The 56,495-nt window shown below is 71.1% G+C and carries 56 protein-coding genes, 1 tRNA gene and 1 pseudogene (2 of these 58 cut by a window edge); 29 read left to right on the forward strand and 29 right to left on the reverse strand.

Translation table 11 applies throughout. The features are described 5' to 3' along the window. Positions 1-798, reverse strand: partial view of an SDR family NAD(P)-dependent oxidoreductase gene (locus tag DFQ13_RS19010; protein ID WP_110080757.1) — the 5' portion only. 165 nt of this gene lie to the left of the window's left edge; 798 of the gene's 963 nt are visible here — the first part of the coding sequence; its start codon is at positions 796-798; the stop codon falls past the left edge of the window. 85 nt (positions 799-883) lie between these two features. Between DFQ13_RS19010 and DFQ13_RS19015 the strand changes: the two genes are divergently transcribed. After that, positions 884-2,062 carry an RtcB family protein gene (locus tag DFQ13_RS19015; RefSeq protein WP_035282797.1) on the forward strand — a complete coding sequence of 393 codons (1,179 nt, stop codon included), beginning with the start codon at positions 884-886 and terminating at the stop codon, positions 2,060-2,062. 42 nt (positions 2,063-2,104) lie between these two features. Here DFQ13_RS19015 and DFQ13_RS19020 read toward each other — a convergent pair whose 3' ends face one another. Continuing rightward, positions 2,105-2,455, reverse strand: a complete 351-nt coding sequence (locus tag DFQ13_RS19020; RefSeq protein ID WP_035282799.1) for a metallopeptidase family protein — start codon at positions 2,453-2,455, stop codon at positions 2,105-2,107. Position 2,456: 1 nt separating this feature from the next. After that, positions 2,457-3,365 carry a septum formation family protein gene (locus DFQ13_RS19025; RefSeq protein WP_233438480.1) on the reverse strand — a complete coding sequence of 303 codons (909 nt, stop codon included), beginning with the start codon at positions 3,363-3,365 and terminating at the stop codon, positions 2,457-2,459. A gap of 192 nt (positions 3,366-3,557) precedes the next feature. Between DFQ13_RS19025 and DFQ13_RS19030 the strand changes: the two genes are divergently transcribed. The 5 genes from DFQ13_RS19030 (at position 3,558) to DFQ13_RS19050 (ending at position 7,500) form a co-directional block, all read left to right on the forward strand. Beyond that, positions 3,558-4,208, forward strand: a complete 651-nt coding sequence (locus tag DFQ13_RS19030; RefSeq protein WP_324608968.1) for a hypothetical protein — start codon at positions 3,558-3,560, stop codon at positions 4,206-4,208. Position 4,209: 1 nt separating this feature from the next. Continuing rightward, positions 4,210-5,376, forward strand: a complete 1,167-nt coding sequence (locus DFQ13_RS19035) for a glutathionylspermidine synthase family protein (protein WP_035282802.1) — start codon at positions 4,210-4,212, stop codon at positions 5,374-5,376. A 25-nt stretch (positions 5,377-5,401) separates the two neighbouring features. Beyond that, positions 5,402-5,902 carry a DUF350 domain-containing protein gene (locus DFQ13_RS19040; RefSeq protein ID WP_181400043.1) on the forward strand — a complete coding sequence of 167 codons (501 nt, stop codon included), beginning with the start codon at positions 5,402-5,404 and terminating at the stop codon, positions 5,900-5,902. A 93-nt stretch (positions 5,903-5,995) separates the two neighbouring features. Further along, a complete protein-coding gene (serS, locus tag DFQ13_RS19045; protein WP_110080758.1) occupies positions 5,996-7,255 on the forward strand; it encodes a serine--tRNA ligase in 1,260 nt (419 codons plus the stop codon). Beyond that, the gene (locus DFQ13_RS19050) at positions 7,252-7,500 is read left to right on the forward strand and encodes a hypothetical protein (protein ID WP_110080759.1); all 249 of its coding nucleotides are present in this window, start codon (positions 7,252-7,254) and stop codon (positions 7,498-7,500) included. Before serS ends, DFQ13_RS19050 begins: the two co-directional genes overlap by 4 nt. 289 nt (positions 7,501-7,789) lie before the next feature. Here DFQ13_RS19050 and lhgO read toward each other — a convergent pair whose 3' ends face one another. Next, the gene (gene lhgO, locus DFQ13_RS19055) at positions 7,790-8,974 is read right to left on the reverse strand and encodes an L-2-hydroxyglutarate oxidase (RefSeq protein ID WP_110080760.1); all 1,185 of its coding nucleotides are present in this window, start codon (positions 8,972-8,974) and stop codon (positions 7,790-7,792) included. Positions 8,975-9,016: 42 nt separating this feature from the next. Here lhgO and DFQ13_RS19060 point away from each other — a divergent pair, with 42 nt between their 5' ends. From DFQ13_RS19060 to DFQ13_RS19100, 9 genes are all read left to right on the forward strand, one after another. After that, positions 9,017-10,324, forward strand: a complete 1,308-nt coding sequence (locus DFQ13_RS19060; protein WP_110080761.1) for a hypothetical protein — start codon at positions 9,017-9,019, stop codon at positions 10,322-10,324. Between the two features lie 79 nt (positions 10,325-10,403). Continuing rightward, positions 10,404-11,183: a glycosyltransferase family 2 protein gene (locus DFQ13_RS19065; RefSeq protein ID WP_063935940.1), complete on the forward strand. Its 780-nt coding sequence runs from the start codon at positions 10,404-10,406 to the stop codon at positions 11,181-11,183. Beyond that, positions 11,183-11,542, forward strand: coding sequence for a DUF2304 domain-containing protein (locus DFQ13_RS19070; protein WP_035282816.1), 360 nt, complete (start codon positions 11,183-11,185; stop codon positions 11,540-11,542). Before DFQ13_RS19065 ends, DFQ13_RS19070 begins: the two co-directional genes overlap by 1 nt. Next, positions 11,539-12,477, forward strand: a complete 939-nt coding sequence (locus DFQ13_RS19075) for a glycosyltransferase family 2 protein (protein ID WP_233438481.1) — start codon at positions 11,539-11,541, stop codon at positions 12,475-12,477. Before DFQ13_RS19070 ends, DFQ13_RS19075 begins: the two co-directional genes overlap by 4 nt. Positions 12,478-12,530: 53 nt before the next feature. Next, entirely contained in the window at positions 12,531-13,136 is a 606-nt protein-coding gene (locus DFQ13_RS19080; RefSeq protein ID WP_233427573.1) for a class I SAM-dependent methyltransferase, read from the forward strand. A gap of 129 nt (positions 13,137-13,265) precedes the next feature. Next, on the forward strand, positions 13,266-14,573 hold the full coding sequence (locus DFQ13_RS19085; RefSeq protein ID WP_146241275.1) for a hypothetical protein: 1,308 nt from the start codon (positions 13,266-13,268) through the stop codon (positions 14,571-14,573). 236 nt (positions 14,574-14,809) lie between these two features. Beyond that, the gene (locus DFQ13_RS19090) at positions 14,810-16,762 is read left to right on the forward strand and encodes a DUF6541 family protein (RefSeq protein ID WP_110080763.1); all 1,953 of its coding nucleotides are present in this window, start codon (positions 14,810-14,812) and stop codon (positions 16,760-16,762) included. Positions 16,763-16,859: 97 nt separating this feature from the next. Beyond that, positions 16,860-18,503, forward strand: a complete 1,644-nt coding sequence (locus tag DFQ13_RS19095; RefSeq protein ID WP_233427574.1) for a glycosyltransferase — start codon at positions 16,860-16,862, stop codon at positions 18,501-18,503. Then, a complete protein-coding gene (locus DFQ13_RS19100; protein ID WP_233427575.1) occupies positions 18,500-19,405 on the forward strand; it encodes a glycosyltransferase in 906 nt (301 codons plus the stop codon). The genes DFQ13_RS19095 and DFQ13_RS19100 overlap by 4 nt, the downstream gene beginning before the upstream one ends. Positions 19,406-19,560: 155 nt before the next feature. On the opposite strand, the gene DFQ13_RS19105 is transcribed toward DFQ13_RS19100, so the two are convergent. Next, complete coding sequence (locus DFQ13_RS19105) at positions 19,561-19,764, reverse strand: cold-shock protein (RefSeq protein WP_035282823.1); 204 nt, start codon at positions 19,762-19,764, stop codon at positions 19,561-19,563. 257 nt (positions 19,765-20,021) lie between these two features. Here DFQ13_RS19105 and DFQ13_RS19110 point away from each other — a divergent pair, with 257 nt between their 5' ends. The 3 genes from DFQ13_RS19110 to DFQ13_RS33945 all read left to right on the forward strand — a co-directional run bounded on the left by DFQ13_RS19110 (position 20,022) and on the right by DFQ13_RS33945 (position 21,630). After that, the gene (locus DFQ13_RS19110) at positions 20,022-20,378 is read left to right on the forward strand and encodes a hypothetical protein (protein WP_035282825.1); all 357 of its coding nucleotides are present in this window, start codon (positions 20,022-20,024) and stop codon (positions 20,376-20,378) included. After that, on the forward strand, positions 20,378-21,106 hold the full coding sequence (locus tag DFQ13_RS19115; RefSeq protein WP_110080764.1) for a lysophospholipid acyltransferase family protein: 729 nt from the start codon (positions 20,378-20,380) through the stop codon (positions 21,104-21,106). Before DFQ13_RS19110 ends, DFQ13_RS19115 begins: the two co-directional genes overlap by 1 nt. A 125-nt stretch (positions 21,107-21,231) precedes the next feature. Next, positions 21,232-21,630: a hypothetical protein gene (locus DFQ13_RS33945; RefSeq protein WP_181400044.1), complete on the forward strand. Its 399-nt coding sequence runs from the start codon at positions 21,232-21,234 to the stop codon at positions 21,628-21,630. 551 nt (positions 21,631-22,181) lie between these two features. On the opposite strand, the gene DFQ13_RS19125 is transcribed toward DFQ13_RS33945, so the two are convergent. Further along, entirely contained in the window at positions 22,182-22,991 is an 810-nt protein-coding gene (locus DFQ13_RS19125) for an HAD family hydrolase (RefSeq protein WP_035282829.1), read from the reverse strand. Between the two features lie 90 nt (positions 22,992-23,081). Between DFQ13_RS19125 and DFQ13_RS19130 the strand changes: the two genes are divergently transcribed. From DFQ13_RS19130 to DFQ13_RS19145, 4 genes are all read left to right on the forward strand, one after another. Next, on the forward strand, positions 23,082-24,047 hold the full coding sequence (locus tag DFQ13_RS19130) for an LLM class flavin-dependent oxidoreductase (RefSeq protein ID WP_035282831.1): 966 nt from the start codon (positions 23,082-23,084) through the stop codon (positions 24,045-24,047). A gap of 80 nt (positions 24,048-24,127) precedes the next feature. After that, entirely contained in the window at positions 24,128-25,342 is a 1,215-nt protein-coding gene (gene glf, locus DFQ13_RS19135; RefSeq protein WP_035282833.1) for a UDP-galactopyranose mutase, read from the forward strand. Between the two features lie 56 nt (positions 25,343-25,398). After that, complete coding sequence (locus DFQ13_RS19140) at positions 25,399-25,911, forward strand: phosphatase PAP2 family protein (protein ID WP_035282835.1); 513 nt, start codon at positions 25,399-25,401, stop codon at positions 25,909-25,911. After that, positions 25,908-26,837, forward strand: coding sequence for a decaprenyl-phosphate phosphoribosyltransferase (locus DFQ13_RS19145; protein ID WP_035282837.1), 930 nt, complete (start codon positions 25,908-25,910; stop codon positions 26,835-26,837). The genes DFQ13_RS19140 and DFQ13_RS19145 overlap by 4 nt, the downstream gene beginning before the upstream one ends. Before the next feature lie 4 nt (positions 26,838-26,841). Here DFQ13_RS19145 and DFQ13_RS19150 read toward each other — a convergent pair whose 3' ends face one another. From DFQ13_RS19150 to DFQ13_RS19165, 4 genes are all read right to left on the reverse strand, one after another. Continuing rightward, complete coding sequence (locus tag DFQ13_RS19150; protein WP_035282840.1) at positions 26,842-27,315, reverse strand: NlpC/P60 family protein; 474 nt, start codon at positions 27,313-27,315, stop codon at positions 26,842-26,844. Between the two features lie 64 nt (positions 27,316-27,379). Continuing rightward, on the reverse strand, positions 27,380-30,397 hold the full coding sequence (locus DFQ13_RS19155; RefSeq protein ID WP_110080766.1) for an AfsR/SARP family transcriptional regulator: 3,018 nt from the start codon (positions 30,395-30,397) through the stop codon (positions 27,380-27,382). A gap of 95 nt (positions 30,398-30,492) precedes the next feature. Beyond that, positions 30,493-31,248 (reverse strand): decaprenylphospho-beta-D-erythro-pentofuranosid-2-ulose 2-reductase, encoded by a 756-nt coding sequence (locus DFQ13_RS19160; protein WP_035282842.1) that lies wholly within the window; start codon positions 31,246-31,248, stop codon positions 30,493-30,495. Beyond that, positions 31,245-32,612 carry an FAD-binding oxidoreductase gene (locus DFQ13_RS19165; protein WP_110080767.1) on the reverse strand — a complete coding sequence of 456 codons (1,368 nt, stop codon included), beginning with the start codon at positions 32,610-32,612 and terminating at the stop codon, positions 31,245-31,247. Before DFQ13_RS19165 ends, DFQ13_RS19160 begins: the two co-directional genes overlap by 4 nt. Positions 32,613-32,678: 66 nt before the next feature. Between DFQ13_RS19165 and DFQ13_RS19170 the strand changes: the two genes are divergently transcribed. After that, positions 32,679-33,095 (forward strand): GtrA family protein, encoded by a 417-nt coding sequence (locus DFQ13_RS19170; protein ID WP_110080768.1) that lies wholly within the window; start codon positions 32,679-32,681, stop codon positions 33,093-33,095. Positions 33,096-33,126: 31 nt separating this feature from the next. On the opposite strand, the gene DFQ13_RS19175 is transcribed toward DFQ13_RS19170, so the two are convergent. The 7 genes from DFQ13_RS19175 to DFQ13_RS19205 all read right to left on the reverse strand — a co-directional run bounded on the left by DFQ13_RS19175 (position 33,127) and on the right by DFQ13_RS19205 (position 38,223). Beyond that, positions 33,127-33,393, reverse strand: coding sequence for a hypothetical protein (locus DFQ13_RS19175; RefSeq protein WP_035282847.1), 267 nt, complete (start codon positions 33,391-33,393; stop codon positions 33,127-33,129). A gap of 82 nt (positions 33,394-33,475) precedes the next feature. Then, positions 33,476-34,048, reverse strand: a complete 573-nt coding sequence (locus DFQ13_RS19180; protein WP_181400045.1) for a DUF3558 family protein — start codon at positions 34,046-34,048, stop codon at positions 33,476-33,478. A gap of 16 nt (positions 34,049-34,064) precedes the next feature. Further along, positions 34,065-34,448: a hypothetical protein gene (locus tag DFQ13_RS19185; RefSeq protein WP_110080770.1), complete on the reverse strand. Its 384-nt coding sequence runs from the start codon at positions 34,446-34,448 to the stop codon at positions 34,065-34,067. 178 nt (positions 34,449-34,626) lie between these two features. Beyond that, on the reverse strand, positions 34,627-35,535 hold the full coding sequence (gene glfT1, locus DFQ13_RS19190) for a galactofuranosyltransferase GlfT1 (protein WP_035282851.1): 909 nt from the start codon (positions 35,533-35,535) through the stop codon (positions 34,627-34,629). Beyond that, on the reverse strand, positions 35,532-36,323 hold the full coding sequence (gene wzt / locus DFQ13_RS19195; protein ID WP_035282852.1) for a galactan export ABC transporter ATP-binding subunit Wzt/RfbE: 792 nt from the start codon (positions 36,321-36,323) through the stop codon (positions 35,532-35,534). The genes glfT1 and wzt overlap by 4 nt, the downstream gene beginning before the upstream one ends. A gap of 15 nt (positions 36,324-36,338) precedes the next feature. Then, positions 36,339-37,256: a galactan export ABC transporter permease subunit Wzm/RfbD gene (gene wzm, locus DFQ13_RS19200; RefSeq protein ID WP_084175575.1), complete on the reverse strand. Its 918-nt coding sequence runs from the start codon at positions 37,254-37,256 to the stop codon at positions 36,339-36,341. Positions 37,257-37,662: 406 nt separating this feature from the next. Further along, positions 37,663-38,223 (reverse strand): bacterial proteasome activator family protein, encoded by a 561-nt coding sequence (locus DFQ13_RS19205; protein WP_035282872.1) that lies wholly within the window; start codon positions 38,221-38,223, stop codon positions 37,663-37,665. Positions 38,224-38,291: 68 nt separating this feature from the next. Between DFQ13_RS19205 and DFQ13_RS19210 the strand changes: the two genes are divergently transcribed. Then, on the forward strand, positions 38,292-39,494 hold the full coding sequence (locus DFQ13_RS19210; protein WP_035282854.1) for a cysteine desulfurase-like protein: 1,203 nt from the start codon (positions 38,292-38,294) through the stop codon (positions 39,492-39,494). A 29-nt stretch (positions 39,495-39,523) separates the two neighbouring features. On the opposite strand, the gene DFQ13_RS19215 is transcribed toward DFQ13_RS19210, so the two are convergent. Beyond that, positions 39,524-40,486: an NAD(P)H-quinone oxidoreductase gene (locus DFQ13_RS19215; RefSeq protein ID WP_035282855.1), complete on the reverse strand. Its 963-nt coding sequence runs from the start codon at positions 40,484-40,486 to the stop codon at positions 39,524-39,526. A gap of 142 nt (positions 40,487-40,628) precedes the next feature. Here DFQ13_RS19215 and DFQ13_RS19220 point away from each other — a divergent pair, with 142 nt between their 5' ends. Further along, a complete protein-coding gene (locus DFQ13_RS19220; protein WP_110080771.1) occupies positions 40,629-42,170 on the forward strand; it encodes a M28 family metallopeptidase in 1,542 nt (513 codons plus the stop codon). 216 nt (positions 42,171-42,386) lie between these two features. Then, positions 42,387-43,934 carry a M28 family metallopeptidase gene (locus DFQ13_RS19225; protein WP_110080772.1) on the forward strand — a complete coding sequence of 516 codons (1,548 nt, stop codon included), beginning with the start codon at positions 42,387-42,389 and terminating at the stop codon, positions 43,932-43,934. A 74-nt stretch (positions 43,935-44,008) separates the two neighbouring features. On the opposite strand, the gene ypfJ is transcribed toward DFQ13_RS19225, so the two are convergent. Beyond that, positions 44,009-44,932: a KPN_02809 family neutral zinc metallopeptidase gene (gene ypfJ, locus DFQ13_RS19230; protein WP_035282009.1), complete on the reverse strand. Its 924-nt coding sequence runs from the start codon at positions 44,930-44,932 to the stop codon at positions 44,009-44,011. 646 nt (positions 44,933-45,578) lie between these two features. Next, positions 45,579-47,300 carry a bifunctional metallophosphatase/5'-nucleotidase gene (locus DFQ13_RS19235; RefSeq protein WP_110080773.1) on the reverse strand — a complete coding sequence of 574 codons (1,722 nt, stop codon included), beginning with the start codon at positions 47,298-47,300 and terminating at the stop codon, positions 45,579-45,581. A 111-nt stretch (positions 47,301-47,411) separates the two neighbouring features. Here DFQ13_RS19235 and DFQ13_RS19240 point away from each other — a divergent pair, with 111 nt between their 5' ends. Beyond that, positions 47,412-47,882, forward strand: coding sequence for a MarR family winged helix-turn-helix transcriptional regulator (locus DFQ13_RS19240; protein ID WP_035282014.1), 471 nt, complete (start codon positions 47,412-47,414; stop codon positions 47,880-47,882). 27 nt (positions 47,883-47,909) lie between these two features. Continuing rightward, positions 47,910-47,994, forward strand: a tRNA-Ser gene (locus tag DFQ13_RS19245). A 90-nt stretch (positions 47,995-48,084) separates the two neighbouring features. Here the strand turns inward: DFQ13_RS19245 and DFQ13_RS35100 are convergent. The 8 genes and pseudogenes from DFQ13_RS35100 to DFQ13_RS19285 all read right to left on the reverse strand — a co-directional run bounded on the left by DFQ13_RS35100 (position 48,085) and on the right by DFQ13_RS19285 (position 54,790). Beyond that, complete coding sequence (locus DFQ13_RS35100; protein ID WP_233438490.1) at positions 48,085-48,864, reverse strand: tyrosine-type recombinase/integrase; 780 nt, start codon at positions 48,862-48,864, stop codon at positions 48,085-48,087. A gap of 132 nt (positions 48,865-48,996) precedes the next feature. Further along, positions 48,997-49,362 (reverse strand): annotated as a pseudogene (locus tag DFQ13_RS35105) (tyrosine-type recombinase/integrase); the annotation flags it as partial. Continuing rightward, on the reverse strand, positions 49,362-49,541 hold the full coding sequence (locus DFQ13_RS19255) for a helix-turn-helix domain-containing protein (protein ID WP_035282017.1): 180 nt from the start codon (positions 49,539-49,541) through the stop codon (positions 49,362-49,364). The gene DFQ13_RS19255 and the pseudogene DFQ13_RS35105, both read right to left, overlap by 1 nt. 20 nt (positions 49,542-49,561) lie before the next feature. Next, the gene (locus DFQ13_RS19260; RefSeq protein ID WP_110080775.1) at positions 49,562-51,190 is read right to left on the reverse strand and encodes a replication initiator; all 1,629 of its coding nucleotides are present in this window, start codon (positions 51,188-51,190) and stop codon (positions 49,562-49,564) included. Beyond that, positions 51,187-52,656 carry an FtsK/SpoIIIE domain-containing protein gene (locus DFQ13_RS19265; RefSeq protein ID WP_110080776.1) on the reverse strand — a complete coding sequence of 490 codons (1,470 nt, stop codon included), beginning with the start codon at positions 52,654-52,656 and terminating at the stop codon, positions 51,187-51,189. Before DFQ13_RS19265 ends, DFQ13_RS19260 begins: the two co-directional genes overlap by 4 nt. A gap of 236 nt (positions 52,657-52,892) precedes the next feature. Then, positions 52,893-53,684 (reverse strand): Scr1 family TA system antitoxin-like transcriptional regulator, encoded by a 792-nt coding sequence (locus DFQ13_RS19270; protein WP_146241276.1) that lies wholly within the window; start codon positions 53,682-53,684, stop codon positions 52,893-52,895. Beyond that, a complete protein-coding gene (locus DFQ13_RS19275; protein WP_110080778.1) occupies positions 53,677-53,961 on the reverse strand; it encodes an AMED_5909 family protein in 285 nt (94 codons plus the stop codon). Before DFQ13_RS19275 ends, DFQ13_RS19270 begins: the two co-directional genes overlap by 8 nt. A 370-nt stretch (positions 53,962-54,331) precedes the next feature. Continuing rightward, the gene (locus DFQ13_RS19285; protein WP_110080780.1) at positions 54,332-54,790 is read right to left on the reverse strand and encodes a hypothetical protein; all 459 of its coding nucleotides are present in this window, start codon (positions 54,788-54,790) and stop codon (positions 54,332-54,334) included. A gap of 174 nt (positions 54,791-54,964) precedes the next feature. Here DFQ13_RS19285 and DFQ13_RS19290 point away from each other — a divergent pair, with 174 nt between their 5' ends. Next, positions 54,965-55,831, forward strand: a complete 867-nt coding sequence (locus tag DFQ13_RS19290) for a hypothetical protein (RefSeq protein WP_110080781.1) — start codon at positions 54,965-54,967, stop codon at positions 55,829-55,831. On the opposite strand, the gene DFQ13_RS19295 is transcribed toward DFQ13_RS19290, so the two are convergent. Then, positions 55,822-56,495, reverse strand: partial view of an HAD hydrolase-like protein gene (locus tag DFQ13_RS19295; RefSeq protein ID WP_233438491.1) — the 3' portion only. Its footprint extends 19 nt past the window's final position; 674 of the gene's 693 nt are visible here — the last part of the coding sequence; the start codon falls outside the window, past its right edge; the stop codon is at positions 55,822-55,824. The genes DFQ13_RS19290 and DFQ13_RS19295 overlap by 10 nt on opposite strands.

The following is a 56,495-nucleotide window of genomic DNA, read 5'->3' on the forward strand; positions in this document are numbered from 1 at the left end:
CGTGTCCGCCCCCTGCTCGGGGGTGCGCAGCAGCGGGCCCATCACCCTGGTGAACCCGGGCAGCGACGAGGTCACCCCCGGGGTGTCGGCCCAGCCGGGGTGGGTGCTGTGCACGACCACGCCGTCCGCCGCCAACTCCGCCGCCCACAGCTCGGCCAGCACGACCTGCGCCCGCTTGGTCCTGGCGTAGGCCTTCGTGCCGGAGTAGTCGCCCCGCCGGTACTGCGGGTCCTCCGGGTGCAGCGCCGCCGCGTACATCCCGCCGGAGGTCACGAACACCACCCGGCCCTTCGCCGCCGCCAGCGCCGGGCGCAGCAGGCCGGTGAGCAGGTGCGGGCCGAGCACGTGCGTGGCCAGGGCGACCTCGTTGCCCTCGGCGGTCTCCCGGCGCTCCGGCGGCAGCGTGCCCGCGTTGTGGACGAGCACGTCCAGGCTGCCGTGCGCGGCGCTGAACCGCTCGGCGAACGCGCGCACCGAACCCAGGTCCGACACGTCGCACTCGTGCAGCTCCAGGTGGGCGCCGGGCACCCGCTCGGCCACCTCCAGCCGCGCCCGCTCGCCCTTGACCGCGTCCCGCACCAGCATGTGCACCGTGGCGCCCAGCTCGGCCAGACCGGCCACCGCCGCCTTGCCGAGACCGGAGTTGGCCCCGGTGACCAGCGCCGAGCAGCCGTCCAGGGCGTCCGGTTCCGGGTCGGCGGGCCAGAAGCGGCTGCGCACGCGGTAGCCGATCTTCGTGTACCCGGGCACGACGGTCCGGTCCAGCACGGTGTCCAGGATGTCGGTCGCCTTGCGCATGGCGTCGACGCTAGTGCGCCACCGGGTGCCGCGCCTGTCGAGAAACCGTTCGCCCACCAGCGGAACCGCTGCCTATCCTCGCCGCATGGCAGCGACCACGATTCCCGGGCAGCACGTCGACATCCGCCTGTGGGCCCGACCGGAGGCGGTCGAGGACCTGGCGATGCGGCAGTTGCAGAACATCGCCGCACTGCCGTGGGCGTACAAGCACGTCGCCGTCATGCCCGACGTCCACTACGGAAAGGGCGCCACGGTCGGCTCCGTCATCGCCATGCGCGGTGCCGTCTCGCCCGCCGCGGTCGGTGTGGACATCGGCTGCGGCATGTCCGCGGTCCGCACCTCCCTCACCGCCGCCGACCTGCCCGCCGACCTGTCCCGGCTGCGCTCGCGCATCGAGGCGAAGGTCCCGGTGGGCTTCGGGATGCACAAGGACGAGGCCTTCGGCGACCGCGACGGCGGCGGCTGGGCGGACTTCTGGCACCGCTTCGACGCGCTGACCCCGTTGGTGCGCAAGGAAAGCGGGCGCGCGCTCAAGCAGATGGGCACCCTCGGCGGCGGCAACCACTTCATCGAGGTCTGCCTCGACGAGGACGGCCGGGTCTGGCTGATGCTGCACTCCGGGTCCCGGGGGATCGGGAACCTGTTGGCGCAGCACCACATCGAGGTCGCCCGCGGGCTCGCGCACAACGCGGCGCTGCCCGACCCGGACCTCGCCGTGTTCATCGCCGACACCCCGCAGATGGCCGCCTACCGGCACGACCTGTACTGGGCGCAGGAGTACGCCCGCCGCAACCGCGCGGTGATGATGCGCCTGGTCTGCGACGTGGTGCGCCGCGAGTTCCCGGCGGTCCGGTTCGAGGACCCGATCTCGGTGCACCACAACTACGTCGCCGAGGAGACCCACTTCGGCGAGGAGGTCCTGGTCACCCGCAAGGGCGCCATCCGCGCGGGCCGCGGCGACCTCGGGATCATCCCGGGGTCGATGGGCACCGGCTCCTACATCGTCCGCGGGCTGGGGAACCCGGACTCGTTCGAGTCGGCGTCGCACGGCGCTGGGCGGCGGATGTCGCGGAACAAGGCGCGCAAGCAGTTCACGCCGGATGACCTGGCCGAGCAGACGGCTGGGGTGGAGTGCCGGAAGGATTCCGGGGTGGTGGATGAGATCCCGGCCGCCTACAAGAACATCGACGACGTGATCGCCGAGCAGAGCGACCTGGTGGAAGTGGTCGCGAAGCTCAAGCAGGTGGTCTGCGTCAAGGGGTGACCCGCCTTGGGCGCCCGTCCCGCCCGGGGCGGGCGCCCCGGGTCAGCCCCAGCCGAGTTCGTGCAGGGTTTCCTCGTCCACGCCGAAGTGGTGGGCGATCTCGTGGACCACGGTGACCGCCACCTCGTCGACCACGTCGTCCTCTGAGTCGCAGATGTCGAGGATGGCTTCTCGGTAGATGAAGATGCGGTCGGGGAGGTGGCCGCCGTAGTCGGAGAGGCGTTCGGTCAGGGCGATGCCGTGGTAGAGGCCGAGGAGGGTGGGGTCTTCCCGGTCGCGGTCTTCGACCAGGACGACGACGTTGTCCATGGCCTTGGCGAAATCCGCCGGGATGAGGTCGAGGGCGTCGGCCACCAGTTCCTCGAACCGCAGGCGCGTCATCTCGATCGGCACGTCAGCCGCCGGGAGGGGGCTCGGTGGTCGAGGTGGGGGCGGTGGTGGTGGGGGCCGGGACGTCCGCGCCGCGCACGCTGTTGGTGATCGGGGCGAGCCCGCCGCCGCCGGGGAGCTTCGCACCGACCTTGCAGTCGACCTTGCGGGAGCCCGCCGCCCAGCTCTCGGGCTTGAGGGTGTCGGAGTAGAGGGTCAGCTTCTTCGCGGCCAGGTCGGCCCCGCCGGTGTAGGCCGCGCTGACCTGGTTGCACAGCTCGACGGCCTTCTCGGTCTGCTGGTCCTCGGTCGGGTAGTCGGCCGGGAACGCCGCGGCCAGGTCGACGTTGCCGACGATCTCGAACGCGTGCTCCTCGGCGCAGTCGATCGGGTCGCCGATCTTCTGGTCCACCAGGGCCAGGCAGGTGCCGGGGGTGTGCACGTCGGACTGGTCGCTGCGGGCGGCGGTGCCCTCGTTGGGGGTCAGCGCACCGGACGGGGCGACGGTCTGCACGCCGCAGCGCAACTTCCGGTCACCGTCCGCCCACTGGGTGTCACTGGGCTTGAGCGCGTTCACCGTGTACTTCCCGAACGGGTCCAGCTTGCCGCCCAGGTAGGTGGTGGCGCCGGGGGTGCACTTGGTCTCGGCGATCTCCTGCCAGGTCGCCGTGTCCGGCACCGGGGCGTTCTCCGGGTGGTCGGCGGTGATGTCGACCGTGCTGGTCACCTCGAACAGGTGCGGCCGGGCGCAGTCGACGATCTTGATGTCCTGCCCGTCCGGGGGCGTCCAGTCCAGGCAGCTACCGGTCGGCGCCTCGAACGCGGCCTCGCGCTCCTGCTCCGCCGCGGTCACCCCGCCGCCGGTCGCGACCGGCCAGGAGAACAGCATGCTCAGGACCAGGAGCAGCAGCGAACCGGCCAGGGCCCCGACCATCAGCAGCCGAGTCCTCGCCGTTTTGTCATCCGACCGAAACCAGTCGCCGCTCGCGAGCATCACACCCATGATGCCGTGTCCGGCCCCCGGACGCGGTCACCGACCCCGGGAGAAGGCGAATCAGGTTGCGATCGGGACAATCATCCGACGTCAGCGGGCTCGGGTCGGTACTCTTCGCGCCGGGAGTGGTTCATGACTGACAACGACAAGCCAGACAACTCGGGCACGCCGCAGGGCTCCACGCCGGAGCGGGCGAATCCCGAGGTCAACGACGGTTCCGCCCGGCCGGGGCAGCAGGCGGGGCCGCCGCCGGTGCCCGGGCGAAAGCGGGGCAGCGTCAACTTCCAGGACGCCTCGACCACGGCGCCGCGCGAGCCCACCCTGGGCGAGCAGCGCGCCCGCCGCGACGCGCTGCGCCGCGAGCGGGAGGCGGAGCTGGCCGAGTACGAGGAGGCCGAGCGCAAGCGCAAGCTGCGCAAGCGCGTCCTCATCGGCGCGGGCGTCACCGTCGGCGTGGTGGCCGTGGTCGCGGTCATCTACGCGGCGGCCACCCCGGACGAGGTGACCGCCACCTGCACGTCCAACGGTGTGGTCGTCGACGACGACTACTGCGACCCCGCCTACGCCTCCGCCCACAACGGGTACTCCAGCGGCGGCTTCATCTACATCGGCGGCAGCTCCTACCGGTACAACTACGGCGGCACCGGCAGGGTCGGCCAACCGGTCAGCGGCGGCAGCTACACCGCGCCCTCGGGCAACACGTCGGTGAAGACCGCCTCCGGCAAGTCGGTGCAGCGCGGCGGCCTCGGGGTCGGCGGCAGCGGGAAGAGCTCGGGTAGCTGAGGTGCGCAGAGAACGCTCCACCCCCCGCCCGGACTGGCGCGAGAAGATCGAGTCGCAGGGCCTGGTCTTCGGCAGCCCCGCCCGCTACGGCGGCGGCGGCCAGCGCCCGTACTGGGACGAGTCGGTCCACTACGTGTTCGACATGGACGAGGTCCTGTCCATCGAGGCCGACGTGGAACTGCTGCACTCGATGTGCCTGGAGGCCGTCGACAACATCGTGCTGACCGAGCGCTACCGCGACTTCGGCATCCCGGAGTGGACCTGGCCGAAGATCGCAGAGTCCTGGAAGCGCGCCGACCCGCACGTCTACGGCCGCTTCGACCTGCGCTACGACGGTTCCGGCCCGGCCAGGCTGCTGGAGTACAACGCCGACACCCCCACCTCCCTGCTGGAGGCGGCGATCGTGCAGTGGTACTGGAAGACCGACGTGTACCCCGACGACGACCAGTGGAACTCCATCCACGAGAAGCTCGTCGAGCGCTGGGCCGAGGTGGCCGACAAGCTGCCGTCGAACGAGCTGCACTTCACCTGGTCGCAGTCGGACCCCAGCGGTGAGGACCACATCACCACCGCCTACCTGCAGGAGACCGCCGCCGAGGCGGGCATGGACACCATCGGCCTGGCCATCGAGGAGATCGGCTGGGACCCGGTGCTGCTGCGGTTCGTCGACCTGCGCGAGGCGCCGATGAACACGGTGATGAAGCTGTACCCGTGGGAGTGGATCGTCGACGAGGAGTTCGGCAAGCGGGTCGCGGAGTCGCAGCCGAAGACGCTCTGGGTCGAGCCGCTGTGGAAGATGCTGCTGTCGAACAAGGCGATCCTCGCGGTGCTGTGGGAGATGTACCCCGGGCACCCGAACCTGCTCCCGGCGTTCCTCGACCAGCCCGGCCTGCTCACCGAGTACGTGCGCAAGCCCCGGCTGGGCCGCGAGGGCGCCAACATCCAGATCGTGGCCCCCGGCTACGAGACCCAGACCAGCGGTGTCTACGGCCAGGAGGGGTACGTCTACCAGGCCTTCGACCCGCTGCCGGACTTCGACGGGTACCGGCCCGCGCTCGGGGCCTGGATCGTCGGCGACCACGCGGCGGGCCTGGGCATCCGGGAGACCGCGGGCCTGGTGACCGACGACGGCGCGGCATTCGTCCCGCACCGGATTCCCCAGGCATGACCAGTAGGAAGCTCATGGAGGACGTGTGACCATTCACCTCGCCGCGGTGTCGAACATCGCCCTGCCCGACGGTTTCGGCTCCAGCCTGGGCAGAGGCATCGGCGCGATCGTCCTCTACGCGATCGTGGGCCTGGTGCTCATGCTGCTCGGGTTCTACGCCATCGACTGGACCACCCCGGGCAAGCTGTCCGCCCTGGTCCGCGACGGCAGGCCGAACGCCGTCATCGTCACCGCGTCCGGAATGCTGTCGATGGCGTTCATCATCGTGGTCGCCATCCTGTTCTCCTCCAGCGACCTGACCGCGGGCCTGATCACCTCGGTGGTCTACGGCCTGGTCGGCATCGTCGCCCAGGTCTTGGCGGTGCGGACCCTGGAGTGGGTGACCAAGCTCGACGTCGGCGCCACCATCGAGGAGACCAGGTTCGCGCCCGCCAGCGTCGTCGTCGCCGCGGTGCACCTGGCCCTGGGCATGATCGTCGCGGTGGCCATCTCCGACTTCGGTGCCCTGATCAGCGCCAACACCTGATCCGCTGTGCACGGGGGGCCGGGAGCGACGCGCTCCCGGCCCCCCGTGCTATCCGGTCGAAGGACCCGGGGGCGGCGGGCTAGGCTCGTCCGCGTGATTGACCTCAAGGTTCTGCGCGAAGACCCGGAGATCGCGCGCGCCTCGCAGCGGGCGCGCGGGGAGGACCCGGCGGCGATCGACGCGCTGCTGGCCGTCGACGAGCGGCGGCGGTCCGCGATCTCCCGCGCGGACAACCTGCGGGCGGAGCAGAAGCTCTTCGGCAAGCAGGTGGGCAGGGCCAGGGGCGAGGAGCGCGAGGCGCTGCTGGCCAAGGGCAAGGAGATCTCCGCCGAGGTCAAGGCCGCCGAGGCCGAGCAGGGCGAGGCGGCCAGGGCCTTCGACGCGGCGCACCGGGCGCTGCCGAACCTGGTGGACCCGGCCGCCCCCGTCGGCGGCGAGGACGACTACACCGTCCTGGAGCACGTCGGCACCCCCCGCGAGTTCGACTTCGAACCGCTCGACCACCTCGACCTCGGCCTCAAGCTGGGCGCGCTCGACATGGAGCGCGGCGCCAAGGTGTCCGGCTCGCGGTTCTACTTCCTCACCGGGGTGGGCGCCCAGTTGCAGCTCGCCCTGCTGAACATGGCCGCCGCGCAGGCGACCGCGGCCGGGTTCACCCTGATGGTGCCCCCGGTGCTGGTGCGCCCGGAGATCATGGCGGGCACCGGCTTCCTCGGCGCGCACGAGGACGAGATCTACCGCCTCAAGGAGGACGACCTCTTCCTGGTCGGCACCTCGGAGGTGGCCCTGGCCGGCTACCACGCCGACGAGATCATCGACCTGACCGGCGGCCCCAGGCGCTACGCGGGCTGGTCGACCTGCTTCCGCCGCGAGGCGGGCTCCTACGGCAAGGACACCCGCGGCATCATCCGGGTCCACCAGTTCGACAAGATCGAGATGTTCTCCTACTGCCGCCCCGAGGACGCCGACACCGAGCACCAGCGCCTGCTGACCTGGGAGAGGGAGATGCTGGCGAAGATCGAGGTCCCCTACCGGGTCATCGACACCGCCACCGGCGACCTGGGCACCAGCGCCGCCCGCAAGTTCGACTGCGAGGCGTGGGTGCCGACGCAGCAGGCCTACCGCGAACTGACCTCGACCTCCAACTGCACCACCTTCCAGGCCCGCCGCCTGTCGGTGCGCTACCGGGACGACAACGGCAAGCCGCAGACCGCCGCCACCCTCAACGGCACCCTGGCCACCACCCGCTGGATCGTGGCCATCCTGGAGAACCACCAGAACGCCGACGGCTCGGTCACCGTCCCCGCCGCGCTGCGCCCGTTCCTCGGCCTGGACGTCCTCCAACCCAGGTGACCCCACTCGCCCGCCGCCTCGCCGTCAAGTTCGGCCGACTGGTCCTCGACCGGAGTTCGCTGGACTCCATCCGGGAAAACCTGGAAGCGGAGCTGGCGGCCGGTGTCGACCGCCAACTGCTGATCGACGTCCACATGGAACTCCTGCGCGGATTCCAGCGCGACGGCGACGAAGAAGCGCACGACCTGACGGCGGAAGCACTCGACGTCCTCACCGACTGGGTCGGCGCCCACTACCGGATCTGACCCGGTCAGGATGTCGTCCTCGCCGACCACGGGCACCAGCTTCACCAGGGGGTGGCTTGAACGAAACGCCGAGGTTCGGGGCAGCGAGCCTGTTGTCGCTGGCCGCGGAGGAGGACGCGGGCGACTGGGTCCGCCGCGCGCAGATCGAGTCCGGACGCATGTCCTGGACCCTGGGGCCGGTCGCGGACCTGTTCTGGATGCTGGTCGAGGAAGCCAGGCCCCTTGCAGGAAAAAGCGGAAGCGCCGCACCCCCGGTTGTGGATCACCGTGGACGAGTGCGATCGGCGGCTCAACCCCTGAGCTGGTCGGCGATGTGCCTGCCGATCTCCAGGGCGCAGGTCGCCGCGGGGGAGGGGGCGTTGAGGACGTGGACCTGGTTCGGGGCCTCCTCGATGAGGAAGTCCTGGAGCAGGGTCCCGTCCGGCAGCAGCGCCTGAGCCCGCACCCCCGCCCCCGACGGCACGATGTCGTCCTCCCCGACCGCGGGCACCAGCTTCGCCAGGGAAGCGGCGAAGCGGCGGCGCGACAGCGAGCGCAGCACCTCGTCCACCCCGGTCGGGTACGCGTACTTGCGGGCCAGGGCCCAGGTGCCGGGGAAGCGGACCGTCTCCGCGACGTCCGCGGCCGACACGTCCCGCCACCGGTAGCCCTCGCGCTTCAACGCCAGCACCGCGTTGGGTCCGGCGTGCACGCTGCCGTCGAGCATCCGCGTCAGGTGCACGCCCAGGAACGGCAGCGTCGCGTCCGGCACCGGGTAGATGAGCCCCCGCACCAGCGACGCGCGGGACGGCTTCAGTTCGTAGTACTCCCCGCGGAACGGGACGATCCGCGCACGCGGCCGCAGTCCCGCCATCCGGGCGATCCGGTCGCTGTGCAGGCCCGCGCAGTTCACCAGCGTGGACGCGCGCAGCACCTCCGTCCCCGTGGCCACCTCGACCCCGCCCGTCGAGCCCGCGCGGATGCCCAGGACCGGGGTGGACAGGCGCAGGTCCGCCCCCGCCCGCTCCAGCTCGCCGACCATGGCGGCGCAGACGGCCGGGAAGTCGATGATGCCGGTGCTGTCCACCCGCAGCGCCGCCACGCAGGCGACCTCCGGTTCGTGCTCGCGGGCCTCCGCCGCCGAGATCACCCGAACCGGGACGCCGTTGGCCCCGGCCCGCTCCGCGAGCACCCGCAGCGCGGGCAGTTGGGACTCCTCGGTGGCCACGACGAGCTTGCCGCACCGCTGGAACGGCACGCCGTGCTCGCGGGCGTACTCGGCCATCGACCTGTTGCCCGCCACCGACATGCGGGCCTTCACCGAACCGGGCGCGTAGTACAGCCCGGCGTGCACGACGTTGGAGTTGTGCCCGGTCTGGTGGGCGGCCCAGCGCGGTTCCTTCTCCAGCACGGTCACCGAACGGCCACGCGCGGTCAGCTCCCTGGCCGTCGCCAACCCGAGGATTCCGCCGCCGACCACCAGCACATCTCGCACCCGGGCAGTTTAGGTGCTGCCCGCGTTCTCTACGGTTGCCCGGTGGCGCGACTCAAGAACCTCTTCGGCCCGGCCGTGCTGATGGCGGCGGGCCTGGGCGTCGTCGGCGTCGCCGGGTACGGGTTCATCGGGCTGACCGGGCACACCCTGCCCGCCGCCGACGCGGCGGCCCTGGCCAGCCTGTACCTGCTGGTCAACATCATCGGCCCCGGGCTGTTCGTGGCGCTGGAGCAGGAGACCAGCCGGGCCACCAGCGCCCGGCTGGCGGTCGGCGGCGAGCTGCGGCCGGTGGTCCGGCACGCGCTGCTGCACGGCCTGATCATGCTCGTGGCCGTCCTCGCGCTGCTGGGGGCGATCTCCCCGGTGCTCACGGCGCGGGCGCTCGGCGGGCAGTGGGGGCTCTTCGCGGCGGTGGTGCTCAGCGTGGTCACCTCCGCCGGGGTCTACCTGGTGCGCGGCCTGCTCGGCGGCAGGCAGCGGTTCCACGGCTACGCGGCCACCCTCGGCGTCGAGGGGGTCGCCCGGTTGCTGCCGTGCGCGGTGATCGCCGTCAGCGGCCCCGACGGGGTGCTCTACGCGCTCGCGTTCGCCGCCGGTTCGGGGTTCGGCGCGCTGGCCGGTCTGCCCGGGCTGCGGGCCCGGACCGTCGTCGACGTCCACCTGCCCGGTGAGGGCGGTGAACCGGAGGCGAGCACGTTCGGCAGCATGGGGCGGGGGCTGCTGCTGCTGGTCGTCGGCACGCTGCTGATGCAGCTCGTGGCGAACCTGGCACCCATCGTCGTCACCTCCCGCCTGGTGTCCGACCCGACCACCGCCCAGGCGTTCGCCTCGGCGTTCGTGCTGGTCCGGGTGCCGCTGTTCCTGTTCGCGCCGGTGCAGGCGATGCTGCTGCCCGGCATCACCCGGGCCGCCACCACCGGTGACACCGCCACGGTGTGGGCCCGGCTGCGGCTGGTCCTGCTGGCGGTCGCGGGCATCGGCGTGCCCGCCGCGGTCCTCTCCTTCACCGTGGGGCCACTGGCGGCGCGGGTGTTCTTCGGCGCCGAGGTGGACCTGGCGGGCGCGGTCGTCGGCCTGCTCGGCGTCGGCACGATCGCGCTGATGGTCGCCCAGGTCCTGCAACCCGGCCTGGTCGCCTTCGGCAGGCACCGGTACGTCACCGCCGCCTGGGTGCTGGGCGCGGTCGTGCTGGTCGGGCTGCTGTTCCTGCCCGGGGACCCGTTGCGCGCGGCCATCGCCGCTCAGCTCGCGGCCTCGGTCGCGGTGGTGGCTGTCATGGCCGTCGGGCTGTTCCGCGCGATCCGGGGCGGCACCCGCGCCACCCCGCCCGCGGTGCCCGTCGGCGGCTGAGCCGCCATACCCGAGGGGCTCCCGGACCGGACCGAGGGTCCGCGCCGCGCTGGGTGGGCGTCCCATTACCCTGCAACGCGTGTCCGAGACAGTCGTGCCGGCTTCCGTCCGCGCACTCATCGTCGTCCCCGCGTGGAACGAGGAGCAGTCCGTCGGCGAGACCGTGCGCGAGATCCGCTCGGCCGTGCCGAGCATCCCCGTGCTCGTCGTCAGCGACGGCTCCACCGACCGCACCGTCGAGCAGGCCAGGGCCGCGGGCGCGCTGGTCCTGGAGCTGCCCTACAACCTCGGTGTCGGCGGTGCCATGCGGGCGGGCTTCCGCTACGCCGTGCGCCACGGCTTCACCGCCGCCATCCAGGTCGACGCGGACGGCCAGCACAACCCGGCCGAGGTGCCGCAGCTCCTGACCGGGCTGGCCGAGGCCGACATCGTCATCGGTGCCCGGTTCGCCCAGGACGACGAGTACCGCGTGCGCGGCCCGCGCCGGTGGGCGATGGTCGTGCTGGCGAAGGTGCTGTCCTGGCTGGCCAAGACCAAGCTGACCGACGCCACCTCCGGCTTCAAGGTCACCGGCGGTCGGGCGCTGCCGCTGTTCGCCGAGCACTACCCGGTGGAGTACCTCGGCGACACGATCGAATCGATGGTGATCGCGCTGCGCTCCGGCTGCACCGTCACCCAGCTCCCCGTGCGCATGCGCCCGCGCCGCGGCGGCAACCCCAGCCACCGCCCGTTCAAGTCGGCGATCTACCTGTTCCGCGCCTTCTTCGCGCTGCTGCTGGCGCTGATCCGGCGCTGGGACGTCTCGGTCAACACCGTTCCGCTGCCGACGCCGGTGGCCAGCGAAGGCGGGGTCGCCTGATGAGCAGCACCTACGTGATCGGCCTGATCGGCAGCGTGCTGGTGCTCGCGGGCATCGTGGAGATGCTGCGCAGGCGCCAGCTCAGCGAGAAGTACGCCGTGCTGTGGCTGGTGGTCGGCCTGCTGCTGCTGGTCTTCACCATCTTCCCCGGCACGCTGTCGTCGATCGCCGCGCTGATCGGGGTCGCGATCCCGACCAACCTGCTGTTCTTCGTCGGGCTGATCTTCCTGACCGGCGTCGGCCTGCACCTGTCCTGGGAGCTGTCGCGGCTGGAGGACGAGACGCGCAAGCTCGCCGAGGACCTGGCCATCCTGCGGCTCGACGTCGAGCAGCAGCGCCAGGACCGGATCGAACCGTGACCGGGCCGGACAGCCCGACGACCGGCAGCCCGGTGATCGACGGTCCGACGATCGACATCGTGATGCCGTACTACGGCGACGTGGCCCTCATGCAGGCCGCCGTGCGCAGCGTGCTGGCCCAGGACGACCCGAACTGGCGGCTGACCGTCGTCGACGACGGCACCGCCGAGGGCGTGCCGGAGTGGTTCGCGGGCCTCGGCGACGACCGGGTGCGCTACCAGCGCAACGAGGTCAACCTGGGCGTCACCGGCAACTTCAACAAGTGCCTGGCCCTGGCCGAGCACGAGCGCATGGTCATCCTCGGCTGCGACGACCTGCTGCTGCCCAACTACGTCGGCCTGGTCCGCGCCGTGCACGCCGAGCACCCGGGCGCGGGCATCATCCAGCCCGGCGTGCGGGTCATCGACGGCTCGGGGGCGGAGATCCGCACCCTGGTCGACGAGGCCAAGCGCCGGGTCTACGCGCCCAAGGTGCGCGGGCGCCTCCTGCTGCGCGGCGAGGACCTGGCCGTGAGCCTGCTGCGCGGGGACTGGCTGTACTTCCCGTCGCTGTGCTGGAACACCAAGGCCATCCAGGCGGTCGGCTTCCCCGAGCACCTCAAGGTCATCCAGGACCTGGCGCTGCTGGTGGAGCTGGTGCGCCGCGGCGAGAGCCTGGTCGTGGACGAGACCACCGCCTTCTGCTACCGCAGGCACGCGAGCAGCGAGTCGTCGTGGTCGGCCGCCGACGGCTCCCGGTTCACCGAGGCGGGCCGGTTCTTCACCGACACCGCCGACCGGATGGCCGAGCACGGCTGGCCGAGGGCGGCCGGGGTGGCCCGCAGGCACGTGTCGTCGCGGATCTTCGCCCTGACGATGCTGCCGCAGGCCCTGCGCCAGCGGGCCGGTGTCGGCCCGCTCACCAGGCACGTCTTCGGGTCCGGCCGCCGCCCCTGAACGATCCGAGGGGCGGTGTGACCCCCTTCTCAGCATCGGCTACCGTTTTGCGGGTGGCATCCCCGGAATCGACTGACGGCCAGGAGTACACCGACCGCCTGGCGCGGCTCGAAGGTCCCCGCTGGAAGCAGGTCCTGGACGTCCAGGCCCCCTACCGCTGGAACGTGCGGCGCCTGTTCGGCGAACGGGAAGTGCTCGACGTCGGCTGCGGCATCGGCCGCAACCTCGGGCACCTCGCGCCGCACGGCGTCGGCGTCGACCACAACGAGCACTCGGTGCAGGTGTGCCGCGACCGCGGCCTGACCGCGTTCACCACCGCCGAGTTCTTCGACACCGAGTACGCGACCAAGGGCCGCTACGGCGGGATGCTGGCCGCGCACCTGGTCGAGCACATGCCCAGGGAGCAGGCGGTGGAGGTGCTGCGCGGCTACCTGCCCTACCTCGCCCCCGGCGCGAAGGTCGTGCTGATCTGCCCGCAGGAGAAGGGCTACACCACCGACAGCACGCACGTGGCGTTCACCGACTTCGACGGCCTCGCCGACGTCGCGACGCAGCTCGGCCTCGACGTCGACCGCCGCATCTCCTTCCCGCTGCCGCGCGCGGCGGGCAAGGTGTTCCCGTACAACGAGTTCGTGCTCGTGGCGACCACACCGCACTGACCCGCGACCCGGCGAAAAAAAACCGGTTCGAAAGAAGTAGCGCCGGACCCCCTCCACTCGATACGAAGACCGCGGCAGGAATGAGCCTGCCGCACTGGGGCTTCATCAAGTGAACAACTGGGGTACTTCTTGCGAATCACAACAGCAGCGGTCCGCCGCGCCCTGACGGCGGCCACCGCCTCGGTGGCACTGGCGGCCCTCGTCGTGCCCGGCACGGCAGCCGCGGGACCGCGCAGCTCCGCCGACCCGACTCCGCCGACGGCGCAGGGGCGCTCCGCCGACGCGGACCCCGCCGAGGCACCCGAGATGGCCGACGTGGCCGCGCGGGCCGCCGCCGGTGACGGCGCGACCTTCACCCCGATCAACCCGGTCCGGGTGCTCGACACCCGGGAGGCCATCGGCGTCCCCGGCCACGTGCCGGTCGGTCCCGGCGGCACGGTCACGCTCAACCTGAGCAACGCGGTCCCCGCCAACGCGATCTCCGTGGTGCTGAACGTGACCGGCGTGACGGGCAACTCCGGCACCTACATCACGGCCTACCCGGCGGGTTACGACAGGCCGGACTCGTCGAACGTGAACCTGGTCCCGAACTCCGCCCGGTCCAACGCCGTGACGGTGCTGCTGGGTTCGACGGGCGCGGTCAACCTCTTCAACTTCCTCGGCGACACCCACATCGTCGCCGACCTGGCCGGGTACTACCAGTACGGCTCCGGGTCGCTGTACAACGCGAAGACCCCGCTGCGCATCCTCGACACCCGCAACAACGGCGGTCCGATCGGCCAGCGCGGCACCCGCGCGCTGCGCGTGCGCGACTTCGTCCCCGCCACCGCCGACGCCGTGGTGCTCAACCTGACCGGTGTCACCCCGACGATCGGCACCTACGTCACCGCCTACCCGGGCGGCGCCGCGAAGCCGGAGGTGTCCAGCCTCAACCTGGTCCCCGGGCAGGTGGCGCCGAACCTGGTGACGGTGCCGATCGGCAAGGACGGCAACGTCAACCTCTACAACCACAACGGTTCCGTGCACCTGGTCGCCGACCTGGCCGGGTACTACGACACCCAGTCCGGTGCGGAGTTCTACCCGAGCGACCCGTTCCGGCTGGTCGACACCCGGACCGATCCCGACCTGGGGCTCGTCGGCCCCGACGAGTACGTGTACTTCCCGCTGGGCGACGTCTTCGGCGGCTTCACCGCGATGATGTTCAACCTGACCGGCACCGAGCCGTCCGCGGGGACCTACCTGACCGCGTACCCGCTGAACCGGGGCATCCCGTTCGCGTCGAACCTGAACCTCGCACCGGGTGAGACGGCGGCGAACCTGACCATCACGGCGTTCGACAGCGACACCACCATCGCCGTGTCCAACCGCTACGGCTACTCCCACATGCTCTGGGACTTCGCGGGCGCCTTCGGCCCGATCGTCTCCGCGAGCAGCTGATCACCCCGCCCGGGCGACCGGGCTGAGCGCACGGGCCAGGCCCGGGACCACCGAGTCCCGGGCCTGGCTTGTTCCGGTGATCCACTATGGTGCGGCCGGGCGCGGCCCCCGCGCGAGCCGAACCCGTGCCCCACGGGCACCGGCGGCCCACGCGCGAACTAGCCTGAGGCCCGCCCGCCACCAACCAGGAGCGACCCCGGACCGCGTGCGGAGCGGGGCTCTGGAGGATGACAACGATGACCGGAACGCACCTGCTCTCGATCGGCGTCCTGGGGGCACTGCTGCTCCTCCCGGGTCTGCTCGTGGGCCTGGCGGCGGGCTTGCGCGGGTGGGTGCTGTTCGGTGCCGCCCCGGTGGCCACCTACGGCGTCATCGGCGTCTTCTCGCCCTACTTCCCCGGACTGCTGCCGCGCTGGTCGGTGTGGGCGCTGCTGCTGGGCACGGTGATCGCGGCGGCCCTGCTCCTGGCCGTGCGCTGGGCGGCCCACCGCTGGTACGGCCGGTTCCAGGAGCCGATCGTGATGCCCTCGGTGTGGCGCTGGCAGCACCACGTGGCCGTGGCCGCGGCGGTGGCCGTGGCCGCGGGCGTCGGCCTGCTGGTCACCTACCGGGCCACCGGCGCGTTCACCGGAATCCACCAGTTCTGGGACGCGATGTTCCACGTCAACGCCACCCGCTTCATCGCCGACTCCGGGCAGTCGGCACCGGGCGCGCTGCGGGTCATCAACGCACCGGACAACCCGGACTTCTACTACCCGAACGCCTACCACGTGCTCCAGGCGACCGTGGTCCAGATCACCGGCCAGCCCATCCCGGACACGCTGAACATCGGCGGCGGCGCCTTCGCGGCCACCCTGTCGCTCGGGATGGCCGCCCTGGTGCGGGTGACCAGCGGGCGGCCCGCCCTGGCCACGACGACGGCGCTGGTCTCCTGCGCGGTGTCCTCCTTCCCCGCCGGGCTCCAGTTCTTCGGTCCGCTGTGGCCGTTCGCCGCGGGCATCACGGTCATCCCGTCGTTCCTGGCGCTGTTCACCGTCGCCGTCCGCAGCCGCGCGCTGAGCGCGCTGGTGCTGACCGCGCTCGGCACGATCGGGTTGGCCGCCCTGCACCCGAGCGCCGCCATCGCCGCCGCCGTCTACGGCGTCGGCTTCCTGCTGTTCCGCTGGGTCGCGGCGCGCAAGGTGCCGCTGCGCGAACTCGGCGCGCTGGCCATCACCGGTGCCGTCGCCGCGGTCTACGTGCTGCCGCAGTTGGTCGCCGCCGCCCGGTCGGCGGGCAACGCCACGGTGTCCTGGCCGACCGTCGCCGCCCCCGGACCGGCCTTCGGCGGCGTGTTCTTCCTGAACTTCGACGTGCCGTACCCGCAGTGGTGGCTGGTGCTGCCGATGCTGGTCGGCCTGTTCTCGGTCAAGAAGCTGGTCGGGTTGCGCTGGATGCTGTTCGGCGGCGCGTTCTTCACCCTGCTGTTCGTGGTCGCGGCCAGCTACAAGGGCTTCCTCGTCCGGCTGCTGACCGACCCGTGGTGGAACGACGTGTGGCGCTTCGCCGGGCTCGTCGCGCTCGCCCAGGTCGTCCTGATCGGCTCCGGGCTGGTCGTCATCCGCGACGCCGCCCTGCGCGGGCTGTCCGGGTTCCGCGCCGGGCTCGCCGACGCGCGCGGTGTGCGGGTCGGCGCGCTGGCCGTCGTCGTGCTGCTGCTGGTCGTGCTCACCCAGGGGTTCTACCGCGACCTCAACCGCAAGGTCATCAACGCCGCCTACGGCAACGGGCCCACGGTCAGCGAGCTGGAGCGCGCGGCCATGGACGAGCTGCGGACCGAGGTCCCACCGGGCGAGCTGGTGATGAACGACCCGCTCGACGGCTCGCCGTGGATGTGGGCCCTCGACGGCGTCCGACCGGTGTTCGGCCACGCGCTCGACCCGGCGGCCGACTTCAAGGTCATCGGGCCGGACCGGGTCGCGCTGTTCGACCACTTCGACGAACTCGACACCGACGAGGGCATCCAGGACATCGTCCGGCGCCAGCGCATCACCCACGTCTACATCGGCGAGGGCTTCGCCACCCCGACCAGCAAGCGCGCCCCCGGGATGGACGACCTGGCCTCGGTCCGGTCGCTGGAACTGGTCTTCTCGAACCCGGGCGCGCGGATCTACCGGGTGGTGCTGCCCGACGGGACCACCCCCGGGTGATCGACAGTCACGCCACCCCCGGGTGGGTGAAGGCTCGCGGGTAGCATCACCGTGCCCAGGCTCCCGAGTTGAGCGCCCGACCGACCCCTCGAGAGACGTGACCGAAAAGCCTGAGATCCACACGCATAGCCAGACGTTCGACGTCCTCGACGAGAGCGGCGTCGGGCTCACTGGCGGTGAGAGCCTGCTCGACGAGCGCGAGCGGGCCCTCGTGGTCGGCGCGGCGAACTTCCACGCGCTGACCAGGCCGGGCCAGACCATCCGGTTCACGGTGCTGCGCGGACCGCAGGGCAGCCTGCCGTCGCTGACCGACCGCGAGACCGGGGCGATCGAGTGGGAGGACGACCGCGAGGTCGTCGGCTCGGTCGTCTTCCGCAGCCTCGTGCACACCACGGTCGCCGCCGTCGACGCCGACGGCCTGGTCGACCTGGTCGTCGACGTGGGCGGCTCGGAGCAGACCGCCTCGGCCTACCACCAGCTCCCCGGCCTCGCGGGCGCGCTGCGCCGGGCCGTGCGGTTCACCGTCCCGGTCCAGTTCGACGCGCTGCGCCAGTACCGCACCGACCTGGTCGAGAAGCGGTACCGCGCGCGCGACGTGCCCCGCAAGGCCGGGGTGCGGATCGCCCGCGGCGCCTCCGCCACCGACCAGGGCCGGACCCCGGCGGTGCTGTTCGGCATCCACTGGCTCGAACTCGGCGGCGCCGAGCGCTGGGCGGTGGAGACGGTGCAGCTCGCCAAGGACGCGGGCCTGACCCCGGTCATCATCACCGACCGCCCCTCGGGCCACCCGTGGATCACCCGGCCGGAGTTCGACGGCGCCGTGGTGGTCCCGCTGACCCTCCCGCTGACGCCGGACCACGAGTCCATGCTGCTCAACGGCATCATGGCCAACTACGACGTGCGCGGCGTGCACGTGCACCACTGCACCTGGCTCTACGAGCGGCTGCCCTGGCTCAAGGCCATCCGCCCGGACATCCCGGTGGTGGACTCGCTGCACATCCTGGAGTGGCGCACCGGCGGCTTCGTCGACATCTCGGTCCGGGTGTCCAACGTCGTCGACCGCCACCACGTCATCTCCCCGCAGCTACGCGACTACCTCATCGGCAAGCAGGGCATCCCGGCCGAGAAGGTGGCCCTGGCCACGCTGGCGAACCTGACCGCCGCGGCCGACCAGCCCGCCAAGGCCGTGGCCGCGGACAAGCCGTTCACCGTGGCGTTCGTCGGCCGGTTCACCCAGCAGAAGCGCCCGTACCTGTTCCTCAAGCTCGCCGCCGAGCTGAAGGACTCCGCCCCCGGGCCCGTCCGCTTCGTCATGCACGGCGACGGCGAGCTGTCCGGCGAGGTCCACGGCCTGCGCGGGCGCCTGGGCCTGTCCGAGGCGCTGGAGCTGCGCGGTCCGGACCGCGACGTCTCCGACACCCTGGCCGAGGCCGACGTGCTGGTCATCTCCTCCGACAACGAGGGGTTGACGCTGACCTCGTTCGAGGCGTCCGCGGCGGGCATCCCGGTGGTCTCCACCGACGTCGGCTCGCAGGCCTCGCTCATCGCCGACGGCCTGCTCTGCCCGCGCCACCCCTACCCGTTCATTCGCACGGCCGCCGCCCGGATCGGCACCATGATGGACTCGCCCGAGCAGCGGGAGCGCTGGCTGGTCGAGCAGCGGAGGAAGTCCGCCGCGTTCGCCGCCCTGCCCGACGCCCGGTCCTGGGTCCGCGACCTGTACCGAGGATGGAATTCGTGAACACCGCCGTCGCCGCCGTGATCGTCACCTACAACCGCAAGGCGAAGCTGCCGAAGGTCCTCGACCACGTGCTCGGCCAGTCCGCGCGGCCGCAGTGGGTGGTCGTGGTGGACAACGCCTCCACCGACGGCACCGCCGAGGTCGTGGCCGACTACGCCGCGCGCGACGACCGCGTGGTGGTGGTCTCCCTGGACGAGAACACCGGCGGCGCGGGCGGCTTCGCCACCGGCATGGCCCGCGGCTACGAACTGGGCGCCGACTTCGTCTGGATCATGGACGACGACTGCTACCCGGACGAGCACGCGCTGGAGGAGCTGGTCAACGGCCACGCCAAGGCCGAGTCCACCCTGGGCACCCAGGTCCCGTACGCCTGCTCGCTGGTCAAGTTCATCGACGGCAGCATCTGCGAGATGAACAACCCCGGCACCACCTGGGACTGGGGCAGGCTCATCTCCAAGGGCCAGCAGACGGTCATGGTCACCCACTGCTCGTTCGTCTCGGTGCTGTTCCCGCGCTGGGTCCTCACCAAGCACGGCCTGCCGCTGCGCGAGTACTTCATCTGGTTCGACGACCAGGAGTACACGCTGCGCATCACCAAGGACGCCCCCGGCGTGCAGGTCCTCACCAGCGTCGCCGTGCACGACATGGGCGTCAACCGGGGCGTGAACTTCGGCGACGTCACCGCGGCCAACATCTGGAAGTTCGAGTACGGCGCCCGCAACGAGGCGTCCTACCGGCTGCACCGGGAGAACCCGGTGGCGTTCGGCAAGTTCGTGCTGCGGCTGTTCCAGGGCCTGCGCGGCGGCCGCGTGGCGTGGCCGCTGCGCGTGCGGCTGTTCAAGAAGGTCGTCGAGGGCGTCCGCTTCAACCCCCAGCCGGAGTTCCCCCGCTCCGTGCTGTGAGCCCCGCTGCGCGTCCCTGAGCCGTCCGGAGTCCCTCCGGGCGGCTCAGTGCGTTCCGGGGCCGTACGGGCGTGCTGGGCACGCGGAAAGGGCCCGCTCCCCGAGGGGAACGGGCCCTTTCACGAATGATCTACGAGGTCGTGAGACCCGTCAGATCAGAGGCCGCGGACGCCGGTGGCCTGCGGGCCCTTCTGGCCCTGGCCGATCTCGAACTCCACGCGCTGGTTCTCGTCCAGGCTCTTGAAGCCGTTGCCCTGGATCTCCGAGTAGTGCACGAAGACATCCGCGCCGCCGCCGTCGGGCTGGATGAAGCCGAAGCCCTTCTCGGAGTTGAACCACTTGACTGTGCCCTGTGCCACGTCTATCTCCTCAACAGGTACCGCTGGGACTTGGGCGGGTGCCCAAGTCCTTGGTCGGTTTCAGACGGCGACTTCTCCGGCTTGACCTGGAGGAAAACCGCGCGCCCGCAACGATCTCTTGCGAGCGTGATCTAACACGTACTCAAGAAAAGTTACGACCGCTGACAGTCAACCACACTCCACCGGGGGACCGCACGTGTGAGGTCCCACGAAGGTCGGGGGTTGCGGCGTTCCCGCCACTGGGAGACGCTTTCACAGTGAGCGAGCTCGCCAGTGAGAATGCCAAGTCCATCGAACTCGACCTCGACGACGCGGGAGTCTCCGTCGACCTGCCCCGTCCGGCCCACGCGGGAGACCAGGTCCAGGGCGTGCCCTACCGCCCCGTCGAGTTCCGGGACGACGACCTCCCCAGCGCCATGGAGCGCGCGGCGGACTGGTTGCGGCGCACGCAGCAGTGGCTCGGCGAACCGGTGGACGTCATCGCCATCCACCTGGACTACGACGACGGCGAAGGCAAGCCGTACTACGACGTGAAGCTGCTGTGCAACGAGGAAGACCTCGCGGGCGCCCCCATCGCCATGCGCGAACAGGCCTCCAGGTCCGTGAGCGGATAGTGGCCGAGTTCGTCTACCCCCCGGTCGTCCTGGCCGCGAAAACCCTCTTCCGGGTGATGGACTACCGCATCGACGTCCAGGGCACGGAGCACATCCCGGCCACGGGCGGCGCGGTGATCGCCTGCAACCACGTCAGCTACCTGGACTTCATCTTCTGCGGCTTCGGAGCCCAACCGGCCAAGCGCCTGGTCCGCTTCATGGCCAAGGAGGCCATCTTCCGCAACGCCGTCGCCGGACCGCTGATGCGTGGGATGCACCACATCTCGGTCGACCGCTCCGCGGGCCAGGCCTCGTACCAGGAGGCCCTGGCCAAGCTCAAGGCGGGCGAGGTCGTCGGGGTGTTCCCCGAGGCCACGATCAGCCGCTCGTTCACCGTCAAGGAGCTCAAGTCCGGCTCCGCCCGCCTGGCCGCCGAGGCGGGCGTCCCGCTGATCCCGATGGCGCTGTGGGGCACCCAGCGCCTCTGGACCAAGGGCCGCCCCCGCGACATGGGCCAGCGCCACGTGCCCATCTCCATCCTCACCGGCGCCCCCATCGAGGTCCTCCCGGACGCCGACCTGGACGCGGTCACCGCCGACCTCCGGGTCAAGATGACGGCACTGGTCGACCGGCTGCAGAAGGACTACCCGGATCAGGAACCGGGCGCCTGGTGGCTGCCCGCCCACCTCGGCGGCACCGCCCCCACCCTGGAGGAAGCAGCCGAACTGGAAGCCCGCAAGCCCGAGTGACACCCTGTGGACACCTCCCCGGAGTTGTCCACAGGAAGATCCACTTCGAGGTCCGACGGCCCCTGAACTGGTAAAATGGACTTGGGGGCTCCCCCTTGGGACGGGTGGGCCTTGTCGCTGTCGAGGTGGGCGCTGTCGAGGTGGGCGCTGTCGAGGTGGGCGCTGTCGAGGTGGGCGCTGTCGAGGTGGGCGCTGTCGAGGTGGGCGCTGTCGAGGTGGGCGCTGTCGAGGTGGGCGCTGTCGAGGTGGGCGCTGTCGAGGTGGGCGCTGTCGAGGTGGGCGCTGTGGGGCTCGGTGCTCGCTCGCTGCGGCGTGCGGGGGCGGTGTTGAACCGTGGGCTGTCGGTTGTCGGGGGTTTGGTGGTGGTGCCCGGCTGGGTGGATTCGCTTGGGTGGGGCCCCTATGGCGATCATGTGCTCCAGCGTGACCGGGTGGGGCTGAAAAGATGCCCCACCGCCCGGAGAGGCTGTCACATGATCGCCACCCCCACCCAAGCGAATCCACCCACCCGGGCGTTTGCGTAGCCGGGTCGGCGGTTGGCGGGGTGGCTGGTGGCTGCGCCGGGGCGTTCGAGGTGGCTGGCGGGCGGGCCATCGGGTTTCGGGGTGGTGGCTTCGGTTGGCGGGCGGGTGTGCGGCTCGTTGTGAAGTGTGGCCTGCGGCGCTTGTTGCTTCGAGTGGCGGCTGAGCTGTCAGTACTCTCCGCTTGCCCCGCGTCATCGCGCCTTGCGGCGCTGTCGCCGCGTCAGGCTCGTGCGGTCTCGTACGGGCACAGGGCCCCGTCCTGCGCCTGCCTGGCCCTGCCGTGCCGCCGTGCTGGCTACGCCGCCTGCCCTGCCGTGCGCCGAGCCGGCGGCGCCTGCTGCCGCCCGGCCATCGTGCCGCCGTGCGCCCTGCTGGTTACGCCGCCCGCCCTGCCGTGCGCCGAGCCGGGGGCGCCTGCCGTCGCCCGGCCGTCGTGCCACCGCCCCTGCCGTGCGGCGCCGCCCGCCCGCCGGGCGGCTGTGCCCACCGTGCGGCTGTGCCCGCCGGGTCGGCCGCGCCCGCCGTGCGGTCGCGCGGCTGGGGCCGGCGGGTCAGAACCAGCGTTCCAGGACCTCCGCCACGCCGTCGTCGGCGTTCGAGCCCGCCACCTCGTCCGCTGCCGCCTTGACGTCGTCGTGGGCGTTGGACATGGCTACGCCCAGGCCTGCCCAGCGCAGCATGTCGATGTCGTTCGGCATGTCGCCGAAGGCCACCACCCGGTCGGGTTCCACGCCTGCGAGGGCCGCGACCTCGGCCAGGCCGCTGGCCTTCGTCACCCCGGGGGCGGCGATTTCGATCAGGCCTCGATTTGTGGAGTAGGTCACATCCACTGCGTCGCCCAGGAGTTCCACGGCGGCCAGGGCCATTTCCGCGCTGGTCATGCCCTGGTGGCGGACCAGCAGCTTCGTGGCCGGGTGGCCCAGGACCTCGGCCCGGGGCTTGGTGTTGTTCTCCACGTCGCCCCACGGGTTGGAGTAGCCCGCTTCGGTGGCGAACGCCTCGCGGCCGGGGATCTGGCCGGAGACCGCTCGTTCGGTGGCCACCTGGATACCGGGCAGCACCTTCTCCAGCGCGTGCGTGACGTCGGTCAGCAGGAGCGGGTCCAGGCCGTGGCTGGTGACGATCTCGCCGGTGCCGATGTCGTAGACGATCGCGCCGTTGGCGCAGACCGCGTAACCGTCGAGGCCCGCCGCCTCGGCCACCGGGGGAATCCAGCGCGGGGGGCGGCCGCTGACCAGGACGAACGGCGCCCCGGCCGCTCGGACGCGGGTGATGGCCGACAGGGTGCGCACCGTGAGCTGCTCGTAGGGGTCGAGCAGGGTGCCGTCGATGTCGGAGGCGACGAGTCGGGGGGTGTCCACGGAAACCATCCTGCAACACCGGTGGGGCAGACCGGGGTGGGCTTGGTTACCTGCGCACCAAACCCCCGTACCTACCGGTACGTTCGTTCGGTGCGCGTAGGCATCGTGATCCTTCCCGAGCATCGTTGGTGGGCCGCGGAACCCCGGTGGCGGGGGGCGGACGAGTACGGCTTCGACCACGCCTGGACCTACGACCACCTGGGGTGGCGGACCCTGGTCGACGGACCGTGGTTCGACGCCGTGCCCACGCTGACCGCGGCGGCCATGGTGACCTCGACCATCCGGCTCGGCACGCTGGTCGCCGCCCCGCACTTCCGGCACCCGGTGCCCTTCGCCCGGCAGGTGCTGGCCCTCGACGACATCTCCGACGGGCGGTTCATGCTGGGCCTCGGGTCCGGGGCCAGCGGCGCGGGCGGGTACGACCGGGCGGTCCTGGGGGAGCCGGATACGATCACCCCCCGGCAGGTCAGCGACCGGTTCGCCGAGTTCGTGGAGCTGACCGACAAGCTGTTGACCCAGCCGCGCACCACCTACTCCGGCGAGTGGTTCTCCGCCGCCGAGGCCCGCAGCGCCCCCGGGTGCGTGCAGCGGCCCCGGGTGCCGTTCCTGGTGGCGGCGAACGGCCCGCGGGCGATGGCGACCGCCGCGCGGTTCGGGCAGGGCTGGGTGACCACCGGCAAGCCCGACGCGGACGACGTCGAGCAGTGGTGGAAGGGCGTCACCGAGTGCGCCGAGCGGTTCGACGAGGTGTTGGCCGCGCACGGCCGCGACCGCTCGACCGTCGACCGGTACGTCAGCGTCGATGCGTCCCCGCTGTTCTCGCTGAGCAGCGTCGAGGCGTTCCACGAGCACGTGGGGCGGGCCGCGGCGGCCGGGTTCACCGACGTGGTGACGCACTGGCCGCGGCCGGACGGGCCGTACGCCGGGCGGGAGACCACCCTGGAGCAGGTGGCCGCGGACGTGCTGCCGGTGCTGGGCGGCCGGGCGAGCGCGCTGCCCGACGCGGGTGGGTCGGACTCCCTCGGCGCCTGCGACGAGCGCCGGTCGCAGGGGTGAGCGGGGCGGTGACCGGGGTGGCCGGGGCGGGGACACCGCGCCGTCGGGCACAGCGCGTCACGCGGGTAGCCTGAGCCCCCGTGAGCCCGGTGGCAGACCCCAAAGACAACTTCGACGGATACGACCTGATCGTGGTCGGGGCCGGTTTCTTCGGCCTGACGATCGCCGAGCGGTCGGCCTCGCAGCTCGGCAAGCGCGTGCTGGTGCTCGACCGCCGGTCGCACATCGGCGGCAACGCCTACTCCGAGCCCGAGCCGGAGACCGGCATCGAGGTGCACCGCTACGGCGCGCACCTGTTCCACACCTCCAACAAGCGGGTGTGGGACTACGTGAACCAGTTCACCGAGTTCACCGGCTACCAGCACCGCGTGTTCGCGCGGGTGCGGGACCAGGTCTACTCGTTCCCGATGAACCTGGCCCTGATCAACAGCTTCTTCGGCAGGTCGCACAGCCCGGACGAGGCGCGCGAGCTGATCGCCAAGCAGGCGGCGGAGTTCGACACCGACAAGGCGCGCAACCTCGAGGAGAAGGCGATCTCGCTGATCGGGCGCCCGCTCTACGAGGCGTTCATCCGCGGCTACACCGCCAAGCAGTGGCAGACCGACCCCAAGGAACTGGGCACGTCGGTCATCAACCGCCTGCCGGTCCGCTACACCTTCGACAACCGGTACTTCAACGACACCTACGAGGGCCTGCCGGTCGACGGCTACACCGCGTGGCTGGAGAAGATGGCCGCGCACGAGCTGATCGAGGTCCGGCTCGACACCGACTACTTCGACGTGCGCGGGTCGATCCCGGCGGGCACCCCGACCGTCTACACCGGACCGGTCGACCGCTACTTCGACTACGCCGCGGGGGAACTGGGCTGGCGCACCCTGGACTTCGAGACCGAGGTCCTCCCGGTCGGCGACTTCCAGGGAACCCCCGTCATGAACTACAACGACGAGGACGTCCCCTACACCCGCATCCACGAGTTCCGGCACTTCCACCCGGAGCGCACGAACTACCCGGCGGACAAGACGGTCATCGTCCGGGAGTACTCCCGCTTCGCGGAGTCCGGCGACGAGCCGTACTACCCGATCAACACCCCCGACGACCGCGAGAAGCTGGCGAGGTACCGCGAGCTGGCCAAGGCGGAGGCGGCGTCGAAGAACATCGTCTTCGGCGGGCGGCTGGGCACCTACCAGTACCTCGACATGCACATGGCGATCGGTTCGGCGCTGTCGGTGTTCGACAACAAGATCGCCCCCCACCTGACCGACGGGGCGCCGCTCGACGGCTCCCTCGACGGCTGAGCACACCGAGGCGGCCCGCCCCCGGCCGGGGCGGGCCGTCACCCGGAAGGACACGCATGGACCGCAACGCCGGCTCGGCCGAGACCGCCGCGCTGAGCCAGGTGCAGGGCACCATCGGACACCCGGCCGTGGTCAAGGCCGCCCGGGGGTTGTCGCTGTTCGGCGAGCACAGCGCGGGCTGGTTCGGCCTCGGCCTGCTCGGTGCGGCGCTGGACCGGCGCAGGCGCCGGGACTGGCTGCTCGCCTCCGCCGGGGTCGTCGCCGCGCACGGGGCGTCGATCGCGGTCAAGCGCGTGGTGCGGCGCCCCCGCCCGGACGACCCGTCGGTGCGGGTCCTGGTCGGCACGCCGAGCAAGCTGAGCTTCCCGTCCTCGCACGCCACCTCCACCACGGCCGCCGCGGTGCTGTTCTCCGGGCTGACCGGGCGGAAGCTGGTGCCGCTGCTGGTGCCGCCGATGCTGCTCTCGCGCCTGGTCCTGGGCGTGCACTACCCGACCGACGTGCTCGCGGGCTCCGCCCTCGGCGGTCTCCTCGGCGCACTGCTCCGACGCAGGCTGGAGCGGAAATGACCAGTTCGGCGAAGGTGACCCCCGAGCAGGAGGACGCCCGGCCCGCCAAGGCGGGCGGCACGCTGCGCGGCCTGGTCCGCACCGCGCGACCGCGGCAGTGGGTCAAGAACGTGCTCGTGCTCGCCGCCCCGTTCGCGGGCGGGCGGGTGTTCGAGGGCCGGGTGCTGCTGGACGCGGGCATCGCGTTCGTGGCGTTCTGCCTGGTCTCCTCGGCGGTGTACCTGGTCAACGACGCCATCGACGTCGAGGCCGACCGGGCGCACCCCACCAAGCGCAACCGCCCCATCGCCGCCGGGATCGTGCCGGTGCGGCTGGCGTACGCGGCGTCGGTGGTGCTGTTCCTGGTGTCGCTGGGCGTCGGGCTGCTGGCGGGCTGGGAACTGCTCGTCGTGCTGGCGGTGTACGCGGCCGTGCAACTGGGCTACTGCCTGGGCCTCAAGCACCAGACGGTGATCGACCTGTGCGTGGTCGCCTCCGGTTTCCTGCTCCGCTCGATCGCGGGCGGGGTCGCGGCCGGGATCACCCTGTCGCAGTGGTTCCTGCTGGTCACGGCGTTCGGTTCGCTGTTCATGGTCTCCGGCAAGCGGTACGCCGAGGTGATCCTGTTCGAGAAGACCGGCGCCAAGATCCGCTCCTCGCTGGCCAAGTACTCCGCCAGCTACCTGCGGTTCGTGTGGGCCACCGCCGCCGCCATCATGATCACGACCTACTCGCTGTGGGCCTTCGAGATCCGCACCGAGAGCCCCACCAACTCCATCTGGGCGGTCATCTCGATCGTCCCGTTCGTCGTCGCCGTCCTGCGCTACGCGGTCGACGTGGACGGCGGGCAGGCGGGCGAACCGGAGGACATCGCGCTGAAGGACCGGGTGCTCCAAGTGCTGGGCGTGGCCTGGGTGGCCTGCCTGGCGCTGTCGGTCTACCTCTGACCGCTCAGGCGGGCACTGTGATCCCGGCGTACCGGCGCGGCAGGTACAACCCCCCTGCCGCGCCGTCGCCGTGCGGGTACGGGACCACCCGGTGGGTGGTGCCCACCTCCGCCGACTGCTCGAACCCCCAGTAAGCCACTCGACCGCCACCGGCCCACTCGTGGAACACGATGGCGTGGCCGGGGTGCCCGTCGTCCCCGACGCGGATGAGCGCGTCGCCCGCCAGCAACTCGTCGCGGTCGATCCGGGTGCTGACCGAGGTCAGCCCCGCCGCGTCGAGTCCCCCGCGCAGGTCGGGTGGGACACCGGGCAGTCCCCAGGCCATCGAGACGTAGCCCGAGCAGTCGGTGCGGTAGATCCCGTACTCGTTCTGGTGGAACCTGGTGGAGCTGTGGGGCACCGACGGCCGCAGCCAGCTCTCGGCGCGCTCGATCACCTCACCACGGCTGATGGGTGTCGTCGGCGCGACGCGGGTCATCTGCGGTCTTCCCCTCCCGGTTCCGTTCAGCGGGGAAAGGTTCGCCGGGCGGGCTACAAGTCGCCTATAGGTGGGCGCGAACCTCCGCCAGCCAGGTCCGCGGGTCCCGCCCCGCCAGCTCGGCGGTCTCCCGCGAGCGGCACCCGGCGAACAGCTCGGTGGCCCGGCGCCAGTGCTCGGTGCCGCGGTCGGGGTCGGCGGCGGCGAGGTCGCGCAGGGTCCTGGCCTGCCACAGCGGCAGCCCCAGCCCCTCCCACCTGCCCAGCGCCTCGACCAGCAGCCCGCGCGCCCGCTCCCGCTCGCCCCAGGCCAGGTGGTACTCGCCGAGGGTGCGGGTGGCCAGCGCCACGCCGAAGCGGTCGCCGCGGCGGGTGCTGACGCGCAGGCACTCGTCCAGCGCGTCGGCGACACCGCCCGCGTCGGGGGTGCGCAGGCGCGCCTTGGCCCAGGACTGGCGGGCGTAGGTGGCACCCAGCTCGTCGCCGACGGCCTCCAGGGTGTCGGCGGCCTCCGCGCTCAGGTCGGCCGCCCGGGCGTAGTCGCCGAGGGCGCGGTGGCACAGGCTCAGGCCGCGCAGCGCCAGCGCCTCGCCCCGGCGGTCGTCGAGGTCGCGGTAGAGGCTCGCGCAGCGCCGGAAGCGGTCGGCGGCGGCGTCGAGGTCGCCGTGGTCGCGGCTGAGGCCGCCGAGGCCGTAGTGGGCGGCGGCGACCACGCTCGGGTCGCCGACCCGCTCGCCCAGCAGCACCGCGGTCTCCAGGTCGGCCGTGGCGCCCGCGAAGTCGGCCAGGTCCCGGCCCACGGTGCCGATGCCGACGACGGCCACCGCCAGCGTCGCGTCGTCGCCGACCGCCTCGGCGTGGTCGCGGGCCAGCCGGAAGTGCTCCAGCGCCGCCGGGAAGTCGTCCTTCTCGTGGTGCAGCTGCCCCAGCCCGGTCAGCACGATCGCCTCCGCCCGCCGGTCACCGCTGCCGCGGGCCGCCGACAGCGCCACCTCGTGCGTGCGCTGCCACCCGTCGAACTCGTTGCGCGCGGCGAACGGCGACGACAGCAGCGAGGTGATCAGCAGCGCCGTCACCCCGTCGACGCCCAGCTCGTGCGCCCGCTCCACCGCCCGCACCACGGCCGCGGTCTCCGACCGGAGCCACTCGGTCGGGTTCTCCTCGACCTCCTCGACCAGCCGGGGGTCCACCGGCACCGCCCCGGCCAACCGCGGCCGCAACCCCAGCGTCACCCGGGGCAGCTTTCGCACCCCCGCCTCCACCAGCGCCAACCAGGTGCCCAGCGTCCGCGACACCGCGGCGGCGACCAGCTCGGCGGGTTCGTCGGCGGCGGCGTGCTCGGCGCCGAAGAGCTGCACCAGGTCGTGGAAGCGGTAGCGGACCCGGCCGATGCCGTCCACGCCCGCCACGTCCAGCAGCCGCAGCTCCACGAGCTGCTCCACCACGTCCTCGGCCTCGGGCAGCGGCAGGTCCAGCAGCGGCGCCGCCGCCCACCAGCCGAAGTCGGGCAGGTCGAGCACGCACAGCAGGTGGAACGCCCGCCGCTGCCGCGCGGTCAGCTCGACGTAGTTCAGGGCGAGGCTGGACCGGATCGCCAGGTCGCCCACCGACAGCTCGTCGAGCCTGCGCCGCTCGTCGGAGAGCCGGTCGGCCAGCGACCGCAGCGGCCAGTGCGGGCGGGCCAGCAGCTTCGCCCCGGCCGCCCGGATGGCCAGCGGCACCCCGCCGCACAGGTCGGCGATCCGCTCGGCCGCCGCCCGCTGCGCCGCCACCCGCTCCGCGCCGACGATCTTGCCCAGCAGCTTGGTGGACAGCGCCGTGTCGAAGAACCCCAGCTCCACCGGGGTGGCACCGACCAGCCCGGTCAACCGCCCCCGGCTGGTCACCAGCACCAGGCACCCCGGCTCGCCGGGCAGCAGCGGCCGCACCTGCCCCTCACCGCGCGCGTTGTCGAGCACCACCAGCACCCGCCGCCCGGCGACCGCGCCCCGGAACAGCTCGGCCCGCGACTCCACCGTCGTCGGCAGGTCGGCCCCGGCCACGCCGAACGCCCCGAGGAACCGCCCCAGCACCTCGAAGGCGTCCAGGTCCCGGTCACCCCCGCGCAGGTCGGCCCACAACTGCCCGTCCGGGAAGTGCTCCCGCAACCGGTGCGCGGCGTGCACCGCCAACGCCGACTTGCCCGCCCCACCGGCCCCGGAGATCACCACGACCGGCGACCCGGACCGCTCCACCCCGTGCCGCAGCAGCACCTCGAGGTGCTCGGCCCGCCCGGTGAAGTCACCGACGTCCGGCGGCAGGTTGCGCGGCGCGACCACCGGCGCGGCGGGCGCGGGCAGCGGGGCCACCTCACCACCGAGGATCGCCGCGTGCAGGTCCCGCAACCGCCCACCCGGCTCGATGCCCAGCTCGTCCAGCAGGTGCTTGCGGCCCTCCCGGTAGACGGCCAGCGCGTCGACCTGCCTGCCCCCGTCCACCAGGGCGCGCATCAGCAGCGCCCGCGCCTCCTCGCGCAGCGGGTTCGCCGAGACCAACCGCCGCAACGGCTCCACCAGCTCCCCGGCGCGGCCCAGCGCCAACCCGCAGCGCGCCAGCCCCTCCTCGGCGGCCAACCGCTCCTCGGCCAGGCCCTCCGCGCGCACCCGGGCGAACCGCGCGTCGACCCCGCCGAAGGCGGGCCCCCGCCACAGCGCCAACCCCGCCTCGTACGCGGCGGCCGCCGCCGCGTGCTCACCCGCCCGCTCGGCCCGCCGCGCCAGCGCCAGGTGCCGCTCGAACACCCCGAGGTCGCTGTCGTCGTCGGCGATGTCGAGCAGGTAACCGGGCGCCCGAGTGGACAACGCCCCCGCCCGCCCGGCCGCCGCGAACCCCCGCCGCACCGTCGACACGTACGTGTGCACCAGCGCGGTCGCCGACGACGGCGGCGACTCGTCCCAGACCAGATCGATCAACCGCTCGACGGACACCACCTGCCGCGCCTGCACCACCAGCGCCGCCAGCAACGCCCTCGGCTTCGGACCCCCGGTCCCCACCGGCCCGTCCGGACCGCGCACCTCGACCGGTCCCAGCACCCGCACTCGCACGCGCTCACCACCCCCTCGCCCCTTCTACGGGACGCGTGGCGCGGTGTCGCGTTGTCGTGTTCCTGCCCCGAAAAACCGCATTCGGGTGAAATGCCTCAGATGGGCAGCCTGCGGAAGATCGGGCGGGGGACGTGCCGCAGCGCCGACATCACCAGTCGCCACGGGGCGGGTGCCCAGACCAGGTCCTTGCGCCCGCGCACCGCGCCCACCACCACGTCGGCCACCTTCTCCGGGGTGGTCGCCAGCGGGGCGGGCTTCATCCCGGCGGTCATCTTCGTGTGCACGAAGCCGGGGCGGACCACGGTCACGTGCACGCCGTGCGGGCGCAGCGCCTCGCCGAGACCCAGGAAGAAGCCGTCGAAACCGGCCTTGGTGGAGCCGTAGACGAAGTTCGACCGGCGCACCCGCTCACCGGCCACCGAGGACAGCGCCACCAGCGAGCCGTGGCCCTGGGCCTTGAGCCGCTCGGCCAGCGCGATGCCCAGCGACACCGGGGCGGTGTAGTTGACCTGCGCCAGCTCCACCCCCGCCGCGTGGTCCTGCCAGAGCTGCTCGGCGTCGCCGAGGAGGCCGAACGCGAGCACGGTCAGGTCCACGTCGCCCTCGGCGAAGGCCTCCGCGACCAGCTTCGGGTGGCTGTCGAGGTCGAGGGCGTCGAACGGCAGGGTGCGCACGGTGGCGCCGAGGCCGCGCAGCTTCTCCGCCGCGGCGTCGAGCCGGGGGGAGGGGCGGGCCGCCAGGGTGACGGTGAGCCTGCCCCGACCGGCGTAGCGCTCCGCGATGGCCAGGCCGATCTCGGAGGTGCCGCCGAGGAGCAGCAGGGACTGGGGGGTGCCGACTGCGTTGATCAAAGTCCGAGCCTTCGTGATTGGTCCGAGACGAACAGGCCGTCCGGGTCGACCGAGGAGCGCACCTTGCGCCACTCGTCGAGCCGCGGGTACATCTGCTGCAGGGTGTCCGGGTCGGTGCGCGAGTCCTTGGCCAGGTAGAGCCGCCCACCGGCCGCGAGCACCTGCTCGTCGAGGCGGGCGCAGAACGCGTCCAGCCCCGGCACGATCGGGAAGTCCACGGTGATCGTCCAGCCCTCGCGGGGGAACGACAGCGGCGCGGGGTTCGCCGCGCCCATCCGCTTGAAGACGTTGAGGAACGACACGTGCCCCGACTCGGCGATCTGGCGCACCAGGGCGCGCAGCTCGGCGTCGCGGTCGAACGGGATGAGGAACTGGTACTGCAGGAAGCCGTGCGTGCCGTAGGCCCGGTTCCACTCACCGAACATGTCGAGCGGGTGGTAGAAGGACGTCAGGTTCTGCACCTGCCCGCGGCCCTGCTTGGGCGCCTTGCGGTACCAGACCTCGCCGAGCAGCCGGAAGCTCAGCCTGTTGGCCAGCCCGTTCGGGAACACGTCCGGCAGCGTCAGCAGTTGCGGCGCGTCGAACTTGAGCGGGTCCGCCCGGTACTTCTTCGGCAGCTCGTCCAGGGTGGCCAGCGAACCCCGGGAGAACACGGCCCGGCCCAGCCTGCCGTCGGTGTTGATCGAGTCGAACCAGGCCATCGAGTAGTCGTAGCCGGAGTCGGAGCCGTTGGAGAACAGCGCCAGCGTCTCGTCGAAGTCGGCGGTCCGGTCGGTGTCGACGACGAAGTACGCGGACTCGGTGTGCTTGAGCCGCACGGTGGCCCGCAGGATCACCCCGGTCAACCCCATGCCGCCCACGGTCGCCCAGAACAGCTCCGACTCGGGGCCCTCCGGCGCCAGCGTGCGCACCGAACCGTCGGCGGTCAGCAGCTCCAACGACACGACGTGGTTGCCGAAGGTGCCGTGCGAGTGGTGGTTCTTGCCGTGGATGTCCGACCCGATCGCCCCACCCACGGTCACCTGCCGGGTGCCGGGCAGGACGGGCACCCACAACCCGAACGGCAGCGCGGCCCGCATGAGCTGGTCCAGGCTCACCCCCGCGTCCAGCACGGCGAGCCCGGTGTCGGCGTCGATGGAGTGGATGCGCCGCAGCGCGGTCATGTCCAGGACGAGCCCACCGGCGTTCTGCGCCGGGTCGCCGTAGGACCGCCCCAGACCGCGCGCCACCACCCCGCGCCCGTCGGCGGTCGCCACGGCCGCGAGGACGTCCTCCGGTGTCCTGGGCCGAGCCACCCGGGAAACGGACGGTGCGGTCCGCCCCCAGCCCGCCAGCGCGCGCGTCTCGAACTGTTCTGGCTCCACCGGCCCCAGGGTAGCCGCGCCGGAGTTCTACACTGGCGCCGCCACCGGACAGACCAGGGGAACCCCGTGACCGACGTGCGAACCGACAGCAAGCCCGCGGGTCTGCTCCACCAGTTGACCCGGTTCGTCCTGGTCGGCGGCTTCTGCGCCCTGGTCGACTCGGGCCTCTACTGGCTGCTGCTGCACGCGGGCACCTGGCTGCACCTGGCCAAGGCCCTCAGCTTCATCGCCGGGACGACCACCGCCTACTTCCTCAACCGCCGCTTCACCTTCGCCGACGCCGCCGACCGCGGCGCGGCCCAGGCGGGCGGCTTCGCCGTGCTGTACACGGTGACGTTCTTCGTCAACGTCGGCACCAACGCGCTCATGCTCGCCCTGCTGCCGACCTTCCGCTGGGAGGTCGCCCTGTCCTGGGTGATCGCCCAGGCGGTGGGGACCGGGATCAACTTCGTGCTCCTGCGCACGGTCGTCTTCCGCCGCTGACGCGACCACCCAGCCGGGCGGGCTCCGCCGGTCAGCCCCCGAAACCGGTCCCCTTCCTCGGCGTCCCGTAGACCCGGGCGTGCGCCGGGAACTCGTCGAAGTGCGCACTGGCCACGTGCGCGAAGTTGATGGCCACCGAGGTCCCGTCCTCCAGTTCGGTGGTCTCCACCCCACCGGAACCCATCAGCACGGACAGCCGGGGGAGCAGGCTCTTGCCCGCCCGCGTGGACACGGCGAAGACGAGGGGTTCCCCGCCGGTCGCCAAGTGCAGGACCAACACCTGCCGCGATTCGCTCATGCTGCCAGGACAGCACTGTTCCCGTTGCCCGGCAACCGAGGTTCACCGCAGGCGAATCCGCTCACAGCGGAAGGCCACCCGCCTACGGCAGCTCCGGCTCGATGAGCTTCGCGGCCTCCAAGACCTTCGGGCACAGCGAAGCACCGTCCCGACCGGTCGCCTGCACGTCGACCCGTGAGGTCGCCGTCACCTCGATGGAGATCGCGCACACAGCACCACCCCCGCCGAGCGACTCGATCGCCCGGCGGGAACCGACGGTGATCTCCTTCTTCTGACCCGTCGAGTTGACCTTGTCCACTCCCAGCTCCGGGAAGATGCCCACCCCGTACGTGAAGCGCTCGGCCGCGGTGCCCGTGCCGAGGCTCCACTGGCAGGTCTTGGCCGAGGGGGTCTCGTCCGGCTGGGGTGCACCCATCACGCCCAGTGTGCTCCTGGCCGACGAGGTGAACAGCTCGCAGGGGTCCAAGGACGCCAAGGTGTCGTCATCGCCGGGCGCCGACGTGGGCTCGGTGGGGGTCTCCGTCGTCTCCTCCGACGGGGTCGAGGTCGTCTGTGCCTCGTCCGGCACGGCCCGGCCGGTCGTCGTGTCGGAGCAGGCCACCGTTCCGCCCAGGGTCGCCGCGGTCAGTGCGACCAGTACGAGCGCGCGCTTCACAGGCGGACACCTTCCCTCAAGCGAGCTGGCTCGCGTTGTTCTCGTCGGTTTCACGATAGTTGGCCATGGCCGTCCTGATGCCCTCGTCGGCCTTCAGCAGGCTTTCCCGGAAAGCCGTGAGTTGGGTCAGGAAGCCCTGCTCGTCCGAAGCCACCTGCTGCATGTACGGCTTCATGGCCGTGGCGGCGTTGCTGCTGCCGAGTTGGGGCTCCTGGTCCAGGAGGCGCAGTTGACCGATCCGCGTGTCGATCCAGTCGGTCATCTTGGCGATGGCGGCGAGGAGCGCGTCGCCGCCGGACTGGTTGACGGCGAACTGGCCCGCGGCGGCGGACTGGGTGAAAGCGTCCATGGACTTGCCGATGGCGTCCAGGGGAGCGCCCGCGCCTTCGTCGATGTACATCCGAACCCCCGTGGCAGTGGTGTGGACTCACCGCCACGGTACGGCCCATCGGAGCGGCGTGGCCCGGGTTGCGCGAAAATGTACCGGCAGCGGTGGGGGCGACCAGCGAGGACGGGGCCGCCAGGTCGCCCGCGGTTCCCCGTGGCGGCCTGGCGGCCCCGGCCACCGCTGCTCCCCGCTAGAAGCGGAAGAACTTCTCCTTGCGCCCCTTGGACACCAGCTTCAACCACTGCGCGAACGCCTTCGGGTCCCGCTTCGTCCCCAGGAAGTAGAGCCCGAAGCGGAACACCTCCAGCAGCCCGATCTTCCGCATCCCGGGCTGCGACAGCAGGTACCCGCGGTTGCGGTAGGTGTAGTAGCGCTTGACCTCGTTCTCCGGGTCCTGCGCGTGCAGCCGCCCGCCGAGCATGGGCTTGAACTCGTCCGAGCCGTCCGGGTGCAGGTAGGCGACCGACAGGCAGGTGCCGAAGGGCAGGCCGGAGCGCTGGAGCCGCCGGTGGACCTCCACCTCGTCGCCGCGGAAGAAGAGGCGGTAGTCGGGGACGCCGACGACGTCGAGGGTGGAGGCGCGGAAGAGGGCGCCGTTGAACAGGGAGGCGATGCCGGGGAGGAAGTCGGTGCCCAGGTCGTCGGTGTTGCGCTTCCAGGTCAGGCCGCGGCGCAGCGGGAAGGCGAGCTTCGAGGGGGCCTCGATGTTGGTGACGACGGGGGAGACCTCGGCCAGGCCGCGCTCCTGCGCCACGTCGAGGAGGGTGGCCAGGACCGCCTCGTCGGCGGGGCGGCCGTCGTCGTCGGCGAGCCAGAGCCAGTCGGCGCCCATGGACAGGGCGTGCAGCATGCCGAGGGCGAAGCCGCCCGCGCCGCCGAGGTTGCGGTGCGAGGCGAGGTAGGTGGTCGGCACCGGGCACGACTCGACGATGTCCTGGGCGGGGTCGTCCGGGCCGTTGTCGACCACGACCAGGTGGTCTGGCGGGCGGGTCTGGGCCGCGATCATCTTGAGCGAGTCCGCGAGCAGCGCCCGGCGGTGCCTGGTGACCACCACCGCCACCACCGAACCCTCGGGGAGCCGTGCCACGGGGTTGCTCACAGCTTCTCGCCGAGCCTTTCGATCGTCTCCGCGCTCATGTGCTCGAACGGGTCGCGGCCCTTGTAGGCGGTGAGGACCTCGCGCAGCGAGCCGTGCATCTTGACCCGGCCCTCGTCCATCCAGACCGCGGTGTTGCACAGCTCGAACAGCAGGTCGTCGGAGTGCGAGGCGAACACCAGCATCCCGGAGCGGCGGACCAGGTCGACCAGGCGGTCGCGGGCCTTGGCCATGAACGCCGCGTCGACGGCGCCGATGCCCTCGTCGAGCAGCAGGATCTCCGGGTCGATGGAGGTGACCACGCCCAGCGCCAGGCGCACCCGCATGCCGGTGGAGTAGGTGCGCAGCGGCAGGTGCAGGTAGTCGCCCAGTTCGGTGAACTGGGAGATGTCCTCGACCCGCTTCTCCATCTCCTTGCGGGACATGCCCAGGAAGAGGCCGCGGATCATGATGTTCTCGATCCCGGAGATCTCCGGGTCCATGCCGACCGCGAGGTCGAACACCGGCGCGATCTTGCCGCGGATCGTGGTGGTGCCCTTCGTCGGCTCGTAGATGCCCGACAGCAACCGCAGCAGGGTCGACTTGCCCGCGCCGTTGTGCCCGACGAGGGCGACCCGGTCGCCCTCCTTGAGCGAGAGGGTGATGTCGTGCAGGGCCTCGATGACCGGGACCTTGGACTCGGTGCCGATCTTGCCGCCGACCTTGCCGAGGACCGCCTTCTTCATCGACCGCGTCTTGGCGTCGAAGATCGGGAAGTCGACTGAGGCGTTGCGGACCTCGATACCAACCATGTTTGAGAGCCTCACTCAGACCCAGTAGGAGATACGGGCACGGTAGTTGCGCATGGCGACCAGGGCCAGCGCCCAGCCGATGATGGTCACGCCGCCGACGACGGCCCAGTGGTGCCAGCTCTGCTGCAGGCCCAGGAGCGGGGCGCGCATGATCTGGATGAAGTGGTACGCGGGGTTGAGCTCCGCGATCAGGATCGCCCACGAGTGGCCCTCGCCGAAGCGCTGGGTCAGCAGGTCGGTCGACCACATGATCGGCGTCATGAAGAAGACGAGCTGGGTCAGCGCGCCGATGACCTGGGGGATGTCGCGGTAACGGGTGCTGATGATGCCGAACAGCAGGGCCACCCACCCGCCGTTCAGCGCGATCAGGAAGAACGCCGGGATGGCCAGCACGATGTTCCAGCCGATGCCGGGCTGCGGCACACCGTGCTCGCTGAGCAGGTAGCCGTCGGTGGTGAGCGACCCGAAGAAGATGACCAGCACGGCCAGGTAGACCAGCATGTTGTGCATCAGCATCAGCGTCAGCCGCCACACGGTGCGCAGCGCGTACACCGTCAGCGGCGCGGGGAGGTGCTTGATCAGGCCCTCGTTGGAGATGAACGAGTCGGCCCCCTCGGTCAGGCAGCCGAGGATGAAGTTCCAGACGATGAAACCGACGGTGACGTACGGCAGGAACGTCGGCACCGGCGCCTTGAAGAGCTGCGAGTACAGCAGCCCCAGGCCCGCGGCGGTGACCGCCATGCTCAGCGTGATCCACAGCGGGCCGATCACCGAGCGGCGGTAGCGCTGCTTGATGTCCTGCCAGCCGAGGTGGCCCCACAGCTCGCGGGCGGCGATGCCCTCGCGGATGTCCTGGAAGGCCCGCGACCAGTTGCGCCCGGCGTGGACCACGGGTGTGGTGGGGACTGGTTCAACCGCGCTGATTGCTTGCACGACTATTGAGCGTACCGGCGACCTTTTGCGGCCTCACCAGGGGCGGGGACCGGTCGCCGGGAGCGTGGCGGCATGTCCGCCGTGACTGATTCACCGCGTTCTCTCCCCGGCGGTGGTCAGGAGCGGGTCGTCGCGGGGCGGGTCCAGGGGCGTGCCCGGCACGGACCTGGCCCGGGTCGGCGGTGTCGCCTGCGCCGGAGGAAGCCCTCGAAAGCGCTTGCGCATCGGCTGGGCCGGTGATCGATGGCGTCGGGGCAGCGGACCTGCTGGCGCCTGGGCAGCCGGGACCTCCGCCGTGGTGCCCGGGGCTGGTTGTCGCCGCGCCGGTGGAATCCGCTGTGGCCCGCCTGCTGTGACGGCAGGTCCAGGGCGGGCACCCGGTGGGTGCCCGCCCGGTCGACAGGACTCAGAGGTACTGGCCGGTGCCGCGGATGTGCGGGCCCGCGTCCTTCTCCGGTGCGCCGCCGACTCCCGGGGGCAGTCCGCGCCGCATCTGCTCGAGCTGGGTGCGGGCGGCCATCTGCTGGGCGAACAGGGCCGTCTGGATGCCGTGGAACAGGCCCTCCAGCCAGCCCACGAGCTGGGCCTGGGCGATGCGCAGCTCGGCGTCGGAGGGGGTGTTCTCCTCGGTGAACGGGAGGGACAGCCGGGCCAGCTCGGCGCGCAGCTCGGGGGCGAGGCCCTCCTCCAGTTCGGCGATCGAGCGCATGTGGATCTCCCGCAGGCGCACCCGGCTGGCCTCGTCGAGCGGCGCGGCGCGGACCTCCTCCAGGAGCTGCTTGATCATGGTGCCGATGCGCATGACCTTGGCGGGCTGCTCGACCATGTCGCCGACGTTCTCGCCCGCGGGGCCGTCGCCGCCGGAGTCGGGGATGCGGGCGGTGCCCAGTGGCGAGCCGTCCGGTCCGACCACCATCACGTGGTGGCCCTGCTCGTCGTGGTCGGGGCCTGGCGTTGGTTGGCTCATCTGCTCCACCCTTGAAGGAAGCTGGCCCGCCCGAGGGTAGTCCTCCCCGGCTCTCGTACGGTGTGGCCATGGCCTTCGACGTCGCTCGGATTCGCGGGTTGTTCCCCGCGCTGGGTGACGGCTGGGTGCACCTGGACGCGCCCGCGGGGATGCAGGTGCCCGAGCAGGTGGCGACCGCGGTGTCCACCGCCCTGCGCGCGCCGGTGTCCGGGCCGGGCGGGGTGTTCCCGGCCTCCCAGCGGGCCGAGGCGATCGTGGACGCGGCGCGGCGCGCGGTGGCCGACCTGGTCGGCTGCGACCCGGCCGGGGTGGTGCTCGGGCCGAACACCGCCGTGCTGCTCGACCGCCTGGCCCAGGCGCTCGGCGACGGGTGGCTGCTCGGCGACGAGATCGTGCTGTCCCGGCTCGACCACCAGGCCAACACCGCCCCCTGGCTGCGGGTGGCGCAGCGGGCCGGGGCCACCGTGCGCTGGGCCGAGATCGACATCGAGACCTGCGAGCTGCCCGCCTGGCAGTACGGGAACCTGGTGACCCCGCGCACCAAGGCGCTCGCCGTGACCGCCGCCTCCGGTGCCGTCGGAACCCGGCCCGACCTGCACAAGATCGCCGCCGCCGGGCGCGAGCACGGGGCGTTCGTGGTGGTCGACGCGTCGTCCTCGGCGCCGTTCGTGCCGATCGACGTGCACGACATCGGCGCCGACGTGGTGGCCGTGTCGGCGAGCGCGTGGGGTGGGCCCGCGGTGGCCGCCCTGGCCTTCGCCGACCCGGCGGTGCTCGACCGGCTGCCCGCCACCAACCTCGACCCGCGCGCCCACGGCCCGGAGCGGTTGGAACTGGGCCAGCACGCGTACCCGCTGCTGGCGGGCCTGGTCGCCTCGGTCGACTACCTGGCGATGCTCGACGACGCGGCGGTCGGGTCGCGGCGGGTGCGGCTGCACACCTCGCTCAGCTCCGCCAAGTCCTACCAGGCGGGCCTGCTGTCCCGGCTGATCGGCGAACTGCGCGGCCAGCGCCACGTCATGGTCCTGGGTGACGCCATGCGCCGCATCCCCGCCCTGGCGTTCACCGTCACCGACCGCAAGGCCACCGACGCGGTGCTGCGCCTGGCCGAGCTGGGCATCTGCGCCTTCGCCGACGACGTGCCCAGCGGGGTGTTCGCCACCCTGGGCGTCAGCGAGGTGGGCGGCGCGGTGCGCGTGGGCCTCGCCCACTACACCAACGCCGTCGAGGTCGACCAGCTCGTCGCCGCGATCGCCACCCTCCAGGACTAGGCTGCCCACCCACCTGGGCGCCCCCGGTCTCAGGAACCGACCGCCAGCACCAGCTTGCCGAACACCCCGCCCTCGTCCAGCATCCGGTGCGCGTCCCCCGCGCGTTGGATCGGCAGCACCTCGTGCGTGATCGGCTTGACCGCGCCGGACTCCACCAGCGGCCACAGCCGCGCCACCACGTCCGCGACGATCTCCGACTTCTCCGGCACCGGCCGGTAGCGCAGGCTGGTGGCGGTGACCACGGCGTTCTTCGACAGCAGCGCGCCCAGGTTCAGCTCCCCGGTCGACCCGCCCTGCATGCCGATGACCACCAGCCGCCCCCGGCGGTTGAGCGCCGCGACGTTGCGCCCCAGGTACTTCGCGCCCATGTTGTCGAGGATGACATCGGCCTTGACCTCCTTCTCGAACTCGACCTCCTTGTAGTTCAGCAGGATGTCGGCGCCCAACTCGCGGCACCGGTTGAGCCGTTCGGCGGAACCGGCGGTGACGGCGACGACCGCGCCGAGCGCCTTGCCCACCTGCACCGCGTGCGTGCCGATGCCGCCCGCACCCCCGTGCACCAGCAGGGTTTCCCCCGCGGTCAGCCCCGCGCCCATGACCACGTTCGACCACACCGTGGCGGCCACCTCCGGCAGCCCGGCCGCGGTCACCAGGTCCACACCGGACGGCACCGGGGCCACCTGGCCCGCCGGGACGACGACCTTCTCCGCGTAGCCGCCGCCGGAGAGCAGCGCGCACACCCGGTCACCGACCCGCCAGCCGGTCACGCCCTCGCCGAGCCCGGCCACCGTGCCCGAGCACTCCAGCCCGATGACGTCGCTGCTGCCCGGCGGTGGTGGGTAGAAGCCCTTGCGCTGCAACAGGTCCGCCCGGTTGACCGCGGTGGCGGCGACGTCCAGCAGCACCTCGCCGGGGCCGGGGACCGGGTCCGGGACCTCGGTCCACTCCAGCACCTCGGGGCCGCCGGGTTCGCGCAGTGTGATCGCGTGCATGGACCCGACGTTAGTCGGGACTTCGACACCCGCGCATCACAGTCCACCGCGAACCCTTGACCGGGGGCGCCGCGCGGGCGAGAGTTCCGCTCGTCGGGCCCGGGGACCGGCGTGAACAGCCCCCACGAAGGGAATCCAGCAGATGTCGTTGAACAAGCCCGCCCGCGCAGGGGCGGTGCTGCTCGCCGCGTGCGCCGGGGTCGCGTTCGCCGCGGTGCCCGCGTCCGCGGTCCTGCCCGACGGTCCGGCGCTCGCCAGGAACGTCACCAAGAAGGTCACGGTCGACGGGATCAACCGCCACCTGGTGGCGTTGCAGCGCCTCGCCGACCGCAACGGCGGCAACCGCGCCGTCGGCACGCCGGGGTACGAGCAGAGCGTCGACTACGTCGCGGCGAAGCTCACCGCCGCCGGGTACGACGTGACCACGCCGACGTTCACCTACCCGGTGCAGGTCACCGACGCGGCCACCGCGAAGGTGGGTGCCAAGACCGTCGCCGCGCTCCCGATGGAGCTCTCGCCGCAGACCCCGGTCGGCGGCATCACCGCCCCGCTGGTGGCCGTCCCGCAGGACGCCACCCCGGGTTGCGAGGCCTCGGACTTCGCCGGGCTGCCCGTGGCGGGCTCGATCGCGCTGATCCGCCGCGGCGGCTGCACCTTCGGCGTCAAGCAGGCCAACGCCGCGGCCGCGGGCGCGGTCGCCGTGCTGGTCGCCAACAACGTCGACGGCCCGCTCTCCGGGGTCACCCTGGGCGACCCCGGCCTGGTCCCGACCGGCGGCGTCAGCAAGGCCGACGGTGACGCCCTGTTCGCCACCCCCGGCGCGACCGCCACGGTCGACCTGCGCTTCCACGTCGACGAGCGGCCCGCCCGCAACGTCGTCGCCGAGACCAAGACCGGCCGCAAGAACAACGTGGTCATGGCCGGTGCGCACCTCGACAGCGTTCCCGAGGGCCCCGGCATCAACGACAACGGCTCGGGCAGCGCGGCGCTGCTGGAGACCGCCCTGCAGTTGGGCGGCTCGCCGAAGGTGAACAACGCCGTGCGCTTCGCCTGGTGGGGCGCCGAGGAGCTGGGCCTGGTCGGGTCGACGAAGTACGTCCAGTCGCTGACCTTCGAGCAGCAGCTCGACATCGCGCTGTACCTGAACTTCGACATGATCGCCTCGCCGAACGCCGGTTACTTCGTCTACGACGGTGACGACTCCGACGCCACCGGCGCGGGCGAGGGCCCGTACGGCTCCGCGCAGATCGAGGCCGCCTTCGCGGGCTTCCTGGGCTCGCAGGGCGTCCAGACCGAGGGCACGGACTTCAGCGGCCGTTCGGACTACGGCGAGTTCATCGCCAACGGCATCCCGGCCGGTGGCCTGTTCACCGGCGCCGAGGGCGTCAAGACCCCGGCGCAGGCGGCGAAGTGGGGTGGCCAGGCCGGTGTCGCCTACGACAGGTGCTACCACGCCAAGTGCGACAACCTGGGCAACCTGGACCGCACCGCCCTGGACCGCAACGCCGACGCCATCGCCTGGGTGACCGCTTCGTACGCGATCAGCACCGAGGAGATCAACGGCGTCCCGCCGAAGACGGCCAAGGCCAAGCAGGCCAAGGCCGCCCAGCGCACCGCGGCCATCGAGAAGGCCGAGCGCAGGGCGTTCACCGCGCCGAAGGTCGTGCACGGGGTCACCGCCTGACCCGTCGGTTCCTCATGGAAATCCCCCGCGATCACCAGGTCGCGGGGGATTTCCCAGTTCTGTTCGGATATCCGGGTACAGCTCGTCGGCTCTGGTAACGCTCCGCTCTTGACCGGCGACGCCCGATCAGGTGAGGGTGACACTCACCGAACACCGATCGCGGCGGGGCGTCGACCGGTCTCGGTTGGATTTCCATCCCGGAGCAAGGGGATCTGCATGTCCACGAGCAAGACCCTGCGTGCAGGGGCCGCCATCCTCGCGGCCGCGGGCACGATGTCGTTCACCGCCTTACCGGCCACCGCCGCCGAAGTGCCCGACGGCCCCGCGCTGGCCAGGAACCTGGTCAAGAAGGTCACCGGAGAGGGGGTCAACCGGCACCTGATCGCACTGCAACGCCTCGCCGACCGCAACGGCGGCAACCGCGCAGCGGGCACCGAGGGGCACGCCCAATCGGCCCAGTACGTCGAGTCCAAGCTGATCACGGCGGGCTACGACGTGAGCCGCCAGCCGTTCAGCTTCACCTTCAGCGAAACCCTCGCCGAGGCGCTGACCACGCCGTCCGGCCCGGTCCCCGTCTCGATCATGACCCTGAGCACGTCCACCCCGGTCGGCGGGATCACCGCCCCGCTGTCGGTGGTCCCGCTCGCGGGCGACGCCACCCCGGGCTGCGAGGCCGCCGACTACCCGGCGGGCACCGCGGGCAAGGTCGCGCTGATCCCCCGGGGCGGCTGCACCTTCGTCGACAAGCAGTCGGCCGCGGCCGACGCGGGCGCCGTCGCGGCGATCATCTACAACAACGCCGACGGCCCGCTCAACGGCACCCTGGGCAGCGACCCGGCGCTGGTCAAGATCCCCACCGGCGGCATCACCAGGGCCGCGGGCGAGGCGCTGGCCGCCTCCGGCGGGGTGGTGACGGTGGAGCTGCGCTCGCTGCGCGAGGAGCGGCAGAGCTTCAACGTCATCGCCCAGACCAAGACCGGCAAGAAGAACAACGTCGTCATGGCGGGCGCGCACCTCGACAGCGTCCCCGAGGGCCCCGGCATCAACGACAACGGCTCGGGCAGCGCGGGCCTGCTGGAGACCGCCATCCAGCTCGGCGGCTCCCCGAAGGTCAACAACGCGATCCGCTTCGCCTGGTGGAGCGCGGAGGAGGTGGGCCTGGTCGGGTCGACGAAGTACGTGCGGTCGTTGACGTTCGAGCAGCAGCTCGACATCGCGCTGTACCTGAACTTCGACATGATCGCCTCGCCGAACGCGGGCTACTTCGTCTACGACGGCGACGACTCCGACGCCATCGGCGCGGGTGCGGGCCCGTACGGCTCGGCGCAGATCGAGGCGGCCTTCCACGGCTTCCTCAACGCCACCGGCACCCCCACCCGGGGCAGCGACTTCACCGGCCGCTCCGACTACGGCGAGTTCATCGCCAACGGCATCCCGGCCGGTGGCCTGTTCACCGGCGCCGAGGGCGTCAAGACCCAGGAGCAGGCCGACCTCTGGGGCGGCCGGGCGGGCGTGGCCTACGACGGCTGCTACCACCAGCGGTGCGACAACCTCGGCAACGTGGACCGCACCGCCCTGGACCGCAACTCCGACGCGATCTCCTGGGTGACCGCGTCCTACGCGATCAGCACCGAGGACGTCAACGGCGTCCCGCCGCGCGCGGCCCGCGCCAAGGCGGTCAAGGCGGCCCAGACCAAGTCGGCTCAGTCCAAGTCGGCCCGTGCCGCGGCCCCGACCCACGACGACCACGAGGTCGTCAGCTAGTCCGCACCGCGACGCACAGGAGCCCCCGCGACCACTGGTCGCGGGGGCTCCTGCTTTGTCCGGTTCCGGGCCGGTCAGCCCAGGTTGCGGGCGGCGAAGGTGTCGCAACTGGTCGGGTTGCCGGTCTGGTAGCCGGTGCTGAACCACTTCTCCCGCTGGGCTGAGGAGCCGTGCGAGAACTGGCTCTCGTCGACCCGGCCGCCACCGAGGTTCTTCTGGATGTAGTCGTCGCCGATGCGCGCGGCCACGTCCAGGGCGCGGTTGATGTCGTCCTGGGTGATGGACTTGATCAGCGGCTGGCCGCTGGAGGTGGGCACCGTGGTGGCGTGGTTGGCCCACACGCCCGCGTAGCAGTCGGCCTGCAGCTCCAGCCGCACCCCGTCGGAGGTGGGACCGGTGCCCTCGCGGACCTTCGCCGAGGTGCCCAGCAGGTTCTGCACGTGGTGGCCGTACTCGTGGGCCAGCACGTAGGCCTCGGCGAACGTGCCGCCCTGGGCGCCGAACCGGGTCTCCAGCTCCTTGAAGAACGCCAGGTCGATGTACACCTCGGAGTCGGCGGGGCAGTAGAACGGGCCCACGTCGGAGGTGGCGCTGCCGCAGCCGGTGCGCACGCCGCCGGTGAAGAAGTTGGTGGTCGCGAGCTGGTACCGCGACCCGGACCTGGCGAACTGGTCGGTCCAGTAGCCCTGGATGGAGTTGATGACCGCGACCAGCGCGCAGTCCTCCTTGGCGTTCGCGTCGGCGCCGGTCCGGCACTCCTGGGACAGGTCCGCGCTGCTCACCGACTGCCCGGACTGCACGTCGTCGAGGCCCAGCGGTGAACCGCCGGAACCCGCGGGCAGGCCGCCGAGCTGCGAGAGCACGAAGTAGAGGATCGCGCCGATGATGCCGACCCCACCGCCGCCCAGTGCGACCCGGCCGCCGATGCCGCCGCCGCCGGAACCGCGCGTGTCCTGCACCTGCGACGTGTCGAGGGCTACGTCGTCGTTGAACTCCACTGGCCACCCCGTGTCGTCGAGTCGTCGCGCCCACGATAAGGCAGCGCGCTGCCCGAGCGCAGATGGAGTGCTGCGGGTGGAGCAGTACGGGTGGGGGAACGCCCGGTGCCGGGTCGGTGGCACGGCACCGGGCGTCTCCCCGTCCTCCGTAGTGGTCCGACGCCGCGCCGGGCCGGCGGTGGAGCCCCCGCGGCCGAGCCGGGAGAGGTCGCCGAGGCGGAGCTCAACAGCGTCGTGGTGCGGATCGGGTGCGTCCCGCGCACCCGGGCACCGTCGATGTCCGACGGGGGATCACTGCCCTCGACCACGTCCGTCCCGATGCGATCGGCACGGCCGCGGGGGCGCAGTCCGCGGACCACCACTGCGGGTACTTCGCACGATCACCGCATCACCTACCCCTTCCCGGAGGGCGCGGTGTGCCGGACACATCGGACTGCTGTGTCCCGGAACCGGGCCTGCCGTCTGCACTCAATGCTGCGCCCCGGACCACGCCGCGGGCAAGTCCACGAACCGGTGACCGTCCTCAACGGAGGATCACGCTTCTCCTGTGCGGCAGGGGAAATGGGGCGGCCCGCACCCCACTGTGGGGTGCGGGCCGCTCGGTGCGCTGCTCGGCGTCACATGCGCGGTTTCCGGTCGCGCACGGTCACGGGACGACCGTGACCCGGGTCGGCGCGGGCGGCGCGATCCCCGGGTTGGCGCTCAGGTAGGCCGCCAGCGCGTCCAGGTCGATCGGACCACCGACGAGGTCGGTGCCGTTGACCAGTTCGGTGAACCCGTCCCCGCCCGCGGCGAGGAAGTTGTTCACCGACACCCGGTACGGGGCGGCCGGGTCGACCGGCACCCCCGCCACGGTGATGGCCGAGACCCGGTTGCCCTGGGTCCCCGACTGCGACCACGTGTAGTGCAGCGAGTCCGACACCTGCAGGAAGCGGGTGACCACCGTGCCGTCGGGCCTCGGCTGCCACTGCTGCTCCAGCACGGCCTTGAGCTGCGCGCCGGAGAGCGTGATGGTCTGCATGATGTTGGCGAACGGCTGCACCGCGAACGCCTCGCCGTAGGTCACCACGCCGTCGCCCTCACCCGCGGGTGAGGAGGCGTAGGTCAGGTCGGTGCGGATGCCACCGGGGTTGGTCATGGCGATCACGGCGTTGTTGCCGCTGGTCGCCACGAGCTGCGCGTCCGCGATCACGTCGCCGAGCGGGATCTCCCCGGACGGCGCGGCGGCCCGGACCAGGTCGGCGGTGATGGTGCCGATCTGCCGGTTGGCGATCGGGGCCGACTTGGTGGTGGCCTCCTCGACCAGCGCCTGCGCCGCCGGGTCCGGGGCGACGGTGCGGGTCACGATCTCGTTGTGCGCGACGGTCGCCGTCCGCACCACGTCCTTGGTCCTCTTGTCGATCTTGAGGTCGACCACCGAGAGCAGCCGCCCGAACGAGGCGCCCTGGATCAGCGTGCGCGGCTTGCCCGCCGGGTCGGTCACCACGCAGTTGTACTGCTGGTGGCTGTGCCCGGTGAAGAACACGTCGAGCGAGGGCGACGCGGCGGTGGCGATGGCCCGCGCCGGGCCGGGCAGCGTGCGGCAGTCGTCCGGGCCCGAACCGGCCTCGGTGTTGTCGCCCTGGTGCATCAGCACCACCTGCGTCTTGACCCCCACCTTGTCCAGCAGCTTCGAGGTCGAGTTGAGCGCCTGGACCTCGTCACCGAACCTGAGGCCCTCGACCCCGCTCGGCACGACCAGCGACGGCAGGTCCTCCAGCGTCACCCCGATGATCGCCACCGGCACGCCCTCGACGGACTTCACGGTGAAGGGCAGCAGCGCCGGGAAACCGTTGTCGAAGGTGACGTTCGCCCCCAGGTACGGGAACTTCGACCCGGTGAAGGTCGGGCGGAACTGGCAGCCGTCGGTCGGGTGGCACCCGCCGAACTGCATCCGCAGCAGCTCCCGGTAGCCCTCGTCGAACTCGTGGTTGCCGACCACGTTGGCCTGCACCCCGATCAGGTTCAGGAACGCCACGGTCGGCTCGTCGTGGAACAGCGCCGAGTTCAGCGGCGAGGCCCCGATGTTGTCCCCGGTCGTGAGCAGCAGCGAGTTCTTCACCTCACCGCGCAACCGCTTGGCGTGCGTGGCCAGGTACGCGGCCCCACCCGCGTCCACCGCCGTGCCGTCCGGCAGGGTGACCCGCCCGGACGACCCGGCGGGTGGCGTCAGGTTGCCGTGCAGGTCGTTGAAGGAGATCAACCGCAGGTCTGCCGTCCTGGCAGGCGCGGGTGTCGCCTCGGCGGCCGTCGCCCCGAGCACCCCGGCGGCGAGGGTGGCCGCCGCGAACGCCGCCAAGCGGGTCGCCAGTCGAGTGGAAACCGTCATCAGTCCTCCGTCCGGGCGCCCGCATCACCCGATCGAGCGCAAGGTGCTGGAGTCTGCCCGGTCAACATGGCGAAGACCAGACCCGGCAGGTGAACGCCGTAACCTGGACGCGTGACAACAGTGCGGACCGAACCCCGGTGGCTCCTCCCGGACGAGATGCGGGCCTGGCGGGCGTACGTCATCGGCAGCGAACTGCTGCGCCAGCAGCTCAACCGCGAGCTGCAGGACAAGCACGGACTGGCCCTCCCGGACTACGAGGTGCTGGTCCGACTGTCCGAATGCGAGAACGGGCAGATGCGCATGAGCCAACTCGCCGGCCAGGTCGCCTCCTCCAAGAGCAGGCTGTCCCACCAGATCTCCCGCCTGGAGAAGGCGGCCCTCGTCCGCCGCGTCGACTGCGCCGAGGACGCCCGCGGCGTGGTCGCCGAAATCACCCCCCGAGGCCAGGAAGCCCTCACCGCCGCCGCCCCCACCCACGTCGAAGGCGTCCGCGCCCACCTCGTCGACCTGATGACCCCCGAGGAGCAGGAGGTCATCGCCGCGGTCTTCGAGCGCGTGATCGCCCACCTCGACACCACCTGACCCGCCGGGTCTACCCTGAGCGGGCCGGGAGGCGTGGCAGAGCGGCCGAATGCATCCGCCTTGAAAGCGGAAGACGGGCAACCGTCCGGGGGTTCAAATCCCTCCGCCTCCGCAGGTCAGAGGGGGTGTCGACTGTTCCATGTGGATGGTTGACACCCCCTTTGTGTAGCAACGGGTGTAGCAACGCACTCATAACCGCAGGTCAGCGCCCCATCTCGTCGGACAGCCTGCGCAGCGCCTCCCGCTTGTCGTCCAGCGTGACCGAGGCGTAGATGGTCATGGTGACGTGGATGTCGGAGTGCCCGACGATGTCCCGGACGATGTGCGGCGGCACCCCGAGCTTGAGCAGCAGCGTCACGCACGAGTGCCGCAGGTCGTGGAACCGCACGTCACCGAGGCCCGCCCGCTGCCGCATCGGGTGCCACTGCGACCGCAGGTTGGACGGGTCCAGCGGCCCGCCCGTGGGGGTGGCGAAGACCAGGTCGAGGTCCTGCCAGTGCTCGGCGGCCTCCCGCTCGTCATCCTGCCGGTCCCAGTGCTCCACCAGCGCCTCCCGGCACACCGCGATGAGTGGGCTGACCCGCTTGGAGGACTCCGTCTTGGGTGCGAGGAACACCAGCTCGGAGCCCACGCGCTGGAGCGTGTTCCGCACTCTGAGCGTGGGGGAGTAGCGCTCCGCGCAGTCCTCGCAGAACTCATCCCGGTGCTCCGCGCACGGGTGCTCCCAGCCGTCCCAGTCGATATCCGACCACCGCAGCCCGAGCAGTTCGCCCCGACGCAGCCCCATGAAGACGGCCAGCACGTACAGCGCCTCCAGGCGGTCACCCTCGGCGGCCTTGAGCAGCGCTTTCGCCTGCTCGAATGTCAGACCCCGGTTGACGTCGTACTTCGGTACGGAGACCTTGATCAGCTTCGCCACGTTCCGTGCGATCAGTTCCTCCCGCATCGCCTGTTGGAGGGCGTTCCGCAGAACGGCGTGCACCTGCTGCACAGTCCGCTTCGACGGAAACTGTTCACAGCACTTCCCGATTGAACAGCACTTCCGCTGACTCTTCGGCCGCTTCCCGTCGAGGTTGTCCGCGCAACACCGGCAGCGATTCCGCAGCTTCGTCATGAACGTCCGTACGTCCGACGCGGAAAGCCGATCCAACTTCTTCGACCCGAGGTTCGGAATCAGGTGCCGGTTGACCACCACCCGGTAGCCCTCCACAGTCCGGGGCTGAAGTTCTCCGTCAACAGTCGACAACCAGTACCGCAGGAATTCCCCGACCGTCCAATTCTCCGCAGCGACCGGAATCCCTGCATCGGACGATGCGATCTTCTTCCGAAGGCGTTCCCACGCCAATTCAGAAGTCGTCGCCGACACCACGACCCGCCTGCGATGTCCGGAGGTCGTCAGCACGAAGGCCGCGCCGATCCACAGCCCGTCCGCCCGCTGGTAGACAGACCCCTCCCCATTCGACCGCTGCCGTCGCGCCATCAGGCCGCCTCATCCATCAGCCGGTCCAGATAGCTGTCGATCGCCCGCGCGGGCACCCGCCGACTACCGCCGATCTTCACCGACGCCAACTCCCCCGTCCGCATCAGGTCGAACACCTTCGACCTCCCGATTTGCATGATCCGGGCGACCTCTTCGACCCGGTACAGCTTCCTGTCCATCTCCCCGTCCCCCTTATTGATCAAGCTGCCTGCTGAGTTGCCGAAAGATTGGGGCCACCGTCGCCGGGTGGCGGTTGAGCGGCGAGCAAGGCGCGTTCGTACTCGGCCCGCCAGGTGATGCGTTCGGAAATCGCGTGCATGAGCAGGTGCGTGCGCGGTGGAGCGTTTTGGTCGCCGGGGGCGAGCTTGCGCCAGACGAGGCGCGAGGTGTCTTCCTGCGGCTTGGTGATGCCGACCGCCGCAAGCATCTGGTGGACGAAGGTCCTCCGGTCGGCCTTGTGCTCGGCGAGGGTCTTGCCGGACCACTTCCGAGACACCAGCACCCGCCGCCCGGGAAGCCCCAGGGTGCTGCGCCGGTGAGCCCGCCCCCGGCAGTGCCCCGGGGTGGTCTTGGACGAGGCACCGACCGGTTGGATTCCGTAGAGCAGCCAGACCGCGCACCGGGGCGAACACGGGGTGCGCTCCAACTCCGCGTGCAGCCGGTTGTGGTGGGCCTGCTGAGCGTCAGTGGTGGCCTCGACGACCTCTCCGGTCGACTTGGTGAGGTACTTCGTCAGGTACCCGATGTGCCGCCCGGCCTCTTCCGAGCCACCCAGGATGCCCTTGGAGTGCACCTGCCTGCCGAAGGTCGCCACATGAGCGGGCGCGTCCACCTGGTCCACCGCATCCGCCCAGGTGAGCAGGGCTGTGCGCGTGTCCGGGTCGACAAATCCCCTGCCGTCGTGGTCCCACACCGGCAGCCGGTAACCCCCGTACACCGGTTCGTCGTGCGGCGGCCACCACACCTGCAAGTACGTCGCCGCCGTGACCTGGCGGACCACCTCGTGCGGGATCGACCCCCGCAGCGCCGCGTGCAGGTGCGGAGCGGTCCGCTTCTGCGGCTCGACCGTGGCGAAGTACTGCACATCCCAGCCGACAGCACGTCGGAGGTTCTGCCACCACCGATCAACCAGGGAAGCGAAGTGCACGGCATCCCGCGCAGCCCGCCGGTAGTCATAGGTGCCGGGGTTGACCGGAGACCCGTCCCCACGGACCGGCCCGTAGGAATCGCAGGTCAGGGTGACGAACATCGACGGCCGGTAGCCCCCGGCGTACTCGCGGCCGACCGTGCGCCGAGCGACCTTGAGCCGAGGCAGGTCCGGCGCGTCCTGCCGCCGCCTGGTCGATCGCTTTGGAGCCCGCTTGCCCGGGTCGTCCGGGTTGGGCAGCCTGCCGCGCACCCCCATCGCGTGCAGCTCGTCATCGACCACCCGGATCTCGTCCCGCAGCTCGTCCGCGTGCCCGGCTTCCCCCGCTTCGACCGAGTCCCGGTAAGCGGCGACCAGGTCGGCGCGGTACTCGACCACGGCCCGCTGATCGGCGGTCGGCTTGCCCCGCTGATCGACCGGTTCGGCGTCGAGGTGCCACCCCTCCCTGCACTGGACCATCCGCAACGCCTTGGCCTTCTTCGCACAAGGCGCACACACGGACTCCACAGTGGAGCCACAAGGGACACCCACGTACCGCACAGCCCCGGAAACGGAGTCGGTGATCTCCATTGTGAACGGTCGCACGCACACCCCGTGCTGCTCGGCCGCCGCAGTGATGACGTCCGCCGCCAAAGGCCCACGTAGCTTGACCACGGTCGCGTCCTGCTCGTGCTCACTCACGCCGCCTCACCGCCCCTGACCTCCCGATCGGGGAACGGCACAATCGCGGCCGACGTCCCGGTCACGAAGTGCCGCAGCTCCACCAGATCGCCGTCCGTCGGGTAGAACGCCCGAGCCCGCACAGGTTCACGGCGCCCGTCCTCCTTGACCCACGCCACCCCCGGCGTGTGCTCGCTGATCTCGTGCGCGTTCGCACCCCGCGCCCGGACACCGTCCCCCAAGACCATGTCGACCTGTACCGCCTCATCCAGCCGCAGAGCGGTGCGAGTGGTGAACAGGTTCCGAAACGGCACAATCTCCTTGCGCGGGTCCTGGACCAGCCCGAGGACCCCGAACCCAGGCGCCCGCCCCTGCGAGGTGAGGGTCTGCAACGCCCCCTGCGCCCGCTCCCGCAACTTCCGATCCGGCTGATAAGCGATCAGGTCCGCCAACTCGTCGACCACCAGCAGCGTGAACGGCTCCCCACTGTCCGGCGACCACCACCGCCGCACACCCCGATACCGCCCCGCCCGCTCCCGCACGTCCCCAGCGAGCCCTTCCAGCACCTCCACCGCGTCAGGGCCGTTGTCGAACACCAACCGGTCGAACAGCTCCGGTGCCTGCCCCAGCTCCATCCCGCCCTTGGGGTCGATCCCCACCAGCCGCACACCCCCGGCGCGGAGAAGCGGGGCGATTCCCCACAGGGTCGACCACAGCACCGACCCCTTGCCCGCTCCCTGCACCCCAACGACCAGGTGTTGTCCACCCAGGAGCTTGAGCCGCCACGGCTTACCGGTCTCGGTGCGCCCGATGGTCACCCGCCGCAGGTCCACCGCGGCTTCCTCCACCAACGCCGGAACCCGCAGCACGGCCGCCAGCGGATCAGCGCGCACCAGGTCCAGCGCCAGCGACCCGGGCCGGGTGACCCGGACACGGCAGGACTGGGCGTCGAAGGCGTGCGCCAACCCCGACGCGCGGGTCTCCCACTGCTCCGGAGCCTGCCCCTTGACCATCCGGACGTGCACGGTGTCGCGCCACCAGTCCGACCGGGTCCGCCGCAGCCTCGGCAGGTACTCCCGCCCCCGCGCCTTCCCGTCCAGCGAGGTCAACCGCATGACCGTCCGCCACTGCACCGCGTACACCGACGCCCGCCGAACCTCGGTCCGCACCCACCAGACACGCGTGTGGAAACCGTCGGAGTCTCGCCACCACCACACCGCCGAACCCACACCGGCAATGAGGACCAGGCCGCCGAGCACCCACCCGCCGACCGAATACATCCATACCCCGACCAGGCTCAAAGCGACCGTGACCGGGTAGTACCAGCTCACCCGCACCGCCTTGGCCAGTACCCAACCGGCGATGAGCACCAGGGCGACCGGGGTAAGCACCAGTTTGGCCGTGCGGGGCAGCAGGGTCCACCACGGCAGCCGAGGCCGGGCGACCTCCAACGGTGCGGGATCGACCCACTTGTCACGCCGAGTCATCGTCCACCCCCGAAAAGACGAGCCGTTTCAGCGTGCGGACGGGTCTTGGGGGTTGACCGGGTCTGGTGATCTTCTAGGGTTGTCATTGTCTGCTCCTGCGAGTGGACAGGCACAGAAGCGGAGGCCGCCAAACCATCCCGCTTCTGTGCCCTTTAGTTTGTGCCCCAACAAGAGGCGTGCATCATCGCCGCACCGCCAGGGCGCGGGCATGTCTGTCTGATGTGGACGTGCGGGGGTCAGTTCTCTCGCAGCCAGGTTCGCCACTGGTGCGCCGGTGCGGCCACCGAGTCGAGGTGGTCCAGAACCTTCCGGTAGGTGCGAACGTCACCGGGGTTGTCCAGCAGGGTGGTCACCCCGTGGTGGTCGAGGCGGACGTAGCGGGTGGTGTTGCGCAGCCGTACCACCTCGAACGGTTCCAGCCCGTGCACGCCGACGACCTGACCCGGTAGGAACCGCAGGTGCACCTGCTCATTCCCGGCGAGCCCGACGAGGTAGGCGAACTGCTCCGCCCGCTGATGCCCGGGAAGCGCCGAAGGCATGGTGACCGCCTGCCGGGTCAGGTACACGGTGGTGTGCTGCCCCGCCTCCCACGGCCGTTGATGCTCCGGCCTGGCGGGTTGCCCGGTGAGCAGACAGTGGTAGCCGGAGGTGCGCAGCCTCGGGGGCAGCACCCACGGCGCCACCACCACCGATTCCCGGGTCATCCCATGCAGGCAGGCCAACACCTCATCCCGGTGGTGGACTTCCCCGGCCCCGGTGACGCTGGTGACCCACAACCGGCGCACCCGTTCCCGGGTCTCCCCGCCCCATCCGAAGGCGGCCCCGAACGCCCCCAGCTCGTATTCGGAGATGTCGCGTTTGCCCATCATGCACCGGTTGACCGTGGCCGAGGACATCCCGGTCAACTCCGCCAACGACCGACACGTGTACCCGAACCGGGTCGCCTCATCACGCACCACCGACGCCAACGCCAACCGCGCCACCGACACGAACGACAACGGCACTGCGGCGCTCTCGCTCTCACGCATGACGAGCACTCGGGACCACCCCCCGACCCCGGTCCAACTGCGCCTGCGCCGCTTGAGCGTGTTCCCGTTCCCGGGTGGCCCAGTACAACGCCTCGTGGTGGTGGAACCTGTCGATCTCGGCCACCGCCGCGTAGATCCGCGCCGACTCCCGGAAGAACGCCACCCGCTCCAGAGCCGGAGCCGACTCCACCGGCCGCCGAGGCCCCAAGTACGCGTGTGCCTGCTGCAACGTCCGAATGGACTCCGCCGTCTGCGCGGACTTCGCCCGCCGTGTCACCGTGGCCCCCGAACCCTCCGAGACCGCGACGCCCGGATCTGCGACACCCGAGCCGCCCAGTCCGACGCCTGTGCGGTAAACGCCTGCCCTGCGGCCTCCACCGCAGCCAACGACCACCATGTGCCCGTGCAGTACTCGGCGATCTCCTGCCACGCCGCCGCCACTTCCGCCGAGGTCTCGGCCATCATCCGGGCCGCTTCCGGGTCCCCCGGGGGAGCCGCCGAGACAGCTTCGGAGGCGTGCCCGTATTGCCGGTACGCGTGCTCCCACCGGGTCAGCACCTCAACCGGAACACACTCCACGGCACTGGGATCGGGCAGCGGCGAGACGAAGTCGGCCCCGCCCCCGGCAGGCTCGGAAGTCACCACGATCACGCCGCCTTCTCCGACTCGCCCGAACCCCGAGACGACCGCACACCCGCACCGGAGCCAGAGCCCGCAGCGCGGAAGCCCGCCGCCCGGAACACGTACGCCTGGTACTTGAACTCTCCGTTCCCCGCCACCCGGGGCTCAGCGGTCAACCCGTCCAGCTCCACCGGCCGGAACCCGGGTAGCACCTCCGCCGTGGTCGGCACCGGCTGAACATCGGCGAGCAACACCAGGTCGAAGGAGGCCCTCTTGGCGTTGACCTCCGATGGGTCGGTCACGGTCGCCTTCCACTGCCGCTTGCCCGTCAGCTCGTCCACCTTCTGCCGCACCGGCCGCCCCGCTGAGCGGTCCTCCCGTGACTGGTACTCGGTGTCCGGCGCAACCTCACCCATGAGCACCAGACCTTGCGGGAACGCCTCTCCGAACTCGATGGGGAACCTGTGCCCCCTGGGAATCGCCATGATCGAATCTCCCTGAACCAGGCGACCGCAGTCTCGGCCGCTGATACCAGATTCGGCCAGGTGACCGTCCCGTCACAGGACCTCGTAGTCCTGTCTCAACTCACGGCGTCTCAGTTTGTCTCGTCAAGTCTCGTCTTGTGCTACGGTGCTGGTGGACGACCGCAGGGGAGAGACATGGCGGACCAGGACATAGCCCTCAAGGCGCTGCTCAAGAAACGCCATTTGCACGGCCACGCCGCCTTTTGCAAGGAGTACGACAAGGTGGCAAAGCGCCTGGACAAGGATCTAATTGGCAGTCACCCGAGCAAAGCCCAGTACTACCGATGGCTGTCCGGTGAACTCTTGGGCCTTCCCTACAGTGACCACTGCCGCGTCCTCGAAGCGATGTTCCCCAACTGGACAGCAGAGCAACTGTTCGCTCCCCATGCCGGAGTCTTGGAGTACACGCCCGACGCCAACAAGCCCCCCGAGACTGCTCCCCGGCAAGCCGCGAACGGCACCAACGTCCCTGCGGACTTCGTTGGCCTCTACGCCCACCGCGCCGACGTGCCCAAGGACCTATGGCTCACTCTGCTTGAAGGCGTCCACCACAGCGTCGACCTGTTCGCCAACGCCAGCCTCTTCCTGCCCGAGGACAACCCCGACGCCATCGACCTCCTTCGCGCCAAAGCCAATGAAGGCGTCATCATTCGTCTCCTACTCGGCGACCCCACTCACGACGCCATAAAACTCCGGGGCGAAGAAGAACGCCTTTATGAATCCCTCATCGGTCGAGTCCAAATGGCTCATGCCTACTATCGGCCCCTCATCGGCCTCGACGGCGTCCAGTTCAAGGTCCACGGCACATCGCTCTACAACTCGATCTTCCGCTACGACAACCAAATGCTCGTCAATCAACACATCTACGGCACCTACGGCTATATCGCCCCGATCCTCCACCTACGCCGCTCATCAGGTTCCGATCTCTTCGAGACATACATGAAAAGCCTCGAACGGGTCTGGATCGACGAGGCATACGAGTACGCACCTTCTCAACGTTGACGCACCTCTACCAATGTCGACAGAAACAGGTCGAGGTTCGAGAGGTCTTGTAGAGCAGCGTCAGGCCCGGCCGCCCGCAGCTCGTCCAGATCATGCACACCCGTGGCAACGGCGATGACCTTCGCCCCACCATCCTGCGCAGCCTTGACGTCCAACGGCGTGTCCCCGATCAGGATGGTCGACTCAGCATCGTATTCCCGCCCGTACTTCGCCGAAGCCTTGTCTTGCGCCACCCGCACTAGATCCGACCTGATCTCCGCATCGGACCCGAACCCGCCCACCTCCATGTCCAACCACCGAGTCAGGTCAAACGGGTCCAACTTCGCCCGAGCGTTCTCCACCACGTTCCCGGTCAGCGCCGACTGGGTGACCGCCTCCACACCGTCCAAGACCCTCAGTGCCTCCACCACCCCCGGCAACACGTACCCGCGACTTGGCAACCCCGGCCCCACCTCTTTCATCGCACTAACCAGGAACGGCCGGAAGCTCTCGATCGTCTCGAACCCACCCGTGTCGATGCCGTTCGCCTCCAACAACGCTCGCATGATCAAGAAGTCTGTCCGCCCATGCGTGACAGGCTGAACCTCGGGAGCACGCCCAGCGATGAGCTTGAACGCCAAGGCGTAGGCGTCCTTGCTGACCCCACCGTTCTCGATCAACGTGT

The organism is Actinokineospora spheciospongiae (genome assembly GCF_003182415.1).
Taxonomy (GTDB): Bacteria; Actinomycetota; Actinomycetes; order Mycobacteriales; family Pseudonocardiaceae; genus Actinokineospora; species Actinokineospora spheciospongiae.

What these genes read in the sequence shown, in the direction of transcription:
- DFQ13_RS19015 (WP_035282797.1), top strand. Translation starts at nt 884, where the DNA reads ATGGCAGCGACCACGATTCCCGGGCAGCACGTCGACATCCGCCTGTGG.
- DFQ13_RS19255 (WP_035282017.1), bottom strand. Translation starts at nt 49,541, where the DNA reads ATGGACAGGAAGCTGTACCGGGTCGAAGAGGTCGCCCGGATCATGCAA.
- DFQ13_RS19220 (WP_110080771.1), top strand. Translation starts at nt 40,629, where the DNA reads ATGTCGTTGAACAAGCCCGCCCGCGCAGGGGCGGTGCTGCTCGCCGCG.
- DFQ13_RS19285 (WP_110080780.1), bottom strand. Translation starts at nt 54,790, where the DNA reads ATGGCGATTCCCAGGGGGCACAGGTTCCCCATCGAGTTCGGAGAGGCG.
- wzt (WP_035282852.1), bottom strand. Translation starts at nt 36,323, where the DNA reads ATGGTTGGTATCGAGGTCCGCAACGCCTCAGTCGACTTCCCGATCTTC.
- DFQ13_RS19215 (WP_035282855.1), bottom strand. Translation starts at nt 40,486, where the DNA reads ATGCACGCGATCACACTGCGCGAACCCGGCGGCCCCGAGGTGCTGGAG.
- DFQ13_RS19140 (WP_035282835.1), top strand. Translation starts at nt 25,399, where the DNA reads ATGGACCGCAACGCCGGCTCGGCCGAGACCGCCGCGCTGAGCCAGGTG.
- DFQ13_RS19145 (WP_035282837.1), top strand. Translation starts at nt 25,908, where the DNA reads ATGACCAGTTCGGCGAAGGTGACCCCCGAGCAGGAGGACGCCCGGCCC.
- DFQ13_RS19225 (WP_110080772.1), top strand. Translation starts at nt 42,387, where the DNA reads ATGTCCACGAGCAAGACCCTGCGTGCAGGGGCCGCCATCCTCGCGGCC.
- DFQ13_RS19090 (WP_110080763.1), top strand. Translation starts at nt 14,810, where the DNA reads ATGACCGGAACGCACCTGCTCTCGATCGGCGTCCTGGGGGCACTGCTG.
- DFQ13_RS19210 (WP_035282854.1), top strand. Translation starts at nt 38,292, where the DNA reads ATGGCCTTCGACGTCGCTCGGATTCGCGGGTTGTTCCCCGCGCTGGGT.
- DFQ13_RS19290 (WP_110080781.1), top strand. Translation starts at nt 54,965, where the DNA reads ATGGCGGACCAGGACATAGCCCTCAAGGCGCTGCTCAAGAAACGCCAT.
- DFQ13_RS19025 (WP_233438480.1), bottom strand. Translation starts at nt 3,365, where the DNA reads ATGGTCGGGGCCCTGGCCGGTTCGCTGCTGCTCCTGGTCCTGAGCATG.
- DFQ13_RS19270 (WP_146241276.1), bottom strand. Translation starts at nt 53,684, where the DNA reads ATGCGTGAGAGCGAGAGCGCCGCAGTGCCGTTGTCGTTCGTGTCGGTG.
- DFQ13_RS19185 (WP_110080770.1), bottom strand. Translation starts at nt 34,448, where the DNA reads ATGTACATCGACGAAGGCGCGGGCGCTCCCCTGGACGCCATCGGCAAG.
- DFQ13_RS19030 (WP_324608968.1), top strand. Translation starts at nt 3,558, where the DNA reads ATGACTGACAACGACAAGCCAGACAACTCGGGCACGCCGCAGGGCTCC.
- DFQ13_RS19175 (WP_035282847.1), bottom strand. Translation starts at nt 33,393, where the DNA reads ATGAGCGAATCGCGGCAGGTGTTGGTCCTGCACTTGGCGACCGGCGGG.
- DFQ13_RS19150 (WP_035282840.1), bottom strand. Translation starts at nt 27,315, where the DNA reads ATGACCCGCGTCGCGCCGACGACACCCATCAGCCGTGGTGAGGTGATC.
- DFQ13_RS19205 (WP_035282872.1), bottom strand. Translation starts at nt 38,223, where the DNA reads ATGAGCCAACCAACGCCAGGCCCCGACCACGACGAGCAGGGCCACCAC.
- DFQ13_RS19235 (WP_110080773.1), bottom strand. Translation starts at nt 47,300, where the DNA reads ATGACGGTTTCCACTCGACTGGCGACCCGCTTGGCGGCGTTCGCGGCG.
- DFQ13_RS19265 (WP_110080776.1), bottom strand. Translation starts at nt 52,656, where the DNA reads ATGACTCGGCGTGACAAGTGGGTCGATCCCGCACCGTTGGAGGTCGCC.
- DFQ13_RS19070 (WP_035282816.1), top strand. Translation starts at nt 11,183, where the DNA reads ATGAGCAGCACCTACGTGATCGGCCTGATCGGCAGCGTGCTGGTGCTC.